This window comes from Selenomonas sp. FOBRC9 (assembly GCF_000287655.1).
Classification (GTDB): domain Bacteria; phylum Bacillota; class Negativicutes; order Selenomonadales; family Selenomonadaceae; genus Centipeda; species Centipeda artemidis.
This window is the reverse complement of sequence record NZ_ALJR01000012.1, coordinates 113,246-155,443: the sequence shown is the minus strand read 5'-3', so window position 1 is coordinate 155,443 and position 42,198 is coordinate 113,246. Positions and strand designations below refer to the sequence as shown.

General features: G+C 57.9%; 37 protein-coding genes and 1 riboswitch. Of the genes, 9 read left to right on the top strand and 28 right to left on the bottom strand.

What is annotated here, in order from left to right; genetic code table 11:
- The 3 genes from HMPREF1147_RS12390 to HMPREF1147_RS03520 form a co-directional block, all read right to left on the bottom strand.
- Positions 1-204, bottom strand: a 204-nt coding sequence (locus HMPREF1147_RS12390) for a helix-turn-helix domain-containing protein (RefSeq protein ID WP_369791738.1), incomplete at its 3' end; no start/stop codon positions are given.
- A 268-nt stretch (positions 205-472) separates the two neighbouring features.
- Positions 473-1,924: a glucose-6-phosphate isomerase gene (locus HMPREF1147_RS03525; protein ID WP_009657638.1), complete on the bottom strand. Its 1,452-nt coding sequence runs from the start codon at positions 1,922-1,924 to the stop codon at positions 473-475.
- A gap of 18 nt (positions 1,925-1,942) precedes the next feature.
- A complete protein-coding gene (locus tag HMPREF1147_RS03520) occupies positions 1,943-3,298 on the bottom strand; it encodes a phosphomannomutase/phosphoglucomutase (protein WP_009657705.1) in 1,356 nt (451 codons plus the stop codon).
- Between the two features lie 264 nt (positions 3,299-3,562).
- Here HMPREF1147_RS03520 and HMPREF1147_RS03515 point away from each other — a divergent pair, with 264 nt between their 5' ends.
- Positions 3,563-4,516, top strand: coding sequence for an AEC family transporter (locus tag HMPREF1147_RS03515; protein WP_037351095.1), 954 nt, complete (start codon positions 3,563-3,565; stop codon positions 4,514-4,516).
- A gap of 72 nt (positions 4,517-4,588) precedes the next feature.
- Here HMPREF1147_RS03515 and HMPREF1147_RS03510 read toward each other — a convergent pair whose 3' ends face one another.
- Together HMPREF1147_RS03510 and HMPREF1147_RS03505 are read right to left on the bottom strand one after the other, a co-directional pair.
- Positions 4,589-5,602 (bottom strand): iron ABC transporter permease, encoded by a 1,014-nt coding sequence (locus tag HMPREF1147_RS03510; protein ID WP_009657612.1) that lies wholly within the window; start codon positions 5,600-5,602, stop codon positions 4,589-4,591.
- Positions 5,599-6,651: an ABC transporter substrate-binding protein gene (locus HMPREF1147_RS03505; RefSeq protein WP_232208041.1), complete on the bottom strand. Its 1,053-nt coding sequence runs from the start codon at positions 6,649-6,651 to the stop codon at positions 5,599-5,601. The genes HMPREF1147_RS03510 and HMPREF1147_RS03505 overlap by 4 nt, the downstream gene beginning before the upstream one ends.
- Before the next feature lie 110 nt (positions 6,652-6,761).
- Here HMPREF1147_RS03505 and HMPREF1147_RS03500 point away from each other — a divergent pair, with 110 nt between their 5' ends.
- Positions 6,762-7,556 carry a Rossmann-like domain-containing protein gene (locus HMPREF1147_RS03500; protein WP_009657695.1) on the top strand — a complete coding sequence of 265 codons (795 nt, stop codon included), beginning with the start codon at positions 6,762-6,764 and terminating at the stop codon, positions 7,554-7,556.
- Positions 7,557-7,906: 350 nt separating this feature from the next.
- Here HMPREF1147_RS03500 and HMPREF1147_RS03495 read toward each other — a convergent pair whose 3' ends face one another.
- The 4 genes from HMPREF1147_RS03495 to HMPREF1147_RS03480 all read right to left on the bottom strand — a co-directional run bounded on the left by HMPREF1147_RS03495 (position 7,907) and on the right by HMPREF1147_RS03480 (position 14,140).
- The gene (locus tag HMPREF1147_RS03495; RefSeq protein ID WP_369791737.1) at positions 7,907-8,365 is read right to left on the bottom strand and encodes a transposase; all 459 of its coding nucleotides are present in this window, start codon (positions 8,363-8,365) and stop codon (positions 7,907-7,909) included.
- 530 nt (positions 8,366-8,895) lie between these two features.
- The gene (locus tag HMPREF1147_RS03490; RefSeq protein ID WP_009657702.1) at positions 8,896-10,908 is read right to left on the bottom strand and encodes a TonB-dependent siderophore receptor; all 2,013 of its coding nucleotides are present in this window, start codon (positions 10,906-10,908) and stop codon (positions 8,896-8,898) included.
- A 110-nt stretch (positions 10,909-11,018) separates the two neighbouring features.
- A riboswitch (molybdenum cofactor riboswitch) is annotated at positions 11,019-11,150 on the bottom strand.
- Between the two features lie 158 nt (positions 11,151-11,308).
- A complete protein-coding gene (locus HMPREF1147_RS03485; RefSeq protein WP_009657674.1) occupies positions 11,309-13,519 on the bottom strand; it encodes a methyl-accepting chemotaxis protein in 2,211 nt (736 codons plus the stop codon).
- Positions 13,520-13,681: 162 nt separating this feature from the next.
- Positions 13,682-14,140: a hypothetical protein gene (locus tag HMPREF1147_RS03480; protein ID WP_369791735.1), complete on the bottom strand. Its 459-nt coding sequence runs from the start codon at positions 14,138-14,140 to the stop codon at positions 13,682-13,684.
- A gap of 204 nt (positions 14,141-14,344) precedes the next feature.
- On the opposite strand from HMPREF1147_RS03480, the gene HMPREF1147_RS03475 reads away from it, so the two are divergent.
- A complete protein-coding gene (locus HMPREF1147_RS03475) occupies positions 14,345-15,850 on the top strand; it encodes a HAMP domain-containing sensor histidine kinase (protein WP_037351093.1) in 1,506 nt (501 codons plus the stop codon).
- Complete coding sequence (locus tag HMPREF1147_RS03470; protein WP_009350723.1) at positions 15,847-16,554, top strand: response regulator transcription factor; 708 nt, start codon at positions 15,847-15,849, stop codon at positions 16,552-16,554. Before HMPREF1147_RS03475 ends, HMPREF1147_RS03470 begins: the two co-directional genes overlap by 4 nt.
- A gap of 112 nt (positions 16,555-16,666) precedes the next feature.
- Here HMPREF1147_RS03470 and HMPREF1147_RS03465 read toward each other — a convergent pair whose 3' ends face one another.
- From HMPREF1147_RS03465 to HMPREF1147_RS03410, 12 genes are all read right to left on the bottom strand, one after another.
- Entirely contained in the window at positions 16,667-17,047 is a 381-nt protein-coding gene (locus tag HMPREF1147_RS03465) for a DUF488 domain-containing protein (RefSeq protein ID WP_009657707.1), read from the bottom strand.
- 5 nt (positions 17,048-17,052) lie between these two features.
- The gene (locus tag HMPREF1147_RS03460) at positions 17,053-17,697 is read right to left on the bottom strand and encodes a hypothetical protein (RefSeq protein ID WP_009438726.1); all 645 of its coding nucleotides are present in this window, start codon (positions 17,695-17,697) and stop codon (positions 17,053-17,055) included.
- 159 nt (positions 17,698-17,856) lie between these two features.
- Positions 17,857-19,209 carry an amino acid permease gene (locus HMPREF1147_RS03455; RefSeq protein WP_009657679.1) on the bottom strand — a complete coding sequence of 451 codons (1,353 nt, stop codon included), beginning with the start codon at positions 19,207-19,209 and terminating at the stop codon, positions 17,857-17,859.
- 20 nt (positions 19,210-19,229) lie between these two features.
- Positions 19,230-19,703: an SsrA-binding protein SmpB gene (gene smpB, locus HMPREF1147_RS03450; RefSeq protein WP_009350718.1), complete on the bottom strand. Its 474-nt coding sequence runs from the start codon at positions 19,701-19,703 to the stop codon at positions 19,230-19,232.
- Positions 19,704-19,712: 9 nt separating this feature from the next.
- Positions 19,713-22,436 (bottom strand): ribonuclease R, encoded by a 2,724-nt coding sequence (gene rnr / locus HMPREF1147_RS03445; RefSeq protein WP_009657675.1) that lies wholly within the window; start codon positions 22,434-22,436, stop codon positions 19,713-19,715.
- A gap of 21 nt (positions 22,437-22,457) precedes the next feature.
- The gene (locus tag HMPREF1147_RS03440; protein ID WP_009657710.1) at positions 22,458-23,225 is read right to left on the bottom strand and encodes a carboxylesterase; all 768 of its coding nucleotides are present in this window, start codon (positions 23,223-23,225) and stop codon (positions 22,458-22,460) included.
- Between the two features lie 176 nt (positions 23,226-23,401).
- Positions 23,402-23,614 carry a preprotein translocase subunit SecG gene (secG, locus tag HMPREF1147_RS03435; protein ID WP_009350715.1) on the bottom strand — a complete coding sequence of 71 codons (213 nt, stop codon included), beginning with the start codon at positions 23,612-23,614 and terminating at the stop codon, positions 23,402-23,404.
- 97 nt (positions 23,615-23,711) lie between these two features.
- Positions 23,712-25,013, bottom strand: a complete 1,302-nt coding sequence (locus tag HMPREF1147_RS03430) for a hexokinase (RefSeq protein ID WP_009657697.1) — start codon at positions 25,011-25,013, stop codon at positions 23,712-23,714.
- A 3-nt stretch (positions 25,014-25,016) separates the two neighbouring features.
- Positions 25,017-26,360, bottom strand: coding sequence for a hemolysin family protein (locus HMPREF1147_RS03425; RefSeq protein ID WP_009657631.1), 1,344 nt, complete (start codon positions 26,358-26,360; stop codon positions 25,017-25,019).
- Positions 26,361-26,393: 33 nt separating this feature from the next.
- The gene (locus tag HMPREF1147_RS03420) at positions 26,394-27,497 is read right to left on the bottom strand and encodes a DEAD/DEAH box helicase (RefSeq protein WP_009657693.1); all 1,104 of its coding nucleotides are present in this window, start codon (positions 27,495-27,497) and stop codon (positions 26,394-26,396) included.
- Between the two features lies 1 nt (position 27,498).
- Positions 27,499-29,685: a DNA topoisomerase III gene (locus HMPREF1147_RS03415; RefSeq protein WP_009657658.1), complete on the bottom strand. Its 2,187-nt coding sequence runs from the start codon at positions 29,683-29,685 to the stop codon at positions 27,499-27,501.
- Positions 29,682-30,041 (bottom strand): YkvA family protein, encoded by a 360-nt coding sequence (locus HMPREF1147_RS03410; RefSeq protein WP_009657664.1) that lies wholly within the window; start codon positions 30,039-30,041, stop codon positions 29,682-29,684. The genes HMPREF1147_RS03415 and HMPREF1147_RS03410 overlap by 4 nt, the downstream gene beginning before the upstream one ends.
- A 213-nt stretch (positions 30,042-30,254) precedes the next feature.
- Between HMPREF1147_RS03410 and HMPREF1147_RS03405 the strand changes: the two genes are divergently transcribed.
- Positions 30,255-30,518 (top strand): hypothetical protein, encoded by a 264-nt coding sequence (locus HMPREF1147_RS03405; RefSeq protein ID WP_009657618.1) that lies wholly within the window; start codon positions 30,255-30,257, stop codon positions 30,516-30,518.
- A 4-nt stretch (positions 30,519-30,522) separates the two neighbouring features.
- Positions 30,523-31,212, top strand: a complete 690-nt coding sequence (locus HMPREF1147_RS03400) for a zeta toxin family protein (protein ID WP_009657696.1) — start codon at positions 30,523-30,525, stop codon at positions 31,210-31,212.
- Positions 31,213-31,351: 139 nt separating this feature from the next.
- Here the strand turns inward: HMPREF1147_RS03400 and HMPREF1147_RS03395 are convergent, their stop codons facing one another.
- From HMPREF1147_RS03395 to gap, 5 genes are all read right to left on the bottom strand, one after another.
- The gene (locus tag HMPREF1147_RS03395; protein ID WP_009438856.1) at positions 31,352-31,837 is read right to left on the bottom strand and encodes a DUF3601 domain-containing protein; all 486 of its coding nucleotides are present in this window, start codon (positions 31,835-31,837) and stop codon (positions 31,352-31,354) included.
- A 91-nt stretch (positions 31,838-31,928) separates the two neighbouring features.
- Positions 31,929-33,485: a 2,3-bisphosphoglycerate-independent phosphoglycerate mutase gene (gpmI, locus tag HMPREF1147_RS03390; RefSeq protein ID WP_009657667.1), complete on the bottom strand. Its 1,557-nt coding sequence runs from the start codon at positions 33,483-33,485 to the stop codon at positions 31,929-31,931.
- A 40-nt stretch (positions 33,486-33,525) separates the two neighbouring features.
- Entirely contained in the window at positions 33,526-34,275 is a 750-nt protein-coding gene (tpiA, locus tag HMPREF1147_RS03385; RefSeq protein WP_009657661.1) for a triose-phosphate isomerase, read from the bottom strand.
- A gap of 35 nt (positions 34,276-34,310) precedes the next feature.
- Positions 34,311-35,504, bottom strand: a complete 1,194-nt coding sequence (gene pgk / locus HMPREF1147_RS03380) for a phosphoglycerate kinase (RefSeq protein ID WP_009657711.1) — start codon at positions 35,502-35,504, stop codon at positions 34,311-34,313.
- Between the two features lie 86 nt (positions 35,505-35,590).
- The gene (gap, locus tag HMPREF1147_RS03375) at positions 35,591-36,604 is read right to left on the bottom strand and encodes a type I glyceraldehyde-3-phosphate dehydrogenase (RefSeq protein ID WP_009657650.1); all 1,014 of its coding nucleotides are present in this window, start codon (positions 36,602-36,604) and stop codon (positions 35,591-35,593) included.
- A 253-nt stretch (positions 36,605-36,857) separates the two neighbouring features.
- Here gap and mtnA point away from each other — a divergent pair, with 253 nt between their 5' ends.
- Positions 36,858-37,919 (top strand): S-methyl-5-thioribose-1-phosphate isomerase, encoded by a 1,062-nt coding sequence (gene mtnA, locus HMPREF1147_RS03370; RefSeq protein WP_369791736.1) that lies wholly within the window; start codon positions 36,858-36,860, stop codon positions 37,917-37,919.
- A 129-nt stretch (positions 37,920-38,048) separates the two neighbouring features.
- On the opposite strand, the gene HMPREF1147_RS03365 is transcribed toward mtnA, so the two are convergent.
- On the bottom strand, positions 38,049-39,011 hold the full coding sequence (locus HMPREF1147_RS03365) for a type I phosphomannose isomerase catalytic subunit (protein ID WP_009657632.1): 963 nt from the start codon (positions 39,009-39,011) through the stop codon (positions 38,049-38,051).
- A gap of 142 nt (positions 39,012-39,153) precedes the next feature.
- On the opposite strand from HMPREF1147_RS03365, the gene HMPREF1147_RS03360 reads away from it, so the two are divergent.
- Positions 39,154-39,909, top strand: coding sequence for an esterase family protein (locus tag HMPREF1147_RS03360; RefSeq protein ID WP_009657656.1), 756 nt, complete (start codon positions 39,154-39,156; stop codon positions 39,907-39,909).
- Between the two features lie 22 nt (positions 39,910-39,931).
- Positions 39,932-41,125: an acetyl-CoA carboxylase biotin carboxylase subunit family protein gene (locus HMPREF1147_RS03355; protein WP_009657642.1), complete on the top strand. Its 1,194-nt coding sequence runs from the start codon at positions 39,932-39,934 to the stop codon at positions 41,123-41,125.
- Between the two features lie 176 nt (positions 41,126-41,301).
- Here HMPREF1147_RS03355 and HMPREF1147_RS03350 read toward each other — a convergent pair whose 3' ends face one another.
- Positions 41,302-42,153: an aldo/keto reductase gene (locus HMPREF1147_RS03350; RefSeq protein ID WP_009657713.1), complete on the bottom strand. Its 852-nt coding sequence runs from the start codon at positions 42,151-42,153 to the stop codon at positions 41,302-41,304.
- Positions 42,154-42,198 lie beyond the last annotated feature (45 nt).

Here is a 42,198-nt window from a genome sequence, read left to right as displayed (position 1 = left end):
TTGGTATGTGGTAAGGTCTGAGCGCATTTGTGTCACAGTGCCGCGTGTAATCTCCCGATACAAGGTAGAGCGGGAGATCTTCACCTGCTTTGCAATGTCAGTCTTTGACATACCGGTGGATAGGAGGGCAAAAATTTGTCCGCGCCGATATGGGTCTAGGTGTTTATATGAGCGCGTGGTTGTGGTAGAATGAGTATGGGACATGGCAGCACCTTCTGTTCTGTTTTTGTGGTGAAAACATTGTAACACATTGAGCGCTGCCTGTCCTTTTTTTCTGTCCCACTTCATTTTACCATGAACCTACAAAAGATAATAAGGCTTGTTATTTTCGTCTTAAAAGATATTGGTTCTTTCTTCAATTCTATTCAGGAGCATCATATAATTTCTATATTTTTTTAGGATACAATGTACTCAAAAAACCGACGCTGCTGCACGGCTGTGTGCAGCAACGTCGGTTTTTAGTTGTACCGCTTTACTTCTTTTTCAGTGCGGCGAGTTTCGGTCCCATGATGCGCTTGTACGCCTCGACGCCGGGCTGGTCGAACGCATCCACGTTCGCAAGCTCGCCCTCGTAGGCAATGGACATGGAGAGCATGTAGAGCAGTTCGCCGAGATGATACGGCGTCAGCTCCGGCAGTGCGAACACTGCGCTGTACCGCTTATTCGATGCGAGTGCGTCCGCGTTCGACTGACGCGCGACCTCAAGCGCCGCGCCCATCGTGACGCCCGCGATGTCTGCGAGTTTCTGAACATTGGGGAATGCGTTTGGGATCGTGATGTCGTCCGCCCATTTGTCGATGCGGATAAACTGCACGACCTTGTTCAGTCTGCCCTCTTGATGCTGCTGCGTCTGCGCGTGCATATCCGTCGTACCGACGGCGACGACGGGCGTGCGTCCGTAGCAAACCTCCTTGCCGTCCTTGTTGAATTGCTTGCCGAGGGATTCGGCGAGGAGCTGGATATACCACTCGGAGACGGATTTCAGATAGTCGCCGTACGGCATCATGACCTCGATGTCGCGCCCATGCTTCTCCGAGGCGGCGAATTTCAGCGCGGCGTTGAGCATCGCAGGGTTCTGCCAGAGGTCGTCATTTTGACACGCCGCATCCATATCGCGCGCGCCCGCAAGGAACTGCTCGATGTCAAAGCCGATGCACGCGGCGAGCGTCAGCCCGACCTCGGTAAAGACGGTGAACCGCCCGCCGACGCCGTCCGGCACGGCGAACTGCTGCCACCCCATCTCCATCGCGAGCTTCTTGAGGAGCGTCGGCTTCTCCTCATTCGGGTCGGTGACGGCGACGACCTCGACCTCGACGTTGTCCGCCTTCATAAATTCATCGTACATGACCATGAAGTTCGACATCGTGTCGAGTGTGCCGCCCGACTTCGAGATGACGAGCAGCATGATGCGGAGTGCCCCCGCGCCGTTCTTTTTCTTGATCTGTGCGACGTCCTTGAGGTGATTGATAATATCACCCGTGCGCCGCGGGTCGATGTTGTTCCCGCTGAAATAGATGCGCGGGTAGTTCCCACGCTGTTCGTTCGAGAGTGAGTTCCACAGCTCGCCGCAGTGCACGTCGAACAGCACCTTGTTCCCGAGGAACGAGCCGCCGATGCCGAGCGAGATGAGGACGTCCGTGTGCTCCTGCGCGTGTTTGCCGAGTTCCTTCAGCCGGGCGATGGACGACGGGGAGTTAATGTGCCCCTCCGCGATGTACGGCGTCTGCGAGAACAATACTTTCTCCGGTTCGCCGTCTTTGGAGAGATGCGCGCGGATGAACCCCGTGGCGCGCATGACCTTCATCGCCTCATGCGCCTTTTTGAGCGCGTCCGCATAGGCCGCCAGATCGGCATCCGTCACCTTTCCCTCGCCGTAGAGATTGTCATAGTCAAAGGTAAACCCGGATTTCAGTACAAGACTCATCGAAACACTCCTTCCCGCTCAGCCGCGAATCTCTTTCAGCAGTTCGTCCGTCTTTTCCTTCAGCAGCGCGTGATCTGCGCGCGTCTCGACGTTCAGGCGGATGACCGGCTCCGTGTTGGACATACGCAGGTTGAACCGCCACTTGTCGAATTCGATGGACAATCCGTCAACCTTCGTCACCTTGCCCTCTTTGCCGTATTTCGCCTCGATGCGATCCATAACCGCCTTTGCGTCCGTAACCTTGCTGTTGATCTCGCCCGAGGTCGGGAATTTATCGATGCGCGCCTGCATCAGCTCCGAAAGGGTCTTGCCGCCCGACGCACTCATGAGCTCGGCGACGAGCAGCCACGGAATCTGACCGCTGTCACAGTAGGAGAAGTCGCGGAAATAATGGTGCGCGCTCATCTCACCGCCGTAGATGGCGTTGACCTCGCGCATCTTGTCCTTGATGAACGCGTGTCCGCTCTTGCACATGACGGGTTTCCCGCCGAGGCTCTCGGCGATCTCGATCGTGTTCCAAATGAGCCGCGGATCGTAGATGATGCTCGCGCCTTTGTTCTTCTTGAGGAAGGCTTCGGAGAGGAAGCCGACCATGTAGTAGCCCTCGATGAAGCCGCCCTTCTCGTCGAAGAGGAAGCAGCGGTCGAAGTCGCCGTCCCACGCCACGCCAAAGTCCGCGCCCGATTCGCGCACGACTTTCGCCGTTGCCTCGCGGTTCTCCTGCAAAATGGGGTTCGGCACGCCGTTCGGGAAGTTGCCGTCCGGCTCGTTGAATACCTTTACCAGCTCGAATGGGAGCAGTTTCTCCATCGCGTTGATGATGGGACCCGCCGCGCCGTTTCCTGTGTTGACGACGATTTTATACGGCTTCAGCTTGCTCACGTCGACATAGGAAACGATGTGCTTGACGTATTCGTCAAGAATGTCTACCTGCTCGATTTTACCCGGCGTGGATGCCGGTGCGGGATAGGTCTCGCCGACCGCCATCGCCGCAATGTCCTTCAGCCCCGTATCGCTCGAGATGGGGCGCGACTCCGCGCGCACGAACTTCATGCCGTTGTACTGCTTCGGATTATGACTCGCCGTGATCATGATGCCGCCGCCGAGCCCGAGGTGCGCCGTCGCGAAGTAGATCATCTCCGTGCCGCACTGCCCGAGATCCACGACATCGCAGCCCGCCTCGGTCAGCCCCTTTGCGAGCGCATCGCGGATCGCGGGACCCGAGAGCCGTATATCATGACCGACCGCAACCTTCTTCGCGCCAAACAGCGTGGGGAAACTGCGCCCGACACGGTAGGCAAGCTCCTCGTTGACTTCGTCCGGGTAGACACCGCGTACATCGTATGCGCCAAAACCTTTGTCCGTCACTGCCATAACGTCCCCTCCTCCTGAGAGATGCCGCCCGGCGCCTCTCAAAACAGTTGATTCACTGTGCGCCGCAGGAACAAAACACGGCGCAAATATCATATTATATAATGAAAATATTCGCCGCCGCGCGTCTCTTTTCCTGTCTATTTTGATAAATATAAAGAAGTTTTCCTTTGCATTTCCATTGATTTTAATTGCGACTTGGAGGTAGAATACAAGCAGCCGGATCCTCCGGCACAGACGGCGCAGCGCAAAGGAAAGGCGATTCTCGTGGACACATCGGATTACCGTATCATCTATCTTTTCACCGACCTCCTCCTGCCGATGATCGTCGGCTATCTGCTCTACCGGCACGGCAAAATCTCGGACGCTCTCATCAACAAGATTCTCCGGGGCAATGTCATCGTCATCTACACGATCCTCGCGTTCATGAGCTGCTGGACGCTGCCGATCTCATGGGATCTCGCACTCATCCCTATCTACGGGATTCTCATCGTCCTCTTCCCCGCACTCGTCGGCAAGGCATTTTTCATTCGGCGCTATCACAGCCCTCTCGACCGCGGCGCGTTCCTCGCGAACGCGATGATGTCGAACATTACGACCCTCGGCGGCGTCTGCGCCTTCATCCTCTATGGCGAACAGGGATTTGCCTACGCGCAGATCATGGGTATCTTTCAAACGCTTATGCTCGTCCTCGCCGTCTTCCCCATGGCGCAGTATTATTATTTGCAGCACAAAAATCACGGCAAGCCCGGCAAGATACAAATGCATTTCCTCAGCATCTTCCTCTCCCGGAACCAGCTCAGCATCATCGGTATGGCGGCAGGGCTCGCGCTAAACGCTGCGGGCATCGCGCGTCCGCCCGTCCTCGGGGACGTATTCGAGGGACTTGTCCACTTCGGCGCGTGGTTCGGGATGCTGCCCGTCGGGGCGCTCGTCAACCTCCACCGTACGCGCCGTTATGCACGATATACGCTCGACCTCTTCCCGCTGCGTTTTTTCATCCTGCCCGCCTTTATGATGGCAATCAGCTATCCATTCGTCCGCGATCCTGTTCTCCTCGGTACCATCCTCGTATTCTCCGTGACGCCGGGTGCGATCAACTCCGTCACCGCGGCAAAGCTCTATAGGCTCAATGTCGACTATACCATCGCGGGCTTCCTCACCACGAGCGTCGCATTCTTCTTCGTCGTCTATCCAGCGCTGTACTTTTTCCTGCGATAGGAACGTATCCATAAAAAGGCGGTAACGAACGCGTCAAAAACGCGATGTCGTTACCGCCGTATTTTTTATGAATCAACGTAATCTGCGGTGATACCGTATCAAGAGATACAGGAAAAACGGCACGCCGACGAGCGAGGTCAAAATGCCGATCGGCAGTTCCATCGTCCAAAGGCTCCGGGAAAAGTCGTCCGCAAGCAGGAGGAGCAGCGCGCCGAGGAGCGCCGACGCGGGCAGCAGGCGGCGCGCATCCGCCCCCACGAGGAAGCGCGCGAGATGCGGCACAACGAGCCCCACCATGCCGATGATGCCGCTGAGCGACACGGCAGTCGCCGTCATGAGCGTCGCACAAAGAATAACGATGAACCGCACGCGCTCCACATCGATGCCGAGCGTTTGCGCCGTCTCGTCGCCGAACGAGAGCAGATTGATCCTGCGGCGCAGCAGCACGAGCGGCAGCATCCCGCCCGCGATGAGCACAGCGGGCAGGGGCAGATCCTCCGGGCGGATCGCCGCCAGACTCCCCATCAGCCAGTAGACGATGACGGGCAGCTTATCATACGGATCGGCAAGGTATTTCGTCATGGAGAGCAGCGAGGTAAAGAGTGTGCTGACGATAATACCGGCGAGAATGATCGAGAGCGTCGTATCCCCGCCCCGACAGAGCTTCACCCCAACGATGTAGGTGACCGCGACCGCGCACATGCCGCCCGCAAAGGTCACGCCTTGGAGCAGCCATATCGGCGCGCTCCACAGGATCGCAATCGCCGCGCCGAATCCCGCGCCCGCCGAAACACCGAGAATCCCCGGCGACACCATCGGATTGCGGAACATGAACTGATACGCTGCCCCCGAGACCGAGAGCGCCGCTCCGACGAGCACTGCCCCGACGATGCGCGGCATCCGCAGCGCGAGCACAGTGGAGGCGGGGCTGTGCGTCACGGGAACGATCCCCATCTGCCCCGCAAGCGCATACAGCATGTCCCCCACGGAAAGGTCGTAGCGTCCGATGAGGAATGAGCAGAGAAACACTGCTGCGAGCAGACCGACGAGGAGAGCAAATCGAATGCGCAGTGCCGCGCCCGTCATCGCAGTACCTGCTCCTTTGCAAGCAGTACGTCCACGCCCGCATCGTCGAGCTCATAGTGATAGAACAGCCGGTAGTACCTCTTCGTCTCTGCGCGCAGATCAAAACCGGACTCCTGCGGATAGAGCCGTACAGCGAGCCATATCATGCCCATAAAACGATTGACCGACGGCGGGCGTCCCATCCAGTCATAGGGCTCGGCGGGAACGCGCAGTACCTTCCCGTTTTTCACCGCGGAGAGCTCCCGCCACGGGAGCGCCGCAGGATCAATCTCCGTCTCCGCGCCAATGAGAAGGACGTCGGGGTTCCACGCGAGGATCTGTTCATAGGACACCTGCGACATCGCGCCGTTCGTCGGCTGCTCGGCATCCGCGACGTTATCCGCGAGCAGGTCGAGCACCTGTGCGTGGAACGAGCCGCGGACAACTGCCATATTCCCATTTGCCCCCGCGACGTAGAGCAGACGCGGTTTTTTTTCGATCTGCGAGGCAAGCGTCATCGTCCGATGGTAAATGTCGGAGCAGTAACCCGCAAGTTCAAGACCTTCCTGCTCCCGCCCGAGCACCTTGCCAAGCGTCCGGTACGCCTCGTCCGTATTGTCGAGCCGCGCCTCCACAAAGATCACGGGAATGCCGAGCGCCGCTTGGATTCCGGCCATATCCTCCGCGATCGTCGGCTTTTTCTCACCGACGTCGATGATGAGCTGCGGATTCGCAGAAAGGATCGCCTCCTTATTCAGATTCTTCATCCCGTAAAACTGCCCGAATACCGGCAGATCGGCGTACTTCGTCCCGATATAGGGGAGCGCGGCGTCCTTCCATTTGCCCACGATACCGACGAGCTCGTCCGGCGCGGCGGCAAAGAGCGCTGCCTGTGCGAGTCCGCCCGACGGCGCGATGCGCTCAATGTGCTTCGGCAGCTCTACCGTTCGCCCCGCGGAATCCGTGAACGGATAGGTGTCGTCATTCTCCTGCCGCTCCGTGCTGCATCCCGCGAGGACACAGGTTAGGAGAAACAGCACGGCAAGGAAGAGATTCTTTTTACACGGCATATTGCTCACCTCGTTTTCCCTCATTGTATCATATCTCCGAATTTCCGTGGTTGCGTTTTTTCAAATTTCTGCTATCCTGATAATGAAATAAACACCTCAGCGGAAAGGGCGTGTTTTTCTTGAACTATTGGCATCTCTACGACGAAATCCTCGCAGATATACCGGACGACGTCTGCATCGACGACTACGCGGTCGGCGTCCCTTGGACGTTCGTCCGCACCGGTGACTTTGCCGGCGTCGCCATGACGATCCGCAGCGACACGCGCCCTCACATGCGTGACGAGAGCTTTATCGGGTGCTCGCTGCGCGAGGCGGCGGAATGCGTCATGTCGTGGAACGGACACGAGGCATCCATCGCAACTGCGGCAATCAACGCGTGGATCAACCGTCCGAAGAAAGTCGCTTCACTGCGCGGGTTCCACGACGAGGACGAGCACGCCGAGACGCTCGCCGAGCGGCGCAAATTCGAAGCGTTCGCACTCTACAAGGAGCGCATTCGCGGGAAGAAGGTCGCCGTCGTCGGGCATTTCCCAAATTTCGAAAAGGAATGGTCGCCCATCTGCGAGCTCTCCATCCTCGAGCAAAATCCACACGACGGAGATTATCCCGCCGAGGCTGCCGAGTACGTCATCCCGCGGCAGGATTTCGTCTTTATGACAGGCGCGACCTTTACGAACAAAACCATGCCGCGTCTGCTGGAACTATCGCAAAACGCGGTGACCGTCATCGTCGGTCCCTCCGTCCCCATGCACCCGTGCCTCTTTGACTACGGCGCGGATGCGCTCTCCGGATTCACCGTCACCGAGCCTGCCCTTGCCGCCGATCTCGTACACAGGAGCTCGTGGCAGGGCATTTCCCCTTGCGGCAAGATGGCGGATCTGTTGCCGCCGGGGACGCTTTTATAACACGCGGGCAGCGTGTATCAATACATTCTCGTTTCTATTGCATGGCACGCATAAAGAGTTTGAGGGCACGGCAGCGCCGTGCCCCTACAGGACGCGTGTATATCGTGATGTTTGCACACAACGAGGCGAACGAATCTGTCGCACATTCAATCAACATGTTCTCATATATCGAACTATTCTACGCTTTCCATCGGTTGACATGGAATCGCCCCCCGTTTATGCCGCCTCGGTAGGGGCACGGCGCTGCCGCGCCCTCCTCCAATGTATCGCGGCTGAACAACATCAATGCAGACGACCAAGTTCCCCCTTCCTCCGATACGGCGCGACACTTGCGTTCCCGATACAATTGTTTATCTGATATACAGCTCATCCTCCTCCCATTTTACAGGATTATTTCGAATGTATGCGACAATATTTTGATATTCCTCCTCTTGGCGAATCACACGTTCATAATAATTTTCCTGCCACAGTACGGCACCGTTTGTTCCACGAAGCTCATTGATACCTCGTGTAACAATCGCCTTAAAGGAGCGTACGATCGTCGGCAACGAACCAACTGTCGGCTTACCGAACTGCTCTCCCACTCTGCCGGTATGTTCCTTATCGGCACGTGGTTGCTGCGTATCCAAAAACAATATCCCATGAAAGTGATTTGGCATCACAACCCATTCGTCTATCAGGACATATGATCGTAAAAGCCCGGTCTTTAGCCATTCATCCACCACAATATCGCCAAACGGGTTGCATATCATTTCCCCCTGTTTTATTTTTCCAAACAAAGGACGATGCCGGTAGGTGCATACAGTAATAAAATATGCGCCGTTTTGTGTATAATCGTATCCTTTTTATGCGAATGCTGCGGCGATGATGTACGGAGGGATCATACGACACGGCTTTCCTCCTGCTCCTATCATGTAAAGTGTATGTGTATCGGCTTTCGTCCTATTGCATGGCGTGCGTATGTTGTCCAAGGGCACGGCACCGCCGTGCCCCTACGGGGCGCGCGTATATCATGATGTTTGCACACGATGTTAGGTGCACGCGAATCGAACCATTTATCCAAGATGGTACAAAATTGTATGCCGTCGTTTTGAAGAGCTGCCCATTGACATTAGAACATAAACATCCCCCATATTATGCCGCCCTCCCCCGATGCATGGCGGCTGAACAACATCGAGACAGATGGATAAATTCTCCTTCCTTCGATAGACGACGGCGTACCATTCCGCGCTTCTATGTCCCCATGTTCATATACTAAAGATACTTCATGCTACGAAAGAACGCAATCCCTCGTCCCCCACGGAACGATAGGATTGCGTTTCTTTTGTGACCTAAATGCTTAGAAATCCATCTCGACGCCAAGCATGACGTTTGCGCCCTGTGCATCATGATAGAGCTTGTCCTGGTAGTCCGTATTAAAGATATTATTCACGCGTAGGAAGCACTCTAAATCGGTCTGCGGGCGATATCGCAGGTCGAGATCCATTGTGAGGTATCCCTTGCTGTTCGGTCTGCCGCTGCCGTTTGTCCACCCGCTGACAGCGCGCCCCAAAAGTGTCGAGCGCCATTTGCCCATACGATAGGTCGCACCAAGATTGAACATCTGTTTCGGCAGCCCCGTCGCATCTGTTGTGTTTCCGCCCGTTATGTCTTCAGCTTTCATCCATGTATAGTTGGCAAAACCATGCCAACGGCTGCTAAAGGTTTGCCGATAGCCAAGTTCCAGACCACGGATACGCGTCCGGTCGACATTGTAGTATGGACCTCCCCGAACAATGCGCGTGATGCGATCCGTTACGTCCGTCCGGAATATAGAAAGATCGAGCGATGCCTGCGATCCGAACCGATGCTTCCAGCCGATCTCATAGTTTCGGTTGCGTTCCGGTTTCGGTATAGGAATGCCTTGACGGATATTCGTCGCTGCACTCTTTGCCTGAACAAAGAAATGCGTACGCCCGGCTGAAAATCGAACAGTATCATCCTTCGTCAGATCGTGTGTAATATTAAGCACAGGGTCAGTTGCGTGTTCTTTACTTTCTTGTTTTGTTTCACTTGAACTCGCGTGATCCTGCGCTACGCTCTCATAACGGAGCCCCAGCGTCATGCGGGTACGTGCGTCAAAACTCCATGCATCCTCCACATAGAACGCTTGCCTCTTATCCGCACCACGCTCGCTGTAACCGGTATTATTCTCGTCCGTATGCCAGTCAATCTTTATATATTTCGCACCAAAGCCGAGCTGATGTTTTGCTCCAAGTGCCGCGGAGGCATTGGTCTCAATACCGTTTCCCTTCGAAAACCACCCGCTGCGATACCACTGAGGTGCGCCTGCGGTAAAGTGTGTGAGACTCCCGCCTTCTCTGGTCAACAGGTTCCGCACCCATAAATTATTATCATCAACCAAATGATAATACTGCACATCATACTGCCACTTATCACTCGGGCGGCTCTCGAACTGAAGGGCAATATTCGACTGCTTAAAGCCGTCATAATGCCAATCCCGTGTTTTGTTATTCTGTTTCATCGGCCTCGTGATGCCGTTCCCTGCCGCAACAGACCAGTTTGTTCCGTTATTGAGCACCGCTCCTGTCACCGGATCAATATTATTGGCAATCTCGGCATCCATATTGGAATAGTAGCCGCTGAGTGTCAGCGTAGATTTTTCCGCCGTCTTGACCTTGATCTTTCCGTCGAAATAGGTTTTCGTATTCTCTTCATTCGGCTGATAGCCATTCGTATGGCGGCGCGAGACATTCACGGCGTAGCTGACGTTCCTATCGCTGCCGCTGTAGCCGATACGCATATCATAAGCATGATGTGAGCCGCCGCCAAGATGCAAGTGTAATCTTCCTGCGCCTTCACCGTCCTTCGTTGTAACGAGGATTACGCCGCCCTTATAGTCCGTACCGTATCGCACAGGGCCGGGTCCCTTGATGATCTCAACCTTTGCGATGCTGTCCGCGGGGATTGTGGAAAGATCAGCTGCCGCATTAGATGCAATTCCCGTAAGGGGGAATGTCGGTACACCGTCAATATAGACTTTCGTCTGATCGGCTGCCGCACCGCGGATACGGACCATCTTACTGTTCTTATCGGCAGGTGCCATGTAAAGCCCCGGCACCTGCGAGAGGATCTCTGAGAGGTCGCGATAGCCGCGATCCTTGATCTCCTCCGCCGTGATGGTATTCGTCGTGACGAGATACTTATCAACCCCATCCGCCTCGACAACAACGTCGCCTGTCTCATACGGCTCAACCGTCGATGCCGCCTGCGCCTGAGGCAGGAACGCAAAGCCCAGTCCCGCCGTAACCGCTGCGGCAAGAGCCAACCGATACGCGCTCTTTTTATTCATACCAATCTCCCTTTCTCTTTACAGCTATGAACCGCATATAATAAAAAAGAACCGTTTCCCGTACCGTCGGCACAGCAAACAGTTCCCCTGCCGGTTTCATGCTCCGTCACAGCGGTCGCTGCCGATTTCCTTTTCAGTACGGAAGGGCGCGGCGTTTCCGCCGTTCCCCTGTGAGCAGATTGCTCAGGCGCGATACCATAGGTGCTCCCCGTAGGTATCTTTGCTCGGAACTCGTTTATTTTACAATTTATAATTAATTTTATCAAAGAGAATTAACAAGTGTCAATGACTTTTTTCACACCTTCCCCATATATGAACGACTACATCAAAAGGACGGCACATCGGTACAAATATACGTTGATGTGCCGCCCTTTTTATTGATGAAATGGCTGCTTTCCTTTTAGACGTTAAACCGCCCCACCTCATTCTGCAGATCGGTTGCGATCTGTGCGAGGCTTTCGCTTGCCTCGGCGATGTCGGCGAGCGCCTGCGTCTGCGTATCGACGGATGCCTCAGCTTCGTCAGTCGTGACATCGTTCTCGTGCGCCATGTCCATAAGTTTCGCGGAGACTGCGGCGATCGCTTGGTTCTTCTCATTGAGGCGCTTGGAGGACTCGTTCAGCTTCGTGACGACTCTGTTCGCTCCTGCGACTGCCTCTGCGATCATGTCAAAGCGCCGCTGTGTGCGTCCGAGGTTGACGTTGCTCTCTTCAACCAGTTTCTTCGAGACTTCCATGGTATCGACCGCCTGCTGCGCTTTGGTCTTGAGCTCACCGATGATGCCGCTGATCTCATCCGTAAAGCCGCGCGACTGCTCGGCGAGTTTGCGGATCTCCTCGGCGACGACGGCAAACCCGCGTCCCGCTTCACCCGCGCGCGCAGCCTCGATGGCCGCGTTGAGCGCGAGGAGGTTCGTCTGCTCGGAGATGGACTGGATCATCGCGCTCGCCTCTTCGATGCGCTCCGCGCTCTGATTCGTCTCCTCGACGACGCGCGAGACTTCCTGCGTCGCATCGGAAGTCTCGGCAGACTTCTTGAGGAGATCGGTCAAGATCTCCGCGCCCTCGGTCTGGCGCTTCGCGATGTTCGCGGTCGCCTCGTTCATCTCCTCCATGACCTTGTCGTTGGCTTCGAGGAGCTGCAAAATCTCGTTGGTGTGATCCACGGCATCCTGCGTATCCTTGACCTGTACGCGCGCACTCTCGGCGATGCCGTGAATGCCTTTGCGCACTTCCTCCGCCGAATGCGAGGTGTTCTGCGCAGTCGCAGTCAGCTCTTCGCTCGTCGCGGCGACGGACTGAGACGCACCGTTGATCTTTCCAATGATCTCTCGCAAACTGTTTGCCATACGTGAGAGCGCCGTTACCATCATGCCGATCTCATCGCTGCGAGAAGCATGTGTACGCACCTTCGCTCCCTTGTCCTTATCGAGATCAAGATCTGCAAATCGGGTCAAAACGCCGCAGACGTCACTGATCGGTGTGATGAGACGCTTTTTAACAAAGAGTGCCAATACAACAACAAGGGCGGCCGCGCAGATAATCGCCAACACAACAGAAAAGATCACCATGTTGCGCGCTTCACCAACAAATACGTTCTCATCCGTGATGGAGTAGATCACCCACGGCGTTGCGTTCTCAAGCCCTTGGAAATGAATTTGACGGAATACATAAACCGCCTCACGCCCCGTCGTCGCCGACTTACGTTCATTGGTATGAATACCTTTTGTCTCATAAATATCTTTTTTTTCAGCATCCGTACTCTGCATGAGTTCAAAGGCATTCTTCATGACAGAGTTTGCATCAATGCCGTTGCCGAGCATATTTCCCTTATCATCAATGAGTGCATAGAAATTATCTTGTGTACTCACTGCGGCAAGATCGTCTTGGAACTTCGAGACATCAAAGTCAAGTGTAATAGATCCAATGAATTTGCCGTTTTCAAGAATCGGCATACCGATCGAAACAAGCAGGGTTTTCTTTCCGTTCACATCATCATAATAGGGCTGCGAGAGCATCATCTTACCCGTACTCTTTGGAACGCTGTACCATGTACTCGTATCGTATCCGGTCATCTCTTCGAACTCGATACCGCCGTTTGCAGTACGTCCTGCGTACGGCATTTCACGCCCCGTCTCATCGGAGTAAAGCACATTCACAAACTCTGCGTCTTTCCCGTCAAACGCATTGGGCTCAAAGGTGACGCCTGCACCGATGAGGTTGCTGTTGGCGCGCATCGCCTCTTCGAAGATCGTGAGCATCGCCTCGCGGCTGCGCTGCTCAGGCGGCTGTTGTAAAATGGTCTGGATTCGCGCGCTGATGTCGTCACCCGTCTGCTTCACCGAGTCATAGCGGCTGAGGATGGGCAGAGACATGCCGCTCAGCTCATTATACTTCGATGCCATACCAGCGTTCAAGAGTTCCTTATATGCCTTATAGCCGACAAATGAAATGAGAATTGTCACCATGACGACAACCCCGATGAGCGTGATTGCATTCAGCTGGAAGCCGATCCCTCTCCCTTGTTTTTGCATTTGTTCCTGCAAAATATTCTCTCCCTTCCCTATGCGTCCGTTCCCGCACGGATGCTGTGATGCCCCGATATGCGTCAACAGTCCGCCAAAAGCCGTTTCTTCTATAAATGAAATTCCATTTTAATTTAATAAATTCGCCGCAAATGTTCTTTATCCTCTTTATTTTTGGCGAAAATAAAAAAGCTTGCTGCACGGCGCTCGACACGCTCATGCAGCAAACCTTGTCACTGTATACTATTTTCAAAACCTATCGTCGTCGACTTCCGCCTCATACGAGAGCACATCGCCCGTCACGGCGTCGATGCGAAGCTCGTACTCCATCGTTCCCGCGTGGCACTCGACTTTATAAACGGGGCTAAAAGTCTGCCCGCCATTGCGGTACCGCTTATCATGGTTGCGCGTCTTGAGTTTGATCTCCCACATGCTCAACTCCGACTCGTCCTTACCAATGGCTGCCGCAGTGATCGCACGCACCTGCGCTTCATCGATGAGTTCGACGCCCTGCTCCGCCGCCTGCGCGCGTACCATCTCGGCGCGCGCCTGCGCCTTTGCCGCATTGTGCGCCTCCGCCTGCTGCATGTGCATATATGCACCGCCTGCGGTCACGGTCGCGCAAAGTACGGCAGCCGCCGCCATCTTCCTCATGTGTGCGGGGCTGAATATGTTTGCAAACGCCGCCTTGATACTCTTCATTTCCATAATCATTTCCTCCTTGCCTTTCGGCATACATTTCTTTTTGTTCTTGTCGATGTCTGTATCATAGACGAAAATATTAAACAAAATGTAAACACCGGAAAAACTTTTTAGAAATTCTTCACTTCCATGCAGATTTTTTACGTTGTATCGGTTATAATGGCACTGGATAAGAGCAAAGATTCAGTCAAAAAAGGGGGGGGTGCGGATGTGCATCTGCGGGATATTTCGCTCAAAAAGAGACTGCTGATCACAAACGCGCTCATGGTGATCATCCCCATCGTCCTCATGCTTGCCGCGGGGACTGTGCTGCTCGGCGGCCTGCGTTATGTCGGTACGCTCCAGCAACAGGTACTCGCGCTCCTCTGGCCGGAGAAGGGTACCTCTCTTTCCGTGCAGTTCGCGCTGAGCTCTCTGCATGCCGAGGCAGAAAAAAAGAAGATTAAGCTCCATAATATTGAGAGTGATCTGCATCTCCTCGAGGGCGCGGGCGTCCGCATCTCGGTCGAGCAGCAGGGCAAACGGCTCTATCTGTCGCCGGATACAGATCCTGGCGATCTGCAGCGCGCGGCTCTCGAAAAACACGGCCGGAAGGGCTCGTCGCTCATATGGGACAAAGACGGTCTCTTCTTCCGCTGGGAGAATCCGCGCAGCGGCGTGCTCATCATCGGCGCGGGCGACGTACCGATGACCGGGAGTCCGGAGGAAGCGCTCTTTTCTCACGATGAACGAGATTTCATTTTGAACGCTCTGCTCATCCTCGTCCTTCTCGTGACATCCGCGGGCATCCTGCTGCTCGGCAGGTATCTCGCGCATATTCTCTCCGCGCAGATCCTCACGCCGCTCACCGAGATACGCGCGGCTGCCGCCGCTATGCAGCAGGGCGATTTTGACCGCGCACTCCCAGAGACGGGCGACGACGAGGTCGGCATGACCTGCCGCGCATTCGACGCGATGCGCAGGGATTTGAAACGTGCACGGGCGCGTGAGCAGCAGGAGGAGGAGCGCCGCAGAGAGCTGTTCATCGGCGTGCTCCACGATGTCGCGACGCCGTTGACGGCAATCAAAGGCTATGCAAGCGGTCTCCTTGAAGGGATTGCTGCGACCCCTGAAAAACAGCGCAAATACACCGAGCGCATCATCCATGCCGCCGAAACGATGGAAGGTCTCACAACACGCCTGCGCACATTCCTGCGGCTCGAGAGCGGGCAGTCTCCCTTCTCATGGGAGGACGTCGATGCCCGCGCCTATGTGCACGCCGCCGTTGCCGAGGCTGCGGATGATTTTGCAGAGCAGGGCGTGTTCCTTTCCATGACGGATACACCGTGCCGGGCAGTCATACGCATTGACCGCATGGAGTTTACGCGCGTCCTCCGGAATCTATGGGAAAACAGCGGAAAATACCGGCGCGGCGACAGCGCGCATGTGCGTATCTCCCTCGCGGAGGAGGCCGGCGTCCTTGCGATCGACATCGACGACGACGGCATGGGCGCGGCGCCCGAGGAGTTGCCGCGGCTCTTTGACAGTTTTTACCGCACCGACCCCGCACGCGCAAATGTTGCGGCGGGCAGCGGGTTCGGACTTGCCGTCGTGCGTCAAATCGTGACGGCATCCGGCGGAACGGTTCGTGCCGCAGCTTCGCCGCTTGGCGGGCTGCGTATCCATATAGAAATGCCCATTGCAGGGAAACAGAAAGACCAAGGTGATTCAGGATGACGAAGATTCTGCTTGTGGAGGACGATACGGACATCGCCGAACTGGAGCGGGATTATTTGGAGGCAAGCGGGTTTTCCGTGGATATTTCCTCCGACGGCGACGAAGGGCAGCGCATGGCGCTCACCGGCGATTATCAGCTGGTATTGCTCGACGTGATGCTGCCGGGTGCGGACGGCTTTGCCATCTGCCGCGCCGTGCGAAAGGAACTGGATATCCCCATCCTCATGGTATCCGCACGTCTCGAGGACATCGACAAGATCCGTGCACTCGGTCTCGGTGCGGACGATTACATCGTCAAACCGTTCAGCCCGAGCGAGCTCGCTGCACGGGTAAAGGCGCACATCACGCGCTATAACCGTCTCAAAGGAGGCGAACCTACCGAGCCGATGTCGCTGCGATTCGGCACGCTCGAGATCCAGCCGTGGACGCATCGCGTCTTCGTCGCGGGACGCGAGGTGCATCTGGCGAGCCGTGAGTTCGAGCTGCTCCTCTTCCTCGCCGAGCATCCGCAGATCGTGTTCAGCAAAGAAACGCTGTACGATCGCGTGTGGGATCTCGACGCGATGGGCAGCACCTCCACCGTCTCCGTGCATATGAACCGCCTGCGGGAGAAGATCGAAGAGGATCCCTCCAATCCCCAATGGCTCCAAACGGTGTGGGGTTCGGGCTACCGCTTCAACAGCGAGGCGCAGAAAGCCGAATAATATACCGCCGGATTGATCTTGTATGATCATAATACGCTCCGCGCGGTTAGCAGCATATTTCACGCATAGAAAAAGTGCCTGTTTGCAGGCACTTTTTTATTGGATCATTTTCTTATTTATTTTTCGTATGCGGCAAGCTATGCAGAAAGTCGCATAATACGCGCGCCTGATTCAGTTCCGGATCTTTTGCACCGTAGAGCAGTGTGACATTCTCCCCCGCGGCGAGATGCGCTGCGATCTCTTCGATGCGCGCGGGCAATTCTACACTCGCCTCAAGTTCGGCACGGTACTTTTCCGTAAACGCGGCAAAATTCTCCGCTTTATGCCCGAACCATTTGCGCAGCTCCGGCGAGGGCGCGATGTCCTTCCACCATGCGCCGAGCGCCGCGTGCTCCTTTGAAATCCCGCGCGGCCAGAGCCGATCCACCAACACACGAAACCCGTCGTCCGGCGCAGGTGCTTCATAAACACGTTTGATCCGAATCTCAGCCATCACATTTACACTCCTCTCACTAAGAACTCCTGCACAGAGTATGCCTCACCCATACGCAGCGCATCGATGATGCGCGTGATACGCGGCGGCATCGTCCACGCCAGCGGCAGGAAACAGTCCGGGCAGGAATTATACATCACACACAGCTCATTCTCCGCAAGGCGCCGGAAGAGCTCGTGTTCCGCCTTGCGCCGCTCGTATTTGCGGGCAGCGCGCAAATAGCCGACGGTCGTCACCGCGCCCCATACGACGAAGAAATACGTCCATACGAAGTGCGGCAGAAACGGCGAGAGCGGCAGGTAAATGAGCGCCGCCGCAAGACCGCCGCCAAGCGCCCATAGGCCGATGGACGGACGCCGCTTGCCGCCCTCCATGGACTCAAGATCCTCAACCACTTGATAGAGATTGCTGTGTCTCGTAAAATATTCTTTCAGCCGCTCAAGCCCCTCGATCTGCGCGTTCAAATCTGCCGGCACATCGGTCGGTGTATTCGGCACAACCGCATCCGGCATGTTCATTCGGTGTTTTGCCGCCGTATCCGCAATAAAGCTCCATGTCTCGAGTTCGTCGTCGATCAGCGCACGTCCCCCGCAGTGCGGGCAGATACGCGTCAGTCCCGATATTTTTTCTCCGCATTCTTTGCATATCATTCGGTTGCCTCCTTTCTTCATCGTTTCAGTTCCGTTGATATATATTTCCATATATTAGCAAAAATTATTCTCATTGTCTAATGAAAACACGAAAAATTACGGGTATACATGCATTCCTGCATATATACCCGCCGGTTATTCCATTTTGAGACCGTATGTTTATGAATCCTGCCGCCGCTTCACATGGTAGCCGAGCCAAAGGGCGATCAGCCATACGGGCAGGATTGGCACGGCAAGCTGCATCCCCGGGATCTGCGCCATCATAAAGACGACACCCGCGAGGAACACAAGGCAGACATAGTTGATCCACGGATAAAACGGCGCACGGAATTTAATCGCTGTGCCTTCGCGCAGCATTTTCGCCCGGAATTTCAGATGCGTGACGACGATGGTCGTCCAACTGATGACGGCGGCACACGTCGCGATCGAGATGAGATAGAGGAACGCGTCCCCCGGGAAGAAGTAGTTGAGGAACACGACGATGAGCGTGATGCCCGACGAGATGAGGATCCCGAGCACGGGGACGCCGCGCCGCGAGAGGCTTTGCAGGACGGGCGGCGCATCACCGCGCTGCGATAGACCGTAGAGCATCCGGCTGTTGCTGTAAATCGCGGAGTTGTAGACGGAGATCGCTGCCGTCAGCACAACGAAGTTCAAAATGTGCGCAGCGGCGGGAATCCCGACGTTTTGGAAAATCTGCACGAAGGGGCTTGCCTCCATACCGACCTCGTTCCACGGCCAGAGCGCCATGAGCACCGCCATCGTGCCGACGTAGAAAATGAGGATGCGCCAAATGACCTGATTGATCGCCTGTGGGATCGTGCGGTCGGGATCCTCCGCCTCGCCCGCCGTGATGCCGATGAGCTCGATGCCGCCGAAGGAGAACATGACAACCGCCGTTCCGAGGAAGAATCCCCACCATCCGTTGGGCAGGAAGCCGCCGTGCGCCCATAGGTTGCTCACGTTCTCAGGGAATGGCACGCCCCCGACGAGCAGGTAGCCGCCGAGCACGATCATGAGGACGATCGCCGTGATCTTCACGAGCGCCATCCAGAACTCCATCTCACCGTACGCGCGGACGTTGATGAGGTTCAGCGCGGTGATGACGACGAGACAGACGAGCGCGGAGATCCACTGCGGCAGATCAGGCAGCCAAAAATTCATATAGATGCCCACCGCCGCAAGCTCCGCCATCGACACAATGACGTAGTTGAACCAGTAGTTCCAGCCGGAGAGGAATCCCGGAAAATCCCCCCAGAATTTGCCCGCGTAGTGACTGAACGAACCGGAGACGGGTTCGTCCACCGCCATCTCCCCAAGCATCCGCATGATGAAGAAAATCATAACGCCGCCTAAGAGATAGGCAAGCATGACCGCAGGCCCTGCGAGCGCAATCGTCGACGCTGAGCCATAAAAGAGCCCCGTGCCGATGGCGCCGCCGAGCGCGATCATCTGTAGATGTCGGTTCTTCAGTCCGCGCCGCAGCGCGGGCGTATTTTCCTGTTCCTGCATCTTTTCTCCTGTGTCCTCTGTTATCCTCTCTGCCGCTCCTTGAGTGCCTGCTCCACCTCGCGCTTTGCGGTCTTTGCCTTCAGTGTCTGCCGCTTATCGTAATTGTGCTTGCCGCTCGCAAGCGCCAGCTCGAGCTTTGCCCGCCCGCGCTTAAAGTAAACTTTCAGCGGAATGAGCGTCATGCCCTTCTCGCGCGTCTTGCCAAAGAGCTTTAGAATCTCTGCCTTGTGCATGAGCAGACGCCGCACGCGCAGCGGGTCGTGGTTGAATTGGTTGCCCTGTTCGTAGGGGCTGATGTGCATATGATCGAGGAATACTTCCCCGTTCTTGATGTAGGCATAGCTGTCGCGCAGGTTCGCGCGTCCGGCACGCAGGGACTTGACCTCCGTCCCCACAAGCTCCATCCCCGCCTCATAGGTCTCGTGGATAAAGTAGTCGTGGCGCGCCTTGCGGTTCTCGCAGGCGATCTTCACGCTTTCGTTTTTCTTTCCCATAACGGTACCTCAGTCGGCGCTCCGCGTGCCGCCCTCCGTTTTACGATTCATACGGCGTGCGGGACGCGGGGCGCGCCGTGGTTTTTCTGCGGTCTCTGCATCCGGTCTCTGCGTGCGGTAGCCCGGCGGATCCGGCCAGACGGCGCTGTTCAGCCCCGTGACGGTGACGCGGTGATAGTCGCGCAGACCGCGCTCCTCACCGCGCCCGCTGCCCGCTCCGGCGCGCGGGGCGTCGCTGCGGCGGCGTTCATTTCTATTGCCGTGTCCGGGACGTTCCTCCTGTGCCCCGCTCTGTGCTTTGCCGCTTTTTGCACGCCGGGCGGGTGCGCCGGCACGTGCGGGCACGCTGTCCGCGGCTGCCTTTGCCGCGCGATCTTTACGCTGCGCGCTGCTGCCGCCCGTACCGTGGGCGCCGCGCGTCTTTTTGCGGCGCGTCTCAGGAGCGGATGGGACTGCCGCAATGATGTCCGCCGATCCCTTTCCCTTTTTCTTCTGCGAGCGCTTTCTTTTTTTTGCGTCGTCCTTTGCCGCAGGCTTTTGTGCCGGCTTCTGCGCGCCCTGCTTCACCGCGCCCGGCTCGTAGACGCCGTTATCCTTCAGCACGAAGTCAAGCGTCCGCGCCTGTATATCGGCGCGCGTAATGATGATGGTCACGGTGTCACCGAGGCGGTAGCGCGTGCCTGTGCGTTCGCCGACCATCGCGTACTGTTCCTCGACGTAGCTGTAGTAGTCGTTCACCATCGTCGAGACGTGCACGAGCCCCTCGACGCCGTTGTCGAGCTCGACGAAGATGCCGAATGCAGTCACGCCGCTGATGACACCTTCGTAGGTCTCGCCGACGAACTGCGCCATGTACTCGATTTTCTTCATATCCGTGGTCTCGCGCTCCGCCTCAACCGCGATGCGCTCACGCGCCGAGGAGTGCTCCGCCGTCTCCGGCAGGATGGCGCGCAGCTTCTCACGACGCTCCGCAGAGATATGCCCCGTGGCGAACGTCTCGCGCAGGAGGCGGTGTACCATGAGATCGGGATAGCGGCGGATGGGAGAGGTGAAATGCGTGTAGTAGCGCGCCGCAAGACCGAAATGCCCGAGGCTTTGCGTGCTGTAGCGTGCCTGCTGCATGGAGCGCAGGGCAACCGCCCCGATGATGCGTTCCTCGGGTTTCCCCTTGACCTTATCGAGCACGCTCTGAATGTCGCGCGAGCTGACCTTGCCGTTCTCGTCGACGTGCAGGCGCAGACCGAGCGCCGTGAGGAGACTTTGGAACCGCTCGATTTTCTCGCTGTTTGGCTGCTCGTGCACACGGTAGACGAACGGCTCTTCCTTCAGCTCCATATGGCGCGCGACCGTCTCGTTCGCGATGAGCATACACTCCTCGATGATGGATTCGCCGAGGGAGCCGGTGCGCTTCTCGATGGCGATGGGATGCCCCTCTGCGTCGAGCTTGACCTTGATCTCCGAGAGTTCAAAGTCGATAGAGCCTCGGCGGTGACGCTTTGCACGCAGCGTATCGCGCAGACCGCGCAGCGTCTCGAGCATGGGTCGGATGTCCGCATTGTCCGCGACGAACGGCTCTTCGCCCGCGAGCACCTTGTTGACGAGCGTGTAGGTGAGCCGGCGCGCAACGTGAATGACGCACGGCACGATCTCGTAGCTCTTTACCTCACCGTCCGCGCCAATCTCCATTTCGCACGCCATCGAGAGACGATCCACGCCCTCGTTGAGACTGCATATGCCGTTAGAGAGTTCCTTCGGGAGCATCGGAATGACACGGTCGACGAGATAAACGCTCGTTCCGCGCCGCGCCGCCTCCACATCGAGCGGCTCGCCCGCGCGAACATAGTGACTGACATCCGCGATGTAGACCCCGAGGAAGAATCCGCCGTCCTTCTCATACGCATAGATGCCGTCGTCGATGTCCTTCGTGTCCTCGCCGTCGATCGTGACGATGGGGAAATCGCGCCGATCGCGCCGCCCCTCATACTCCTCGGGGAGCGGGTTCTTCGGACAGCGCATCGCAGCCGCCGCGACCTCTATGGGGAATTTCTCATCGAGGTCATAGGCGCGCATCACGGCGAGCACATCGACGCCCGGATCGCCCGCTGCGCCGAGCACCTCCACCACGCGCCCCTCGGCGCTGCGGCGCTGCTCCGGCCATTTCGTAATCTCGACGACGACCTTACTGCCCGTCTTCGCGCCGTTAAAATCCTTTTTCAGGACAAATACGTCGCGCCCGATCTTCGCGCTGTCGGGCGTGACGAAGCCGAACGCCTTGCTGCGCTCGAACGTGCCGACAATCCGCGTATTCACGCGCTCGAGGATGCGGATGATCTCTCCCTCTCTCGCGCGCCCCGGCTGCTCGGACGGCGTGACGCGCGCCACGACGCGGTCGCCGTGCATCGCGGTCGCAAGAGCGCTGCCGGGCACGAACACGTCCGTCTCTTCCTCCGTATCGCGTACGTCGGGGATGATGAACCCGAACCCCTTCGGCGACATGGAGAGCCGCCCTACGACGAGGTTCATGCGGCTCGGCACGCCGTAGAGCCCGCTGCGGTTGCGGATGACGGCGCCGTCCGTCTCAAGTGCTGCCAGAGCCTCGGCAAAGCCCGGTACGTCCTCCCCGACGCCGCGCAGTCCTGCCGCCAGTTCATCCTCCTTCAGCGGGCGATAGGCGTCCTCCCGCATAAAGGCGCGGATGCGTTCTTTCACAATATCCAATTGTTCCTGTTCCATAATTTCCTCGTTTTTCCGTTCTTATCTGATCTTGTCAAAATGCTCTTCGGCAGCGGATAGGAACTCCGCCGTCCGCGCAAAAACACGTTCCCGCACATGCGTATCGAGCGGCAGGAGATGCCCTGCATCCGGCAGGACAACCTTCTCCTTGACCGCACTCGCAACGTGCTCATAGAGATAATCCGCACTCCGCGGATCCGCCGTATGGTCGCGCGCCCCGTGCATGATGAGGATCGGCACATCGACGCGCGCCAGCTCCGCGCGTACCCGCTCGATGACGCCCAGCACCTCGTGCACGGCAACGAGCGGCATCCGCCGATAGGTATTGTTCGCCCCCGCGGGGACATCGCGAAGTTTACGCCGCGCCTTCGGTACGCAGCGCATGCCGCACATATCGCGCGTCGGCAGATGCTCCAGCCCCTGCTCCGGGGCGATCAGGACGGGCGCACAGAGACTCACGACGCGCGCGATCTCTTTTTCCACCGAGAGCAGCATCGCAAAGACTGCACCCATCGAGTGACCGACCGCCGAGATATGTGTGCAGAGTCCGCTGAGGATCGCATAGCCGTCCCGCACCGAATCCATCCAATCCTCGTGATCCGTGCGGCTCAGATCCTCGACCGTCGTCCCGTGCCCTGCCAGCCGAATCGCAAGCACGGTAAAGCCGCGCGCATTCAGATACTCCCCGAGCAGGCGCAGCTCTGCCGGCAGCCCTGTAAAGCCGTGAACGAGCAGCACGCCATGCCGTCCGCCCGGGAGCAAAAAAGGCTCCGCTCCTTGCAAATGCATGTCTGTCCCTCCCATTCCGGCATCCGCCTAGATGCACGCAATCGCCCCTCGCAGGGGTACAGCATCCTAACAAAGGCGCGCCCGTGCATGTTGAAAAAATCCCTGCACCGCGTCTGCGGCAACAGGGAAGCTCCCTATTCAAATCATCGAACTCAGACGACGCAGCAAATTTTTCGTCAGCTCGACATCCGCGCAATCACAATCGTAATCGCGGCAAACAGCACGGCAAACACCACGGTCACACGTGCCAGCAGCGCATCCATCCCGCGCGCCTTGCCGGAGAATACCGTATCGCCGCCGCCGTCGAGACCGCCCATGCCGGCAGACTTTGCTTCCTGTCCAAGCACGGACGCAATGAGAATAATCGCGACAATCGCGTCAAGCACCATTAAGAGTGTGAGCAAGAAAAAGCTCCTCCTTTGTCAATATGTTATCATACAGCGTTCATGATACCATAAAGAACGCCGTGCGCGCAAGGGAAATGTATCACCCCTGCGCCTCGTGTGCCGTCATCGCCGCTGCGAGCGCCGCACCGAGCCCCGAGCCGCCGCCCGCAAGCAGCGTATCGACGAGAGCCGCGTCCTCACCGAGCAGTTCCGAGAAGGCACGCATGATGTTTTCCGTAACGTGCGGCATTTTCTCATAGACGGAGCCGTCCACGGCAATGTGCTGGCGGCGGATTTTCCCTGCGCCCGCAACCTGCCACATCGTCCCCGCAAAGGTCGCCGTCATGAGGCGCACAGAGCGGACGACGATGGCATGCGCCAGCTCCCGCACGCGCGGCGCATCCTCTTCCGAAAGCCTGCGTCCTGTCATCATCTCGACAATACCGGACGCACAATCCGCAGCGTCGCTCTGATCCTCAAGGATACGGCTGATGTCAACGCTCGTGAATCCATAGAGGCGCCCCTGTTCTCCGAGAAGTTCGGCAAGCGCCATGTCAAAAAGCGTGCCCATGTAGCGCCCCCCGACCATCTTTTCGAGCCGCTGCTCGCCCGGCTTTTCCGAGGCGGCGTCGAGCGCGATATCAAATCGGTTCGGCGTCAGCTTTTGAAAGCCGCCCGACTCCATGTTGAGGATCATCGGCTGCTGCGCACTTCCTGCGTACGGCTCTAGGTAGCAGGTATTGTGCCCCGTGGCGTAGATCGCGCCGATCTGTGTGTCCCCATTGATATAGGCAGCGGAGAGCAGCACGGCGACCGTATCGTTGATGACGGCATTCGGCGTAATATTCGAAAGTCCCCGACGCACGAGGGCTTCCTTCAAGAGATCATTGACAATCGCGCCCTCAACCCCCTGCACGGCAAATTCCTTCGTCCAGATGATGAGCCGCGCATCATTGATATTTGTCTGTGTGGACGGAAATGAAAAGGTGTGCCCGAGGAGATACGGCGTCTTTCGATCGCCGCCAACCGCCTCCTCGACGAGTCCTGCGAGGAAGTCAAACAACTGCTCTGCCGTCGCCTCTCCCCCGACATAGTCATAGTCTCCGCTGACCTTGAGCGGTTTCGCAACATGACTCAATACCTCATAGCGTCCGCTGCCCTCCAGGCGATAGAGCAGCACGCGCACATTCGTCCCGCCGAAATCGAGCGCGAGATAGTCCCCGCGCTCCTCCCCCGTCGGCAGTCCAAGATAGGACGGCAGCATCCGCAGCGACGAATCGGACGAGCCCGCAAGTCCAAGGCGCATATCATGGCGAAAATCCGCCGCCACCCCACGCAGATGTTCCGCATCAACCGTAAACTGCGCGATGATGTCGGCAAAGTGCCTGCGATCAAAAGACATTCCCTATTCCTCCTTGTTGTCAGCGGATGTTCCCCCCTGCTCCGCCTCCGTATGCGGCAAACGCACCAGCACACGCGTAATGCGTACGCCGTCCACCTCCTCGACAAAAAACAATGTACCCGTATGCGCCGTCATATGCCCCACGCGCGGCGCCTCCCCAAGGCGGTCATAGATCCACCCGCCGATGCTGTCGACATCCTCGTCCTCGATGCGGATGCCGAGGAGATCGTTGACCTCCTCGAGCAGCAGTTTGGCGTCGATGGAGCCGAGATCCTCGCCGCGCCATTCGAGGCTCTCACGCTCCTCATCAAACTCGTCGCGGATATCGCCGACGATTTGTTCAACAATATCCTCGACCGTCACCATCCCCGCTGTCCCGCCGTACTCGTCAACAACGATGGCAAGCTGCGATCCCTGCGCCTGCATCGTGCGGAGCAGAACGCTGCCGTCCATGCTCTCCGGCACGATCAGAGCCTTCCTTATATAGCGGCGCAGATTGAGCGTTTCCCCGCGCACGAGCGGCGGGAGGAGATCCTTCACATGGATAAATCCGATGATGTGATCCTTGTCCTCGTAGCAGACGGGATAGCGCGTCTGCTGTTCCTCAAGGATGGTCTTGATGCGTTCGGCAGGCGTATCGTCGAGGTAGAGGCAGATCATATCCGTGCGCGGCACCATGATCTCACGTGCGTTCAGCTCCGTGAACGAGAATACATTGTCGACGAAATCCGCCTCTGTGCTGTTGATGAGACCCTGCCGGTAGCTCTCCTTCATGAGCAGGCGGATCTCCTCCTCCGTGTGCGCATCCTCGTTCTCCCCTGTCATCTCATATCCGAGATGTCGGCTGATGTGGTTTGCAACGGTATTGAGTATCCAGACGAAGGGCTTCATGACTTTGCCAAAGAGCACCATCGGGAACGCGATCGCGAGCATGATGCGTTCCACGTTCGCGATCGCCATGGATTTCGGCGTCAGCTCGCCGAGCACGATGTGCAGTGATGTGATGAGCGAAAACGCAATTGCGAGCGCGACCGTATGCCCCACATCGTCGGACAATCCTACGCTGCGCGTCAGCGGCAGGATGAGCTGCGCAACCGCAGGTTCGCCGACCCAGCCGAGCCCGAGTGAGGCGAGCGTAATGCCGAGCTGCGTTACGGAGAGCGAAGAGTCAAGATGATCCGTGAGCTGCTTTGCGTATTTCGCACGGCTGCTGCCCTCGGCGATCATCGTCTCAAGACGCGAAGAACGCATCTTCACGCAGCAGAACTCCGCCGCAACGAAGAAGCCGTTCATGAAGATCAAAAAGACAACCAACAATAAATCGAGTATTGTGGGCACTATGTCCACGGGATGAGTCCTCCTTCAGGAAATCGCGGCGCGTTATTTCGCCGGCAGCGTCTTTAGTTCCAGTTCCATGCGTGCGGCGAGTTCCTTCAGCCGCGCCATTTCCTTATCGTCCGCAAGCGTTACGACCGCACCCGACTTGCCCGCACGCGCTGTCCGGCCGGCGCGGTGGCGATAGGTACGCACGTCCTCCGGAAGATCAACATTAACGACATAGTCAACGTCCTCAATATCGAGTCCCCGCGCCGCGAGGTCTGTCGCAATGAGAAGCTCGGCACGTCCCGCACGGATGGCATCGAGTGCCGCGCGCCGCCGATCGCGGCGTTCCTGCCCGAGGAGAGACACGGCGCGAATGCCCTCGTAGCGCAGTTTTTCCACCGCACGTTCCGCGTCAAATCCGCGTCCGACAAAGACGATCCCCCGACGAATCGGCAGACGCCGCGTCAGCTTTTGTACTGCCTTTATTTTATCACGAAACGCGGCGCGATGATAGTAGTTTTCACAGGTTGTCTGCGCGTCCTCTACCCGAATGATGCGCGGTGCAAAGAGTCCGTCCGCCGCGCGAATCGCCGCCGTCGGGGCAGTCGCGGAGAGCAGGAGCGCCTGCCGGTTCTGCGGGAGGAGGCGAATAACGGCGCGCACATCGTCCGCGAGCTGTTTGCCGAGCAAGCGGTCGAACTCGTCGAGGACGAGGATCTGCACATCCGTCAGCCGCAGTTTCCCCATGCGGCTGAGCTCCAAGATGCGCGCGGCGGAGCCTGTAACGATCTGCGGCTTTTTCTTCAGTCCCTCGATCTGCCGCTTGATATTCGCGCCGCCGATGAGCACCTGCACCGTCAGCGGCAGCTCCGCCGCCTGCACGAGCGTGCGCGCCGCGTCCGCGATCTGCACGGCGAGCTCGTGCGTCGGCGCGAGGATGAGCAGCTGCACCGCGCGCAGGTTCATATCAATGCGCGCGAGGGACGGCAATAGATAGGAAAACGTCTTGCCCGTTCCCGTCGGCGCAGCGCCGACGAGGTTCTCGCCGCCCCCCACAGCGGGGATAAACGCCTCCTGTATCGGCGTCGGCTCTTTGATGCCGCGCTTTTCGAGCGCTGCGGCAAGCTGCTGCGGAACGCCAAGCTCTCTGAACGTACTCATATCATCCTCCAAAAAATAACGCGTCCATCTCCGCCTGTTCGTCCGCCGTTGGCGTATAGAAACGGCGCGCGGCGGGTGCGGCAGACTGCCTATCGAAGCGCTCTGTAGCGGGCGCAGCAGCCGCGTTCGGTGCATTCGTATCGCGCGGTGCACTGCCCTGTGCAGCGGGGAGGCGTTTCCCTGTGAAATCGGGGACACCGCCCTTGTCGTTCGCCGTCATGCGGCACTGCGGGTACGCGGAGCAGCCCCAAAAATCGCCGTGCTTCCCCTTGCGTTTGGTCATCACTCCACGCCCGCACGCGGGACACGGCACACCGCCGCCGCCCGCGATCTGCGACCGTGCCGCCGCCGCGCAGAGATCGCGTGCAAAATTCGCTTGCCCCGCAAGGAACTCCTCAGGGGTTCCCACGCCCGCCGCCATGGAATGCAGTTGATCCTCCCAGATCGCCGTTGCATCCGGATAGGTCATCGTATCGGGCAGCGCGTCGATAAGCAGATAGGCGGCATCCGTCGGCGTCAGCACCTTTTTCTTCCCCGCCGCATGCAGGAATCTGCGCCGGATCAGATCCTCGATGATGCTCGCGCGTGTCGCCTCCGTCCCGATGCCCGAGACGTCGCGCAGCATCTTCTTCGCCGCCTCGTCCTTGACGTATTTGTGGATTTCCTTCATGCCCTGCAGGAGCGTCGCCGGCGTGAACCGCGCGGGCGGCTTCGTCTGCCGCGTCCCGAGCTCGCCGGAGACATAATCCGCATGATCGCCTTTCTTCATCGGCGGCAGGACGGCACTCTCCTCGTCGTCTTTCTCCGCGTCGTCCGTCTCCGCCGCCTTTCCGGTGCGATACATCGCGCGCCAGCCCGCCGCGCGTTCCGTGCGCCCGCTCGCGGCGAATGTCTCGCCGTGATAGGAGAGCTCGACCTTCGTCCGGTCGTAGACATAGTTCGGATAAAACTGTGCGATATAGGCGCGCGCGATGAGCTCATAGATACGCCGCTCGATTTCGCTCAGGCGTGCGGGATTCGCCGCCACCGTCGTCGGGATGATCGCGTGATGCGCCGTGATCTTCTCATCGTTCCACGCGCGCGACTTCTTTTCCGCGTCCGCCGCCTGTGCCCACGCCGCCAGCGGAGAATCCGAGAGTCCCGCGAGGTTGGAGAGGATCTTCGGCGCATCCTTATGCTGACTCTTCGGCAGATACTCCGCGTCCGAACGCGGATAAGTCGTCAGCTTCTCCTCGTAGAGTTTCTGCGCTGTGTCGAGCACCTGCTGCGGCTCGTAGCCGTACCGCTTGCCTGCGAGCACCTGAAGCGCCGAGAGCGAAAAGGGCAGCGGCGGCGGCTCCTCCACCTTCTTGCGCTCGTATTTGACGACCTTTCCGTCCTGCGGTTCATCGCCAAAGCTTGCAAGCGCCGCGCGCGCCGCCGTCTCATCGACGAGCCGCCCCTCGGGATCGAGCGGCGTGCGCTCCTCCGACGGCTTCCACCGCGCACGAAAAGACTCGCCCGTCCCCGCATGTTGAAAGAGCGCATCGAGAAGATAGTACGTCGCGGGTTTGAAGTTCTCGATCTCCCGCTCCCGCCGTACGACGAGCGCGAGTGTCGGCGTCTTAACCCTGCCGATGGGGAGCACGAGCCGATCATGTCCCGCACGCCGCGCCGCGAGCGTATAGGCGCGCGAGAGATTCATCCCGATGAGCCAGTCCGCGCGGGCACGTGCAAGCGCCGACAGTTTCAGCGGGAGGAAGTCCGCGTTGTCGCGCAGATCGCCGAGGGCATCATGTATGCTCTTATCGTCAAGCGCATTGATGAGGATGCGGCGCACGGGCTTTTCATTGTGGAGATAGTCGAGCACCTCGTCTACGAGCAGCTGCCCCTCGCGGTCGGGATCGCCGCCGTGCACGATCTCGTCCGCACGCTCGATCAGCCCCTTCACGACGGCGAACTGCTGTGCCGCACTCTCATTCACAACGAGCCGCCACTCTTCGGGCAGGATCGGCAGATCCTCCGCACGCCAGCGTTTGAGCCGTGCATCGTACTCCTCCGGCTCCGCCTGCCGCAGCACATGACCGAAAAGCCATGTCACCACACCCGCGCCCGTTTCGATACAGCCGTTTCCCTTGCGGTGCGGCTGGGGCAAGCAGGCGGCAAGCGCGCGCCCGACGCTCGGTTTCTCCGCGATATAGAGCCTCATGAAAACACCTTCGACAGTGCCCAAACGAGAATGGCAATCCAAAGGACGAGCACCACGATGGACGCGATAAACACTATCGTCCCGTAACGCGTAACGCGCCGCTCCGTCTCCTCACGCACAGCGGGCGGCAGCATCCGCACAAGAAACTCCGTCGCCGCAGGGAGAATCACCGCATCATCGAGCGCCCCGAACACAGGAATCGCGTCAGGGATGATATCGATCGGACTGATGAGATAGAGCAGAGCAAGCGGAAAAAGCACCTTCACCGCCGTCGGCGTATCCCGCCGCAGCATCGCAAAGAGCAGCACCGCAATATCGCGCCGCAGCGCCTGCAAAAGTGTCACAAACCGTATCATAAGAACCTCCATCCACACATCGTTTGTCCTTGTAGTATACCACCCCCGCGCAATGCTTTCAAATAAAAGAACCGTACGCAAGACGCGGTCGTTTCGCGCACGTATTCCCACAATATGAATGCATTGTAAGACTTTCTTTATAACGCAATATCAAGAAAAGCCGTGTATATTTATTAAATATAAAACTTCACAAAAACGAAGGAGGTTCTCCCTATGATCGTAATCGACGCAGAAAACACATGGAGCATGTCGGTCAAGCAAGAGGTGCTCAATGAACTCGCATGGTCGATTGTTGCAGCCATTCGGCACGATTACAGTGCGGCAGAAGCTGCACGGACCCCGTTTCTCAAATCCATACATGCGCAATGCATCCGCGACATCGATCGGCTCGCCGTGACCTCCGACCCAGTCGAGCTGTTTCAGATACAAGGACGGCTGAGAGCATTCAAAGAACTGCTGCGGGACGAGGAGGAATAACGATATGGCATACGAATTTACCGCGCGCGATGTGGAGACCGCCGCCGATTTCATTTGGAAAGATTTCGTATCCTCACATACGCCTGCCGCACATCCCAAGGCATTTTTCCTCGGCGGTCAGCCGGGCGCCGGAAAGAGCATCATCAGCGTACGGCTCAAGAACGCGCATCCCAATACGTTCTTTGTCAATCCGGACACCTACCGAAACTATCATCCCCAATACAAGGCAATCTGCCGCGCGCTCGGTACCGCCGCCGTTGCGGAAACAGGAAAATTCTCCGGCGCCGTCACCGAGCGCCTGCTTGATATGCTCTTGGAACAGCACTATAACATCATGGTCGAGGGGACGTTCCGCACGCTTGAGGTGCCGCTCCGTCTCGCACAAGCGCTCTCGGCAAAGGATTACGCCTCCGAGATTCATGTCATCGCTGTGTCAAGCGATGCGAGCTACATCGGCACACTGGATCGTTATTTCATCGGCTGTATGGAGGACATCGGCCGTGCCGTAAACAAGGAGCATCATGATCTCGTCGTGAAGGTTCTGTCGAAGAACCTCACGGGACTCGCCGAAAGCGGACTCTTCTCCTCTTACCATGTGCATACGCGTGAAAGTGAAGTCCTGGCGGCCGATACCGCCGCGGACTTCCTCCAACAATTTGACCGGGAACGAACACGCCCCCCTCACGCAAAATGAGACAGCACAGCTCAAGGAACGTATTAATTTTGTAAAAAATTCCCTCGCCCGCGCGGAAGAGCGTGGACTGACCGAACTCGCGGAAACGCCCGTCTCTGTCATTCGGCAAGCGATTGCGGAAATCGAAGAACGGCACAACTTATCGTTCTAAAGCTGCACCCTCCTCAACAATCTCAAAATATTTCTCCGCGTGTCCGCAGATGTCCGACTGCTCTTCCACCTGCAAATAGATACCGCCGATTGTCACCCGATCATGGGAAATATACAGCGTATATCCCCCGTCGTAGGGAAGATAATATGCGCAAGCAAAGTACCATGTGTCGCCCGCCTCAAAAAGACTCCCGTTATAGTCCGTAAAACTCTTGCGGACGCGCACGCGGTCGCCGGCACGGAGATGCATAAAATCAAAGCTCTTATTGACGGCATCATCGACTGTCCGCGCATAGTCGTAGGGCGTCAGTGTTTCGCGCAGACGTTTCAGCTCTGCAGCACGCGCCTTCGCATTGCGTTTCTCGCGCAGCTTGTCACGTACGCATTGATAAATGACGGTGACGATAACGCAGCCCACGGCAAGAAGGATGCCCGCGCTCAATATCCCCAACACAACGTGACCGAAATCGAACATACCGCACCTCCCACATCACAGAAACCGAAATCCCGCCAATGCAAAAGACCGCCGCGCACGGAGCGCGGCGATCCCATGGTCGGTGATTTATTTATTTGAGCGTAACAAGCGGTTTGCCCGTCATTTCCTTGGGAATGGGCAGTCCCGCGAGCGTCAGCAGGGTCGGCGCGATGTCGCAGAGGGCGCCGGTGTGGACTTCCTTCACGCGGTCGGAGACGACAATGAACGGCACGGGGTTCGTCGTGTGCTTCGTAAACGGCTGATTCGTCTCGTAGTCCCACATCTTGTCCGCGTTGCCGTGATCCGCCGTGATGCAGACCTCTCCGCCAACCTCGTGGATGGCGTCAACGAAGCGTCCAACACAGGTGTCGACGGTCTCGACCGCCTTGACGACGGCGGGAACAACGCCCGTGTGACCAACCATGTCGCAGTTCGCATAGTTGAGGATGATGAAGTCGTATTTGCGCGATTTGATCGCCTCGACGACTTTATCCGTGACCTCAATCGCGCTCATCTCGGGCTGGAGGTCATACGTCGCGACCTTCGGTGAGTGCACGAGGATGCGATCCTCGCCTTTGTATGGTGTCTCGACGCCGCCGTTGAAGAAGAACGTGACATGCGCGTACTTCTCCGTCTCGGCGATACGCAGCTGCGTCATGCCAAGATCCTGCACATATTGTCCGAAGGTGTTGGAAATGCTCTCCGGCGGAAACGCGACGAGCGCGTTCATGCCCGCCTCGTACTGGGAGAATGTGGCAAACGGGATCTTCAGCGATTCGTCGCGCTTGAACCCGTCAAAGGTCTTATCCACAAAGGCATGGGTGAGCTGACGCGCGCGGTCGGGGCGGAAATTATAGAAGATCGCGCCGTCGCCGTTCTTCATGCCGGGATAGCCTTTCACAACGAACGGAACGACGAATTCGTCCGTGACGCCCTCGGTCTTCTCACTCGTATCCGCATAGGAGGCGAGCAGGCCTGCGACCGCCGAGGACGCGACTGTCTTCGCCTTGGCATGCGCGATCGCCTCATAGGCAAGCTGCTCGCGCTCCCAGCGGTGATCGCGATCCATCGCGTAGTAACGCCCTGCGACGGTCGCAATCTTTCCTTCGCCGATTTCCGCCGCCTTCTTCTCTACGGCTTCGAGGTATTCCTTCGCGCTCTTGGGCGGCACGTCGCGCCCGTCGAGGAACGCGTGGATCCAGACGGTCTTGATCCCCTCGCGATGCGCGAGTTCGAGCGTCGCAAAGAGATGATCTTCGTGGCTGTGTACGCCGCCCGGGGAGACAAGCCCCATCACATGCAGTGCACCGCCGTTCTCCTTGACGCCGCGCACGATCGTGAGCAGCGCTTCGTTCTTAAAGAAGTCGCCGTTCCTGATGTCGCGCGTGATGCGCGTGAGCTGCTGATAGACGATGCGCCCCGCGCCGATGTTTGTGTGACCGACCTCGGAGTTGCCCATCTGTCCGTCGGGCAGTCCGACGTATTCGCCGGAGGCGTTGATCTCATTGTGTTTATACTTCTTGAGCAGTCCGTCGATGACGGGCGTCTTTGCCATCGCAATGGCGTTGTATTTCATGTCGTTCGGGTCGCCGTCGCCGAATCCGTCCATGATGATGAGGGCAACCGGGGCATTTTTCAGTTTTGCCATGATGAACTCTTTTCTAAGAGCAAATTGCTCGCAGGGGTAATCAAAAATTGACGATCGCGGCGAAATCCTTCGCCTTAAGCGCAGCGCCGCCGACGAGCGCGCCGTCGACGTTCGGCTTCCCCATGAGTCCCGCGATCGTCTCGGGTTTAACGCTGCCGCCGTACTGGATGCGGATCGCATTTGCCGCAGCTGCGCCGTATTTCGCTTTGACAGTCGCACGAATATGAGCGCAGACTTCTTCCGCCTGTTCAAAGGTTGCGGTCTTGCCCGTACCAATCGCCCAGATCGGCTCGTAGGCGATGACGAGTTTCGCGACCTCCTTCGACTTAAAGCCCGCGAGCGCAGCCTCGATCTGATACGCAACGTAGGCAAGATACGTCCCCGCTTCGCGGATCTCGAGCGATTCGCCGCAGCAGATAATCGGCGTGATGCCTGCCGCATACGCCGCCTGCGCTCGTTTGTTGACGCCCTCGTTCGTCTCGCCGAAGTAGTCACGGCGCTCGCTGTGTCCGAGGATACAGTAGGAAACGCCGATCTCTTTAAGCATCTCGGTTGAGATCTCGCCCGTGTAGGCACCGCTCTTTTCCCAATGCACGTTCTGCGCGCCGACCGCGATTTTCGTTCCCTTCACCGCCTCGGTCACGGCGGCAAGCGCCGTCGCCGTTGGGCAGACGACGACTGTCGCCTTAGCCCCCTTCACGAGCGGCGCGAGTTCCTTCACGAGCGCCGTGCCTGCGGCAATCGTGTTGTTCATCTTCCAGTTGCCTGCAATAATCGGTGTTCTTGCCATATTTGAATCCCCTCTTCCACGTGTAAAACAACAAATCACTTATTCGCGATGGCGTCGATGCCCGGGAGCACCTTGCCCTCGAGGAGCTCCAGCGTTGCGCCGCCGCCCGTCGAGATGTGCGAAATTTGATCGGAAAGCCCGGTCTTCTTGAGCGCCGCGATGGAGTCGCCGCCGCCGACGATGGACGTCGCCCCCTCCTTCGTCGCCTGTGCAACGGCGTGGGCGACCGCCTCCGTCCCCTTTGCGAACGCGTCGAACTCAAAGACGCCCATGGGGCCGTTCCATATAACGGTCTTTGCGCCCTTCAAGGCCTTCACATACTCTTCGGACGTCTTCGCGCCGCTGTCGAGCGCCTGCCAGCCGTCAGGCACCTTATCTACGTCGACAGTCTGCGTCTTGGCATCCGCCGCGAACTTATCCGCGATGACGAGATCGACGGGCAGAACGACCTTCACGCCCTTCTTCGCCGCCTTTTCGAGCAGTTCCTTTGCAAGCTCGATCTTGTCTTTCTCGACAAGCGAGTCGCCGATGGGATAGCCCTTCGACGCGTCAAAAGTGTGTGCCATGCCGCCGCCGATGATGATGGTGTCAACCTTGTCGATCATGTTCTCGATGACGCCGATCTTGTCCGAGACCTTCGCACCGCCGAGGATGGCGACGAACGGGCGCTGCGGCGCTTCGAGCGTCTTGCCGATGTAGTTGATCTCCTTCTCCATGAGGAAGCCCGCGACCGTCTCGAGATCGGCGGTGATGCCGACGTTCGATGCGTGTGCGCGGTGTGCGACGCCGAACGCGTCGTCCACAGCAACATCCGCCAGCGCAGCGAGCTGCTTTGCAAAGGCGGGGTCGTTCTTCTTCTCCTCCTTGTGGTAGCGGAGGTTTTCGAGGAGCAGGACTTCGCCCGGCTTCAGCGCGCCCGCGGCTTTCTCCGCTTCGGGACCAACGCAGTCGGGCGCCCATTTCACCTCTTTGCCGAGGAGCTCGGAGAGACGTGCGACAATGGGCTTCGTCGAGAATTTCGGCTCGCGCGCCTCGGTCGGACGCCCGACGTGGCAGGCGAGAATGACCGCCGCGCCGCCGTCGAGGAGATAATTGATCGTCGGCAGCGTCGCGCGGATGCGCGTGTCGTTCGTGATGTTCTGATGCTCGTCCATCGGCACGTTGAAATCCACGCGGACAAAGACTTTCTTGCCCTTAACGTCGATGTCGCGAATGGTCTTTTTGTTCATATTGTCCCCTCCGTAAATGAAAATCGAGGTTCGGCCCAAACGTTCGGCCGGACCTCGAAAGATCGTGCTTATTTCATTGTGAAGTTTTAGCCGAGCTCAGCAAAATACTTGATCGTGCGAACCATCTGGCTCGTGTAGCTGTTCTCGTTGTCGTACCACGAAACGACCTGAACGAGTGTGTTGCCGTCGCCCGTATCGCTGGCCATCGTCTGCGTCGCATCGAAGATCGAGCCGTAGGTCGTGCCGATGATGTCGCTCGAGACAATCTCGTCCGTGTTGTAGGCGAACGATTCGCTCGCAGCCGCTTTCATTGCACTGTTGACCTGATCGACCGTGACCTTGCCCTGCACGACCGCATAGAGGAGCGTCGTCGAACCCGTCGGGGTCGGAACACGCTGTGCGGAGCCGATGAGCTTGCCGTTGAGCTCGGGGATGACGAGACCGATCGCCTTTGCCGCCCCCGTCGAGTTCGGAACGATATTAATCGCTGCAGCGCGGCTGCGGCGCAGATCGCCCTTGCGCTGCGGGCCGTCGAGCACCATCTGGTCGCCCGTATAGGCATGGATCGTCGTCATGATGCCGCTCTTGATCGGCGCGAGGTCATTCAGTGCCTTTGCCATCGGCGCAAGGCAGTTCGTCGTGCAGGAAGCGGCACAGATCACCGTGTCGGATGCCTTGAGTGTCTTGTGGTTGACGTTGAACACAATCGTCGGGAGATCGTTGCCCGACGGCGCGGAGATAACAACCTTCTTTGCGCCCGCCTTCAGATGCGCTGAAGCCTTATCCTTTGCTGTGTAGAAGCCCGTGCACTCGAGCACGACGTCGACGTCATGCTTGCCCCAGGGGATCTGCGCCGCATCCGCCTGCGCGTAGATGTTGATCTTCTTGCCGTTGACCGTGATGGAGTCCTCGCCCGCGGTCACGGAGTCCGCATACTTATAACGTCCCTGCGTGGAGTCGTACTTCAGGAGATGTGCGAGCATCGTCGGGCTCGTCAAATCGTTGATGGCGACGACCTCATAGCCGGGCGCATCGAACATCTGACGGAACGCGAGACGGCCGATACGACCAAAACCGTTGATAGCAACCTTTACTGCCATAAAAATACCCCCTGTAAAAGCCTTCATTTTCAGCACCGCAGGGTCATCCCCGCCGCACCCTTTTTATAAAGTATATTATAAACCATTCGCAATAAAAGTCAATTTTTTTATCTCGCACCTACCGCCGTTTGGCAAAGTTTTGCGCAGATGTAAAAATCCCTTGCAAAGGACGCATTAAGTTCGATAAAATAAGGTTAGAACAAAGGTCTATCATAGGAAATGAGGCAGGATCGTGGCGGAAAATATTCAGGGCATGGAAACCGTCGCTCTCGACGATGCGGCGCGCGCGCTTGTCATCATCGACCAGACAAAACTTCCCGGCAGAGCGGAGTACCTTCATCTCAAAACTCAGCGCGAGATTTGGGAAGCGATCAAAGAGCTGAAGGTACGCGGCGCCCCCGCCATCGGCGATGCCGCTGCTATCGGTCTCTACCTCGCCGCGTGTGCGATCGATACGGACGACCGCACGGATTTTGTGCGCCGTCTGCACGACGCAGCGGTCTATCTGAGTTCATCTCGCCCGACCGCGGTCAATCTCTCGTGGGCGCTCGCTCGCATGGAGCGCGTTGTGGAGGAACATCGCGGCGCCTCCGTCCTGGAGCTGCGCGTCCACCTGCGTGACGAAGCACGCGCCATCGTGGCGGAGGACATTGACACCTGTCGACGCATCGGTGAAAACGCTCTGCCGCTCGTCCGCCCCGGCGACGGACTCCTCACGCACTGCAACGCGGGGCAGCTCGCGACGGCAAAGTACGGCACCGCCACCGCCGTCATGTACCTCGGGCACGCAAAGGGATACAACTTCAAAATCTACGCCGACGAGACTCGTCCCCTGCTTCAAGGCGCGCGCCTCACCGCCTATGAACTCAGCGCCACGGGCATGGACGTCACACTGCTCTGCGACAATATGGCATCCGCCCTCATGGCGAGCGGAAAAATCCAAGCGGTCTTCGTCGGGTGCGACCGCGTCGCGGCGAACGGAGACACGGCGAACAAGATCGGCACGTCGGGCGTCGCCATCCTCGCCAAGCATTACAACATCCCGTTCTATGTCTGCGCGCCGAGTTCGACCATTGATCTGTCGACGCCGACGGGCGCGGACATCGAGATCGAACAGCGCCCGCCCGAAGAGGTCACGGAGATGTGGTACAGCAGCCGTATGGCGCCGAAAGGCATCAACGTCTACAATCCCGCCTTCGACGTCACCGACCACAGCCTCATCACCGCATTCGTCACGGAGCACGGCGTTCTGCGCGCACCGTATGCGGAATCGCTTCGGACGGTGCACCGGAACATCCCCATTCATAGGAGATAGAAGCAATGCCAAATGCCGCCGATAAAATTTTACAGGAAATTGAAGCGGAGCGAATACGCCGTATGAACCTTACAATAGAAAATAAATAAGTCTTGATGGACTTCTCCTCATGGCATTTCCCTCTATCGATTAAACGTGCGTAAGCAGCAGGGTGCCGTGCCCTGCCACATCGTACGCACCGAGTCCCGCAGGGATGAACGCCGACTCGCCGCGCGCAAGGCTGATCCGCTGCGCGCCGTGCGTCAGCGTGCACATGCCGTCCGTGACGACCAGTGCGTGGAACGAGGCAGCGTCCGCCGCAAAAGAGAGGTTCTCTTTGACCATAAATTCATAGACGGTAAAATACTCCGTTGCCGCGAGCAGGCGCCCCGCTCCTCCGCGCAGGAACCCGAGCCGCGCCATGCCGCCGAGCGAGATCTCCGACGGGACGAGCGATGCGACCTCCCGCGCCTTTTCGATGTGCAGATCGCGCGGCTTTCCGTCCGCGCCGACGCGTCCGTAGTCATAGACGCGGTAGGTGACATTCGACGACTGCTGTATCTCGCAGATGAGAACGCCCGACCCGATGCCGTGCAGTGTCCCCGCGCGCACGAGCAGTGCATCGCCGCGGTGTACGGGCACATGACGGAGTGCGGAGACAATCGATCCGTCCGCAGCCTTTGCCGCGAGTTCCTCCCGCGAGAGTTCCTCCACAACACCGTAGATCACCGCCGCGCCCTCCGCCGCGTCGAGAATGTACCACATCTCGGTCTTGCCCGCGTCACTCTCCACACGGCGCGCATAATCGTCGTCCGGATGCACCTGCACGGAGAGGTTCTGCGCGGCGTCGATGAGCTTAATGAGGATCGGCATGTCCGTGCGTCCGCCCGCGCGTGTGCCGAGCGCCGCCGGATGATCCGCAAGCCACGCGGCGAGCGTCTCGCCCGCCGCCGTACCGCTCGCAATGCGGCAGAGCCCGTCCGGATGCGTCGAGAGCTCCCAGCTCTCCGCCGTGATGCCCGTGCCGCAGTCCTTGCCCAGCTCGTCATGCAGCCGATGCCCGCCCCAAAGATAGTCCTTGAACACGGGCGAAAGTTTCATTATATGAGACAAATATCATACACTCCTTTTCGTTTGTCTCATTATCCTAAATATTCTCCAAAAAAGCAAGCAGGCTTCCCGTTCCATTTGACAAAATCGGCGTGATTCGATAGAGTAACATTGTATTGAAAACTACAAATGCACGGAGGTTTTTATGATAGACTGCAAAGAAATCAACTGGCACAGCGCGCGCCTCGACCGTGTGATGAACATCCGCATCTACGGCAGCCCGAACGCCGCCCCCATCCTCGTGTTCCCGACGCAGGACGCGATGAGTGACAACTTCGAGAACTTCGGCATGATCGAGGCGATGGCAGGTGACATCGCTCGCGGGCGCATTCAGCTCTTCTGCGTCGATACCGTCGACACGGAGACGTGGTCGAACATCTGGGGCAATAAGCCGTGGCGTGCGCGCCGCCAAGAGCAGTACTACGCCTACATCGTCGATGAGGTCGTTCCCTTCATCCGCAGCGAGAACACGAGCGGACGCCTCCCCGTCGCTGCCGGGTGCAGTCTCGGCGGACTCCACGCCGCCATTGTGTTCTTTCGCCGCCCGGATCTCTTTGACGGCGTGCTCGCCCTCTCGGGCGTCTATGATGCAAAGTTCTTTACCGACGGATGGATGGACGGCGTGCTCTACGACAACTCCCCGCTCGATTTCCTCTCGAATATGTCTCCCGATCACCCCTACATAGATCTCTACAACGACCGACGGATCGTGCTCTGCGTCGGACAGGGCAGCTGGGAGGAGGAGGGACGGCGCACGACCGCGCTCATGGGCGACGTGCTCCACAGCAAGGGGATTCACGCGTGGGTGGATTTCTGGGGCTACGACGTCGACCACGATTGGGACTGGTGGAAAAAGCAGTTTCCCTATTTCCTCCCGTTCGTGCTGCGTGAACAGGTCTGACCAAGAACAATGAGGTGATTGTATGAATTTTATCTTCATTTCGCCGCAGTTTCCGCGCGTCTATTGGAATTTCTGCGATCGTCTGAAAAAGAAGGGCGTCAACGTCCTCGGCATCGGCGACACGCCCTACGAGGCGCTCGCAGACGAGGTGCGCGAATCGCTCACCGAATACTACTTCGTCCCCTCGCTCGGCGACTACGACCAAATGCTGCGCGCCGTCGCGTTCTTTACGTTCAAATACGGGCGCATCGACTGGCTCGAGTCGAACAATGAGTTCTGGCTCGAGAGCGACGCGCGTCTGCGTACGGATTTCAACATCCGCACGGGCTGGCAGTTCGGCGACATGGATCACATCAAGAATAAATCCGCCATGAAGCACTTTTATAAGAAAGCGGGTATCCCGACCGCGCGTCTGCGCCCCGTCACAACGCTCGCGGACGCCGAGGCATTCCTTGCCGAGGTCGGCTATCCCGTCATCGTAAAGCCCGACACGGGCGTCGGCGCGACGGACACCTACCGCATCGACAGTCATGACGAACTGTGCCATTTCTACGCGTCAAAGCCCGACGTCCCCTACGTCATGGAGGAGTTCGTCACGGGCGACATCTGTTCCTACGACGCCATCGTCGATTCGAACTCCGTGCCCATCTTCGAATCCATGACCGTGTGGCCGCCGTCCGTCATGGACATCGTGCTCTATCAGCTTGATCTGTCCTACTACACAGCGGATCGCGTACCGGACGCGCTCAAAAAAGCGGGGCGCGCCACGCTCAAATCGTTCGGCGTGCGCAGCCGCTTCGTCCACCTCGAGTTTTTCCGTCTCACAAAGGCAAAGAAGGGACTTGGGGACATCGGCGATTTCGTTGGGCTCGAGGTTAATATGCGCCCCGCAGGCGGCTATACGACTGACATGATGAATTTCGCCCACTCCACCGACGTCTATGAGATCTGGGCGGACATGATCACCGCCGACCGCCGTCTGCTTCCCGACTGCAATGAACACTGCTTCTGCGCGTATGCGAGCCGCCGTGATTTCCACCGCTATGTGCACAGTCACGAGGAAATCCTCGAGCGCTATGCCGGCAAAATCGTCATGTGCGAGCGGATGCCCGAGATGATGTGGCCGCAGATGGGCAACCATATGTATACGGCAAAGCTCAAGGATCAAGCCGCGACGGACGAGTTTATCAAATTCGTCCACGAACAGGTCGAATAGGAACATCGCCGGGAATCAAACATCATATGCGAGACACAGCAAAAGCTCCCGCCACGGCGGGAGCTTTTTGACGGTATGCGAAATGTCCCGGGATGGGGCTTCATGCGGGTTCCGCCATCACGAGCAGCGTAAAAATAAGCATTTGCTGAAAGACGGCTACGTCAATCTATCGCCTTTCAGTCATGGATATGCCAACCGCTCAGCCACTTGACGGTCTCTGCGGTGCGATGATCAACGATCTCGCTGTGCCCCAGGTCAAGGCGCGAAACCTCAGCCATCTCGGCATCCGTCAACGAAAAGTCCCAAATATCGATGTTCTCTTCCATACGCTCCCGCCGTACGGATTTTGGAATAATCACGACGCCGCGCTGCACATTCCAGCGCAGGACAACCTGCGCCACGGTTTTCTCATATTTTTTCGCAACAGCGGCGAGCTTTTCATTTGTGAAGATGCCGTGCTTCCCCTCTGCGAGGGGTCCCCACGCCTGCGGCACAACGCCGAACGCCTTCATTGTTTCAATCGCCTTCTCCTGCGCAAAGAAGGGATGCAGCTCCACTTGATTGACCATCGGCGGAATCTTTGCATTGAGGCAAAGATCGACAAGCCGATCCGGATAGAAATTGGAGACGCCGATCGCGCGAATCTTGCCCGCCTTATAGAGTTCCTCCATCGCGCGCCACGCGCCGTAATAGTCGTTAAAGGGCTGATGGATCAGATAGAGATCCAGATAATCCAAGCCCAGTTTTTCCATAGAGACGGCGAACGCCTTCCTTGCGCCCTCATAACTTGTATCCTGCACCCACAGTTTCGTCGTGATAAAGAGTTCATCGCGCGGGATGCCGGATGTGCGGATCGCTGTGCCGACGGCCTCCTCGTTAAAATATGCCGCTGCCGTATCGATCAGACGATAGCCCGATGCAATCGCGTCCAGCACCGCCTGCTCGCACTGTGCCGCATCCTCTACTTGAAAGACGCCGAATCCTTCCATCGGCATCCGAACGCCGTTCTTCAATGTTACATATTCCATGGCATAATCCTCCTGCTTCCCAACACGCGCGGTAGTGCCTCCCGC

Excerpts from the sequence above, each read along its gene's own strand:
- HMPREF1147_RS03430 (WP_009657697.1), bottom strand. The coding sequence starts at position 25,013 with ATGTCTTTTGATCGCAGGCACTTTGCCGACATCATCGCGCAGTTTACG.
- smpB (WP_009350718.1), bottom strand. The coding sequence starts at position 19,703 with ATGGGAAAGAAAAACGAAAGCGTGAAGATCGCCTGCGAGAACCGCAAG.
- HMPREF1147_RS03440 (WP_009657710.1), bottom strand. The coding sequence starts at position 23,225 with ATGCATTTGCAAGGAGCGGAGCCTTTTTTGCTCCCGGGCGGACGGCAT.
- mtnA (WP_369791736.1), top strand. The coding sequence starts at position 36,858 with ATGGAAACCGTCGCTCTCGACGATGCGGCGCGCGCGCTTGTCATCATC.
- HMPREF1147_RS03415 (WP_009657658.1), bottom strand. The coding sequence starts at position 29,685 with ATGAGGCTCTATATCGCGGAGAAACCGAGCGTCGGGCGCGCGCTTGCC.
- gpmI (WP_009657667.1), bottom strand. The coding sequence starts at position 33,485 with ATGGCAAAACTGAAAAATGCCCCGGTTGCCCTCATCATCATGGACGGA.
- HMPREF1147_RS03350 (WP_009657713.1), bottom strand. The coding sequence starts at position 42,153 with ATGGAATATGTAACATTGAAGAACGGCGTTCGGATGCCGATGGAAGGA.
- HMPREF1147_RS03355 (WP_009657642.1), top strand. The coding sequence starts at position 39,932 with ATGAATTTTATCTTCATTTCGCCGCAGTTTCCGCGCGTCTATTGGAAT.
- HMPREF1147_RS03505 (WP_232208041.1), bottom strand. The coding sequence starts at position 6,651 with ATGCCGTGTAAAAAGAATCTCTTCCTTGCCGTGCTGTTTCTCCTAACC.
- HMPREF1147_RS03520 (WP_009657705.1), bottom strand. The coding sequence starts at position 3,298 with ATGGCAGTGACGGACAAAGGTTTTGGCGCATACGATGTACGCGGTGTC.
- HMPREF1147_RS03360 (WP_009657656.1), top strand. The coding sequence starts at position 39,154 with ATGATAGACTGCAAAGAAATCAACTGGCACAGCGCGCGCCTCGACCGT.
- HMPREF1147_RS03400 (WP_009657696.1), top strand. The coding sequence starts at position 30,523 with ATGGCATACGAATTTACCGCGCGCGATGTGGAGACCGCCGCCGATTTC.
- HMPREF1147_RS03460 (WP_009438726.1), bottom strand. The coding sequence starts at position 17,697 with ATGATATGCAAAGAATGCGGAGAAAAAATATCGGGACTGACGCGTATC.
- gap (WP_009657650.1), bottom strand. The coding sequence starts at position 36,604 with ATGGCAGTAAAGGTTGCTATCAACGGTTTTGGTCGTATCGGCCGTCTC.
- HMPREF1147_RS03405 (WP_009657618.1), top strand. The coding sequence starts at position 30,255 with ATGATCGTAATCGACGCAGAAAACACATGGAGCATGTCGGTCAAGCAA.
- HMPREF1147_RS03525 (WP_009657638.1), bottom strand. The coding sequence starts at position 1,924 with ATGAGTCTTGTACTGAAATCCGGGTTTACCTTTGACTATGACAATCTC.
- HMPREF1147_RS03465 (WP_009657707.1), bottom strand. The coding sequence starts at position 17,047 with ATGGCTGAGATTCGGATCAAACGTGTTTATGAAGCACCTGCGCCGGAC.
- pgk (WP_009657711.1), bottom strand. The coding sequence starts at position 35,504 with ATGAACAAAAAGACCATTCGCGACATCGACGTTAAGGGCAAGAAAGTC.
- HMPREF1147_RS03470 (WP_009350723.1), top strand. The coding sequence starts at position 15,847 with ATGACGAAGATTCTGCTTGTGGAGGACGATACGGACATCGCCGAACTG.
- secG (WP_009350715.1), bottom strand. The coding sequence starts at position 23,614 with ATGGTGCTTGACGCGATTGTCGCGATTATTCTCATTGCGTCCGTGCTT.
- HMPREF1147_RS03420 (WP_009657693.1), bottom strand. The coding sequence starts at position 27,497 with ATGAGTACGTTCAGAGAGCTTGGCGTTCCGCAGCAGCTTGCCGCAGCG.
- rnr (WP_009657675.1), bottom strand. The coding sequence starts at position 22,436 with ATGGAACAGGAACAATTGGATATTGTGAAAGAACGCATCCGCGCCTTT.
- HMPREF1147_RS03455 (WP_009657679.1), bottom strand. The coding sequence starts at position 19,209 with ATGCAGGAACAGGAAAATACGCCCGCGCTGCGGCGCGGACTGAAGAAC.
- HMPREF1147_RS03510 (WP_009657612.1), bottom strand. The coding sequence starts at position 5,602 with ATGACGGGCGCGGCACTGCGCATTCGATTTGCTCTCCTCGTCGGTCTG.
- HMPREF1147_RS03395 (WP_009438856.1), bottom strand. The coding sequence starts at position 31,837 with ATGTTCGATTTCGGTCACGTTGTGTTGGGGATATTGAGCGCGGGCATC.
- tpiA (WP_009657661.1), bottom strand. The coding sequence starts at position 34,275 with ATGGCAAGAACACCGATTATTGCAGGCAACTGGAAGATGAACAACACG.
- HMPREF1147_RS03410 (WP_009657664.1), bottom strand. The coding sequence starts at position 30,041 with ATGATACGGTTTGTGACACTTTTGCAGGCGCTGCGGCGCGATATTGCG.
- HMPREF1147_RS03490 (WP_009657702.1), bottom strand. The coding sequence starts at position 10,908 with ATGAATAAAAAGAGCGCGTATCGGTTGGCTCTTGCCGCAGCGGTTACG.
- HMPREF1147_RS03480 (WP_369791735.1), bottom strand. The coding sequence starts at position 14,140 with ATGGAAATGAAGAGTATCAAGGCGGCGTTTGCAAACATATTCAGCCCC.